We start from the raw sequence: 54,991 nt of genomic DNA, 5'->3' as shown, positions 1-54,991 counted from the left end.
CGAGGTCACGAACCCGAACCTCGAGGCCGTCCCGGAGGACTACCAGCGCCGACAGACGCTCAAGCGCTCTGAGCGCTTCGTCACGCCCGAGTTGAAAGAGCGCGAGGACGAGATCGTTGGCGCGGAGAGTCGGGCCGACCAGCGCGAGTACGACCTGTTCTGTCGGATTCGTCGCGACGTGGGTGCGGAAGTCGAGCGCGTCCAGACGCTCGCCGACGCCCTCGGGGCGCTCGACGCGCTGTGTTCGCTGGCGACCGTCGCCGCCGAGTACGATTACTGTCGGCCCGAGATACTGGAGTCTGGGGGCGACAGCGATGGAGACGCCTCCCGCATCGAAATCGAGGCCGGCCGTCACCCCGTCGTCGAACGAACCCAGGAGTCGTTCGTCCCGAACGACGGGCGCTTCGACGCCGAGAATCGGCTGGCGATCATTACGGGACCCAACATGTCCGGAAAGTCGACGTACATGCGTCAGGTCGCCCAGATCGTCCTGCTGGCGCAGGTGGGGAGCTTCGTACCCGCTCGAGGCGCGACGCTCACGCCGGTCGAGCGGATCTTCACCCGAGTCGGCGCTAGCGACGACATCGCGGGCGGGCGATCGACGTTCATGGTCGAGATGGACGAACTGGCGACGATCCTCCAGGAGGCCGACGAGCGGTCGCTCGTCCTCCTCGACGAGGTGGGCCGGGGCACCTCGACGAGCGACGGCCTCGCTATCGCCCGTGCGATTACCGAGTACCTCCACGACGAAATCGGGGCGCTGACGCTCTTTGCGACCCACCACCATCCACTTACCGAACTGGCCGACGACCTCGAGGGGGCGTTCACCCGCCACTTCGAGACGACACAGGTGGACGGCGAGGTCACCTTCGACCACGAAATTGCCCCCGGCGCCGCTGCCGGCTCGTACGGTGTCGAGGTGGCGACGGCGGCGGGCGTTCCCGACCCGGTCGTCGAGCGCGCTCGCGTGTTGGTCGACGGTGACGAAGGTGACTCAGCAGCCAGTAATTCAGCCGGTGGCAGGTCGGGCGAGAGTTCTGCAGCCGCCTCGAGCGACGTCGGATCGACTCCCGCGCCAACGGTGAGTTCCGACGGCGGCGACGACCCGAGCGACGTCGCGGCCGAGCTCCGGGCACTCGACCTGGCCCACCTGACTCCCGTCGAAGCACTCACCGAACTCGATCGGCTGAAGCGGTTGCTCGAGGAGTGAGTCAGGACTGGTTGGTGAAGCGTGGCTATCGGGGAGGGAAAGCAACCGATGATCGACAGACGAGAAGTGGCGCGATCACCGAGTCGATACGTGAAGAGTCGTCAGATCGTCTCCCGTCAGTTGTCGCCGGCTTTGCCCTGCCAGGCGTACGAGCGGCGTTTGGCGGACTTGCCGAAGCCACACGACGAGCAGACGCCCTTCTTGACGTGGTAGGATTTCTCACCGCAGCGCCGACATTTGACGTGCGTCGTCTTGTTCTTCTTTCCTTGGCTCGGGGTTCCTGCGCCAGTCATGGAGTGATCGAAACGACGTTATCGCCGCGTATAATGGTTGTGTCTTGGACCGACGGCTCGTCGGTCGGGTCCGTTTCCTGCGAGACGGTGACGTCCTCGAGGACGAGATTCATGTGCTGGTCGTAGCCGGCGAGATCGCCGACGTACTCCTCGCCGCTCTTGAGTCGAACGCTGACCCGGTCGCCGAGTGACGCTTCGAGGACGTCTAGCGGTCGTCCACTCATACACGTGAAGGCAGTTGTTGGACACTTAACCGTACCGGTCCGGCTGCTCGGGTGGGGCCGCCCTGGTCCGGAGCTAGCCTCGAGTCGAACGCAATTGAAGCACCGCGACTATTTAAATGAGGGGAATATTTATATACTGAATACCATCTTGTGGGTGGCTGGGCGACGGGTGAAGGTTTACCGCTAGATTCGGAATATAAGCAGTGCCGGAGTGCCTCTGACAACCGGCGATTCGGCGGGTCCCCGTGCCCGGGGGACGCGCCGTGGTACTACCTTTTGACCGACACAGTCGTCGTCAGAGCGATCGCGTGTGATCTACTCGTACACGGATCTCGAGCCTCGCTTCCGACCGTTCAGTGAAGCGAGTCGAGGTCGGCGTGGTCGGCGAGAAGCGCCTGCATGTGCTCGACAGTCGTCGCGTCGCGGGTGCGGCCGCTCCGGACGATCTCCTCGGCCCGCTCGACGGTCGTGAGCGTGTCCGACTGGACCATCAGGACGGGGACGCCTTTCTCGGCGGCCTGGCCGAGGATCGCCCCGGACGGGCGGTGACCGCCGGTCAGGATGAGACACTTCACGCCTCTTGCCTCGAGTGCCGCGGAGTGGATGTCCGCGCGGTCGCCACCCGTGATGACGGCGGCGTTTTTGGTCCGCCGGAAGTGCCTGAGCGCGCTGTCGGCGCCCATCGCCCCGACGGAGAAGCGCTCGACGTACGCGTCGAGGCCGTTTTCGGAGAGTACGCGCCCGCCGAGTTCGTCGGCCAGGTCCTCGACGGTGACGCCGGCCAGCGTCTGGTCGCGTGGCAGGACCCCGTGGACGGGTACGCCCCGCCCCTCGAGGAAGGGCGCGACGTCGGACTCGAGCTGGTCCCGGACGGAGTCAGCGACGGCGTTGAAGAGGACGCCGTCGAACTGGTCGCCGAACGCCTCCGCCGCCGCCAGCACGTCGTCGACGTCGCCCGGGGTCTCGTAGGAAGCGATCACCAGCACGCGCGCGTCGACCAGCGACGCGACGTCCGCGTCGGTCAGGTCCACGATGGCGCCCTGCTCGAGTCGCCCGGCGCCCTCGAGGTACATTCGGTCACGACCCGCCGCGAGGGCGTCGTAGGCCTCCGAGACGCGCTCGCGCAGTTCCTCCGGGTGTTCTCGGCCTCGAATCGCCTGCTCGATGAACGTCGGTGAGTAGACCACGGGCTCGAGGTCGTGCATCTCGGCGTCGAGACCGAGAATTTCGCGAGCGAGCATCGGATCGGTGTCGAGGGTCTTGCCGACGTTGCTCTGGAGTCGGGTCCCCTTGGGCTTCATGTAGCCGACGTCGTCGCCGGCTTCCGCGGCGTGGTTCGCCAGCGCGAGCGTGATCGCCGTCTTGCCCGTGCTCTCCTCGAGGGAGGCGACCAGGATCGGTCGGGTGTCGTTCGTCTTCGCGTTCGCCGTGGTGTCGGTGTCGGTTTTGGTTTCGGTTTCCGTATCTGAGTCGGTCATAGCTCCTCCGTGTCAACGGTCAGTCTGAGGTCGATCGCCTGCACGCCGTCGGACCCGGCGACGAGGGGGTTCACGTCGAGTTCGAGGATTGCCGGGAAGTCGGTCACCAGCTGCGAGAGCCGCTGGATCGACTCGACGACGGCGTCGACGTCGGCCGGGTCACGCCCTCGAGCGCCCCGCAGGAGCGGCGCCGCCTTGATCTCGTCGACCATCTCCCGGGCCTCGCTCTCGCCGATTGGCGCGACCCGGAGCGACGTGTCCTCGAGGATTTCGACGAAGATGCCGCCCAGTCCGAACAGGAGCAGGGGACCGAACTGCGGATCTCGGTTCATCCCGATGATGGTCTCGGTCGAGGACTCGAGGTCGAGCATCTCCTGGACCTGGACGCCGATGATCGTCGCGCCGGGCTGGTAGTTTCGCGCCTTCGCGACGATGTCCTCGTAGGCGTCGTAGACTTCGTCGTCCGCGACTCCCACGCGAACGCCGCCGATGTCGGACTTGTGACTGATGTCCGGGCTGACGATCTTGAGGACGATGTCGCCCTCGATGGACTCGGCGACCGCTCGCGCGTCCGCCGGATCGTCGACGATCTCGCCCGTCGGGGTCGGAATGCCGTAGGCCTCGAGCAGGTCCATCGCCTCGACGCCGAGGCGGTTGTCCGACCGTTCGCGGGCGGTCTCGAGGATTTCCCGGGCCCGCTCGCGGTCGATGTCGAAGCTGGCGGGCTCGTCGGTCGTCGCCTCGCGAATCGAGCGGTAGCGCTCGAGGGCGTCGAGCCCCGAGACGGCCCGGGCGGGGTCGAAGTAGTTGGGGATGCCGGCCTCTCGGAGGACGGCTTCCGCCTCGCGCGATCGACTTCCACCCATCAGGCTCGTGACGATGGGTTTCTCGTGCTCGTTTCGCTTCTCGATCACGACTTTGCTCAGTTCGTCGTACGGGAGCACGGCCGTCGGGGCGCTGACGACGACGGCGCTGCCGACGTTGGGATCCGAGAGGGCGACGTCGAGCGCCGTCTCGAACCGCTCGACGTCGGCGTCGCCGATGACGTCGATCGGGTTGTAGACGTTCGCCTCCTCGGGCATCGTCTCGGTCAGTCGGTCGATCGTCTCGTCGGCGAAGCCGGCCATCGACAGCGTCGAGTCGCCGACGGCGTCGGTGGTGAGCACGCCCGGCCCGCCGGCGTTCGTGACGACGGCGACGCCGTCGGTTGCGGGCGTCGGTAGTCCCGAGAGCGCCCGCGCCCAGTCGAACAGTTCCTGGACCGACCGCGCCCGGAGGACGCCCGCCTGCTCGAGGCCGGTCTCGTAGGCGGCCTCGCTGCCAGCGATGGCACCCGTGTGCGAGGAGGCGGCCTGTGCGCCCGCGCTAGTCCGGCCCGACTTCACGAGCACGATCGGCGTGTCGTCGCTCACTTCGCGGGCGACCTCGAGGAACTCGTCGCCGTGGTCGATTCCCTCGAGGTAGCCGATGACGACGTCCGTCTCGGGGTCGTCGCCCCACTCGCGGACGAAGTCGGTCTCGTCGAGTACCGACTTATTGCCCAGCGAGACGACGTCCCGAAAGCCGATCCCCTGTTCGTTCGCCCAGTCGAGGACCGCGGTAATGAACGCGCCCGACTGGCTCATGAACGACACCGAGCCCTCGATGGCGTTCTCGGGGCCGAACGTGGCGTTCATCCCGGTCTGTGTGTTCATAATCCCCAGACTGTTGGGGCCGACCAGATTCAGGTCGTACGACGTGGCGAGGTCGCGCAACTCGCGCTCGCGAGCGGCGCCCTCGCCACCGGTCTCGGCAAACCCGGCCGTGATGACGACGACGTTCTCGACGCCCGCCTCGGCGCTCTCCTCGATCGCTTCGAGGACGATCGACGGCGGGACGACGATCACCGACAGGTCGACCGGCGGCGCGCTCGCGACGTCCGGGTAACTCTCGAGGCCCAGCACGGACTCCCGGTTGGGGTTGACGGGGACGACGTCGCCCCGAAAGTCCGCCTGCAGATTCTCGAGAATCGCCCGTCCGACGGCGCCCTCGCGGTCGGTCGCGCCGACGACGGCGACGGTCTCGGGTGCGAAGAGATCGCGTAACCTTCCCATCGAATGTACTCTTTCTCGGGAGGTGAGTTAAACGTGGGGCCGTTCCCTGCGGGTGGGATTCGCCGGAAGGGGTTAGTGGGTCGAAATCGCCGTGAACGACCGAGTCGAGAGGGCGATCGTCAGCAGGTAGACGGCGATGGCGACGACGATGATCGACCCGCCGGAGGGGAGCCTCTGCGAGATGGCCAGGACGAACCCACCGGCGATCGAGAGCTGTCCGAACAGGACCGAGAGGACGACGGTCTCCCGGAACCCGCGGGCGATCTGCGAGGCGGCCGCCACGGGAATCACGAGCATTCCGGCGACGAGGATGACGCCCAGCACCTGCATCGAGCCGACGACCACGACCGCGGTCATCACGATCAGGAGAGTGTTGTAGGCGGTGACGTTGAGTCGTGCGACGCGGGCAGCTTGCTCGTCGAACGTGATGAACAGCAGCTGTTTGTAGGTGTAAGCGACGACCGCGACGACCGCGACGCTGAGGACGGCCATCATCCGGGCGCTCGAGGCCGTCACGATCGAGAGGTCGCCGAAGAGGTAGTCCTCGATGCTGATGCCGCGTTGCCCGCGCCCCAAACTCACGATCAGGGTGCCGACGGCGAAACTGCCCGTCAGCATGATCGCAATGGGGACGTCGCCGTAGGCGTTCGTCCGCTCGGAGAGCCACTGGACGCCCAGCGCGCCCAGAATCGCGACGACGAGCGCCGCGTACATCGGCGATCCGGCCCAGCCGACCAGCGAGCCGGCAGCGAAGCCGATGGCAACGCCGGCGAAGGCCGTGTGTGCGAGCGTCTCGCCGATGAGTGCCATCTCCCGGTGGACGAGGAAGCTCCCGATGAGCGGCCCCACGACGCCGATCAGGACGCCCGTAGCCATCGACTGCCACATGAACGACCACTTGAAGACGTTCGTCCCGAGGTAGTAGTCGAGCCACTGGCCAGCGATCATGAACTGTTCGTAGGCTCCGGCCGCCAGCGGATGCGCTCGAAGCCAGTAGAGGACGACGAAGCCAATCATGACGGTGGCCACCAGCCCCGTCAGGGCGAGGCCGGCGACCTCGAGGCCGTATCGCAGGCCGGAGTCGTGACTCGAGACCGGTTCGGCCGCCCTGGCGGTGTCTGTCCCTTCGGTCATCTCAGTGATCGTGGTGGACGACCTGTCCGGTCGCCCCGTAGGCCTCGGCGAGGGCGTCGCTCTCGACGAACGACTCCGTGTCGCCGTGGTGGTACAGTTCCGTGTTGATACAGGCGATGCGGGAGGCGCGGTCGGTGACGACACCGATGTCGTGCTCGATGAGGATGATCGTGATCCCCGACTCGTTGAGCGACTCGAGTAGCTGGTAGAACGCATCGCGGGACTCGGCGTCGACCCCGACGGTGGGTTCGTCCAGCGCGAGCAAATCTGCCTCGCTCGCGAGCGCACGGGCGATGAACGTCCTCTGGCGCTGACCGCCCGATAACTGGGTGACGCGCCGGTCTGCGATGTCGGTGATACCGACCGTCTCGAGTGCGTCCTCGACGATCGCGCGATCCTCCTCGGTCAGTCGCGCGTGACCCGCGTGGGCGAACCGTCCCATGGTCACCGCCTCGCGAACCGTGACGGGCATCGAACCGCCCTGTTCGGTCGACTGCTGGGAGACGTAGCCGATGCGTTCGCCGTCGGCGAACTCGCCGACCGGTTCGCCGAAGAGGCCGACCGAGCCGCTGTCGGGCTCTAGCAGGCCGAGCATGAGGTGCAAGAGCGTCGTCTTGCCGGAGCCGTTGGGGCCGATCAATCCAAGGAACTCGCCTTCCTCGATAGTCAGCGAGACGTCTTTTACGACCGGCGTCTCGCCGTAGGCGAACGACACGTCGCGAACGTCGACCGCGGAAGTCACTGTCGACTCTCCGCCCGCGAGGGAGTTAGTTCTTGCACTTTTGTGCTGGTACTCGAGGGACATCACTCGGCTTTGAGAGCCGCGCGAAGCGACGGCAGGTTCAGTTCCTCCATCTGTTCGACCCAGCCCCAGCCGCGTTCGTTCCACTCGGCCATCGTGCCTCCGACGGGCGTCAGCGGCGCTGTCTCGGTCGCCTGACTGTCCTCGACGATGGTCTCGGCGAGCGGCGGGACCTCGCCCTCGGGAACCTCGAACGGATCGTAGAGAATCGTGTCGATACCGTGTTCGTCAACGAGTTCGATCGTCTCGGCGATTTCGCCAGGGTTCGGGGACTCCTCGGGTGAGACGCCGACTGGCGAGTGGAGTTCGAAGCCGTATCGACGCTCGAGGTACCGGAACGAGTCGTGGCCGGCGAGCACGGCGACCTCGAGTTCGGCGTCCTCGGCGAGCGCCCGGAACTTGGCGTCGACCTCGTCGAGTCGCTCGACGTAGGCCTCGGCGTTCGTCTCGAAGGTCTCCGCGTCGTCGGGTGCAACTTCGGCGAGTCCGTCGGCAATGGCGTGAACGACGTCCGCGGCGAGCACGGGGTCGAGCCAGACGTGTGGGTCGTGGAAGGCAGTCATCCCGGACCCGACGTCGGCGGCAACCTCGACGCGGAGCGGGTCGGCGCTCGAGTCCCAGACGGGTTCGCTCTCTCGTCGGAGTTCGAAGACGAGGCGCGTGTGTCCTTCCTCGAGTCCGCGTAGCTCGACGGTCTGGCCGTCCACGTGGATCTCGAGGACGTCCGTCGACGCGTCGTCGGGGACTCGGGCGTCGAGATGGGCGGATTCGTCGTCCTCGAGCGATAGCTCCTCGCCGTCCGCTTCGAGCGCCACCTCGAGTGTGATCGATCCGTCGACTGGAACGGATGGAATGCCGCCGTCCCAGTGGTCGCCGTGCCAGTTGGCGGTTACCTCGCCCGAGGAGGTGTGTAGTTCGACGGTCTCGACGGAGTGCGATTCTCCGTCGTGGTCACCCTCGCCCTCGTGGTCGTGGTCCTCGTGATCGTCGTGATCATCGTGACTGTCGTTTTCGTGGTCGTCGTCGCCGTGATCGTCGTGATCATCGTGACCGTCGTTTTCGTGGTCGTCGTGGTCGTCCTCGTGGTCGTGACCGTGATTATCACCCGAAAACGACAGAAACTGATCTTCAGAAACGCCCGTAAGCGCGTCTACGACCGCCACGTCGGTTCCGTCCGCTTCCGCCTCGAGTTGGGCGGCGATGTCCTGGGCCCAGGTGAATTCGGGCGAGTCAAAGTAGACGAATGCGTCGGTTTCGGCGACGGTTCGAACCAGATCGCCCTCGGGGCTCCAGCCGTGACCCAACTGGCCGGCGTCGACGGGGTCCTCGAACGATCCCACATCGCCCACCACCTCGTTCGTCCAGTCCCAGAGCGGGAAGAAGGCGGCGTATCCGGTGACATCGTCGGATCCACTGCCGTCAGTCTCGTCCCCGGGTTCGCTCAGACACCCTGCGAACGCACCGATACCGAGAGCCGTCGCTCCACGACCCAGTACACGTCGGCGTGTCAGTTCCATACCTTCACCAGCGGTCACGTCGATAAAAGTGTTATTATATCGTCGTCCAATATTAATAACTCGTGGCAGAATCACGGGGGTGGATTATTAGAACGCTCTCGATCAAACTCTTCAAGCATCGCTCTCGTTTGAGGCCGCGCCGGACGATACTTTCACTGCGACTCGCTGCCGACGGACTGGTGACGCGAGCCCCGTCGATCACCCGACGTCACTGGAGGAAGAATACCCCTCCAAACGTCGACCGCTGAGAGGAACCGGACGACAACTCTCGGTTTCTCTCATCAGTTCTGTCTTGGACACCACTAGATGAAACGGGCCTACTGGGAACGAACGCAATTCACTCGACCACCGAGACCACCAGGGCGTTCGTCAGTTCCTCGAGTTCCGTCGGATCGATCGGAAACACCGCCGTGGGCGTTCCGGCCGCCGCCCAGACCGTCTCGAACTCGAGCAGCGTTTCGTCGAGGTACATTGGGACGGGCCGGTCGTGACAGAACGGCGGTACGCCGCCGATCGACCAGCCCAGTCGGGACTTGATTCGCTCCGGATCGGCCATCTCGACGGTCTCGGGCGCGACGCCGACGGCCTCTGCCAGTGCACCTTCGTTGACCCGATTCGCGCCGCTCGTGACCGCCACCACGAGGTCGCCGTCGGCGTCGAATGCCAGCGAACTCGCGATTTGGGCGACGTCGCAGCCGACGGCCTCGGCGGCGTCGGCAGCCGTCTTCGTCCCTTCCGGAAACTCCTTGACGGCCGGATCGAACCCGTACTCCTCTCGAGCCTGTGCGACGAAGGTCGCTGCACGCGGATGCATTAGCCTGAGACTCACACGCACGGGTTTAATAGGTAGCGGTCGCCCACCCAGTCTCGTAGCGGTTGCCCACCCAGTCTCGTAGCGGTCGCCCGGCTTTCGTGACCGCCTCGGCGATCCGAGCGACCACCGCAATCAGCGCACTTCTGCAGACACGGAGACGGACTCGAGGCGACGGTACGTCGCCCCTGAATCTCGTTCGTGTTCGTACTCACACTCACACTCGCACTCACACTCGTGCTCACGCTCGAGACCAAAGACGTCGAGGCGAACGACGAGTCGCCCCGGGTCGACGGTCGCCCGGAGCACCGGACCGCGACTCGTCACGACGACGTACGGCGGGGCCGCAACCGGTCGTGCAGGCAGGGCGTACCCCGCCGATTCGACCAGGTCGTCGAGGAGCGGTGGGAATGCCCACAGGAGTCCAGCCGCCTCGAGTTCGGCTCGCAGGGGGTCGACGACGGCCGCTCGTTCGGTGACGGTCTCGGCTGCCCACGCCTCCGAGACAGCATCCGCAGCCGCCTCGAGACGCCGCAGAACCCCTCCGTGCTCATCGCGGAGCCGTCTCTCGATCGCTCGCGTCGTGGCTCGGCGGTTCAAGGACGACCACCCGCCGTTGCTGTGAGTCGGGGCGTCACGAGTCCGCAGCGTCCAGCCACTGCCGGACCTCGTCCCGGGTCGGGAGCGCCGTCATCGCCCCCGGCTCGGTCGTCGTTTGGGCGGCCACCGCGCTAGCGAACGCCAGGGTCTCCTCGAGTCCCCGTCCCTCGCAAAGCGAGGCAACGAGTCCGGCAACGAACGCGTCGCCCGCGCCGGTCGTGTCGACGACGTCGACCTCGAATCCGGGGTGCTCGAAGACGGCCTCGGGCGTCGGCGCCGTTCCGTCCGTCACCACCATCGCGCCTTCGCTCCCTCGCGTGAGGAAGACGGTGTGTGGGCCGTACTCGAGGGCGTCGCGGGCGACGGCTTCCGGCGTCTCGCCCGCACAGCCGAGCAACTCGAGTTCCTCGACCGTCGCCTTGCAGACGTCGGTGTGAGCGAGCGCTCGCCGACCGATCCGTTCGAACGTCTCCCGGTCGGCCCACAGTTCGGGCCGGTGGTTGGGATCGAAGGAGGTCGTACAGCCGGATTCCTGGGCGCGCTCGAGCAATTCGAGGGTCGCCTCGCGCGAGCGGCCGCTCGAGAGGGTGACGCCGCCGGCGTGGACCCACTCGAGCGAGTCGAGGGTGTCGTCGCCGACGGTTCCGGGCTCGAGGCGCGTGTCTGCGGTCCCGTCGCGGTAGAACGAGAACGTGCGGTCGCCCGACTCGTCGTGGGTGACGAACGCGAGCGTCGTCTGTGCGTCGGGATCGACCTCGACGTAGTCGGGGGGGAGGCCGTGATCGGCGAGGACGTCCACCAGGTAGTGACCGAAAGGGTCGTCGCCTACGCGCGTCCAGAGGGCGGGGTCGTGCTCGAGAAGAGCGAGCGCGACGGCGACGTTCGCGGGCGCGCCGCCTGGTCGTCGTTCGAACTGGTCGACGGCCGAGAGCGGTCCCGGCCGGTCGGGGAGGAAGTCGACCAGCGTTTCGCCGGCGACGAGGACGGATGGGTTCATACGAGCGGATCGGTGGTCCTCGAGTATAGTGTTCCGGGTTCGAGTGCGTGGTTCACAGGCTCGAGCACCGAGCGGGAAACCGGGTCGAGAATTCGATCTCGAACAATAATTTTCTCGATGTCGTAAAAACTGGTTCTCACTCGAGAAGAATTATTTTCTAATGGAAAGGCTTTAAGAGGGATGACGACGTAGCTGGAGGTGGGATGAGCACTCAAAAGACCGTCCGCCAGCAGGCCGACACCGTCGAGGAGAACGCACTGCGACTCGACCAGGAGAAGGCCGAGCAGGTCGTCGACGCGCTGAACACGGAACTCGCGAACGCGTACGTGCTGTACCACCAGCTCAAGAAGCACCACTGGGTCGTCGAGGGCGCGGAGTTCCGCGACCTGCACCTCTTCTTCGAGGAGGCCTACGAGCACGCCGAGGTGGGCGCCGACCTGATCGCCGAGCGCGCACAGGCGCTGGGCGGCGTCCCGGTCTCGGGTCCCTCGAACCTCGAGGACCGAGCGACCGTCGAGTTCGAGGGCGAGGACGTCTACGACCTCCGCACGATGATGGAGAACGATCTCGAGATCTACGGGGAGATCATCGAGTCGCTGCGCGACAGCATCGAACTCGCGACGAACCTCGGGGATCACGCGACCGGCCAGATCCTCCGGGAGATCCTCGTCGACGTCGAGGACGACGCCCACCACTTCGAGCACTACCTCGAGGACGAAACCCTCGTGCTCGAGGACGCGACCCACTGAGGCGGTCGCGAGGTCGAACCGGCGAACGAGTACGTCGACGGCCCCACTTTTTCGTCGTTTTCGCTCCCTGTGTAGTGCGAGACTCAATGCTCGATGCTCGACGCACGAATGTCCCCAGAAATTCTACGTCTACGGACGAGCCGGGTTCCCGACCGTGAACTGGGGTTCACCCACCGGCTGTCGCGATACCGATGACGACTTCGTCTCAGGCTTTGCGCAGTTCGCGCAGTTTCTCGCGACCCGGCGCGATCAACTCGTCGAGGTAGCTCGCGAGCGTCCCCTTCGCGTCCGCCGGGTGGAGTTCGCCCGACTCGAGGTCGCTCGCCAGGTCCTCGTAGCTCCCGTACTCGAGGTCCCCGCCGTACTTCTCGGGTCGCTCGACGAGCACGGTCTCGAACCGGGGGAAGACGTGGTACTCGAAAAGTTCGAGGACCGGGTTCTCGAGGTCACCCTCCGGGTCGCGGGTCGGTGGACAGAACGCCGAGTTCACCTTGCCCTCGAGGTCGTCGGCCGAGTCCTCCATCGAGATGGTGACGCCCTGGCTCGAGGACATCTTCCCCTCGCCGGTGGTGAGGTCGGCGACGATGGGCGTGTGGAGACACGGACGTGCCTCGTAGCCCAGTTCGGGGAGTTCCTCGCGCATCAGCATGTGGACCTTGCGCTGGTCCATCCCGCCGACGGCGAGGTCGAGGTCGAGGTACTCGATGTCCAGCGCCTGCATCAGCGGGTAGACGACGTGGCTGACCTTCGCCGTCTCGCCGCTCTGGAGTTCGGCCATCGCCCGCTGGGCGCGATTCAGCGTCGTCGAGAGCTCGAGTTCGTGGAGGTCGAGCACGTAGTCTTCCTCGAGCTGGTAGCTCGAGCCGTAGACGAACTCGGTCTGGGATTCGTCGAGCCCGTAGGCGAGGAACTGCGCGCGCATCTGTTCGGCGGTGTCCCGAATTTCCTCGAAGGTTCCTTTCCCGTTGAGGTAGGCGTGAACGTCCGCGAGCAGGACGACGACCTCCATGCCGACGTCCTGGAGGTCGATGAGCTTGTTCGCGGTGAGCAGGTGCCCCAGGTGCAAGACGCCGGAGGGTTCGTAGCCGACGTAGACGCGCTTGCCGGCCGGGTCGGCGGCGAGTTCGCGTACCTCCTCGTCGGTGACGACCTCGTCGACGTTCCGCGTAATCAGGTCGTAGGTGTCCATACGTGGACGGTACCGGAGCAGGGATTTATGCGTTCTTGAACGATGCGAACGCGGCTCGAGACTCACTATAGTTTTTATAGTCGTGGTCTGGGTTCGAGTGCTTGCCCTGGCGTACTCGCTTGCTAAATACGAAGCGACGCCGTCACTTGTCGAACACGATACGAAGCGGCAATCCGATCGCGAAACAGAGCGCGGCCAGGATCATCCCGACTGGTGGGATCGGGGCGATCACGAACACGATACCGAGCAGGATGAGCACCGTTGAGAGGCGAACCATACCGGTACGATCGAGTCCCAGCGAGGAAGCCGTGATGCCGGCAAACGCAGCCTCGGTCAACACGAGGTTCGTCACCCGTCAATCGGCCGTCGTCGCGTCGGTCCCCGCAACCGCCGACGACGACCGCCAGTAGGCCTGGACGTACGCGCCGACGAACATACCGGCGATCCCCCAGAGGATCGCGTAGTTGCCGATGCCCAGGCTGGCGTAGGCAGCGCCGGGGCAGATCCCGGACAGTCCCCAGCCGACCCCGAAGATGCCGCCGCCGAGGACGACATTCCTGTCGAGGGACTTGAGCCGCCGACCGTAGCGAACGCCGGTCAGCGGTGCCCTGCCGAGGGCCAGCGGTGCGCCGAAGAAGACGAGGCCGGTGACGGCGGCGCCGCCGAACATGACGAACAGGAGGCCGAAGTCCTCGAACTGGAGGAACGAGAGGACGACCTCCGGTTTCGCCATCTCGCTCAGTGCGAGGCCGACGCCGAAGACGAGGCCGCCGAGGAAGACGACGGGCAAGAACAGCGGGTGCTGCTCGTGGTCCTGAACGACTGCGGCTGGTTCGGGACTGGTGCTCACGGCGACACCCCCGCGGCCATCGCCAGTTGCGCGGTCACGATCGCGACGAGGAGGAACGAGAGCACGCCGACGAACGACGTGCTCGAGGCGGAACCGACGCCACAGACGCCGTGACCGGAGGTACACCCCTTCCCGAGACGGGTGCCGACGCCGATGAGCACGCCGCCGACCAGGAGCCGCCACGGCGCGACCGCCGTCACCCAGGCTCCGCCGCCGGTCGCGAGCGTGTAGAGCGCCGCCCCGGAGACGATGCCGAGGGTGAAGACGACCCGCCAGTCTCGAGAGGCCCGATACCGGTCGAGTCTCGAGAGCGACGAGCCGTACGAGAGCGCCGACTCGAGGAAGGTGCTCGCGCCGGGAGCGATGGCGGTCGCGAGGTAGATGGTAACGACGCCGAGACCGACGAGGACGCCGCCGAGGGCGTAGTGTTCGATCCCGTTGGGAAACGGTGCGGCCGGGAGGAGCGACTCGAGTGGCATTGGTGTACTCCCCGAAAGGGGGCGGCCCTAGATCAATGTTTCAGCCGCGGCATCAGTTTCGTTGGTTCAGCGACGGCCTCGGTCTCACTGTCTCAGCCGCGTCATCGATTTCACTGGTTCAGCCGCGACATCGTCGACGCGAACTCGTCCCGCAAACTCGTTCGCGGCCCGACCACCGGGACGGATCGCCTCACTCGGCGGCCGCCGATGCGGTCAGCGTCTCGAGTTTGCGCGCGGTGTAGCCGAAGACGTTGCGGTAGCCGTAGGGCGACAGCAAGACGGGATAGAAAGATTCGGTGGCGACCTGCTTCTCGCCGTCTGCGGCCGCGAATGCCGCGCCCTCCTCGACGCGCTCGAAGTTGTCGACGAACACCTCGTAGGTGTCGGCTGCCGCCTTGTCGATCCGGTCGACGAGCTGGTAGACCGGGAGGTCCCGCCGAACCGTATCGCCCGGGAGCGCCTCGACGGCGGTCAGGAACGCCCGCGTCAGGCGGTCGGCGTTCTCGGCCGCGGCGTCGCTTCCCTGCAGTCCGCACTCGACCTCGACCGCGTCGGCCCCGCTGAACAGCCGCCCGCCAGCGAAGGGCCCGGTTTCGACGAGCGCCGTTACCGGCAGTTGCGGGCACAGGTCCCTGGTCGTCTCGCTCAGTTCGTCGACGATGGCGAACGGGTCGGCGTGGCTCTGCGTGGAGTGCATCGAGAACGTGAGACAGCCCTCGAGTTCCGCCGCGAGTTCGTAGGCGAGTCGCCCCTCGTGGGTCTCCGCCTCCGGGTGACCCGGAAACGCGCGGTTGAGATCCTCGTCGACGTACCGGACGCCGCGCTCGAGGGCCTCCTCGTTCGCGACGACGAGCTTCACTGGGCGTTTGACCGACGGTTCCTCCTCGATCAGCCGTTCCACGGCGCGGACGCCGCAGGGCTCGTCGCCGTGAATAGCGGCGACGACCGCGAGTTCCGGCGTCCCGGTCCCGAGCTGTACGACTCTCATCGGCCGTCCTACGACCGTCAGGCTCAAAGGGGATTCGGTCGACGACAGTCCGCGAGAGTGACCTGTTGCCATCGTCGACGGCAGGCGAATATTCAAGACGCGGCCGTCCCTGCACTTACCTATGAACGACCTCGCCGATGCGGATGCGGGCATCTACGCGTTCGAGTCGACCTACCTCGAGCGGTTCGTCCAGGTCGGAATCGCCAGCGGTCGGGTGATGTCGGTCTCGTTCCCGGACCAGCCGGACGAGAACGCGGTCGTCGACGATCACCCCGTGCTGGATCGGTTCGCCGAGTACCTCGAGGGCCTCTCCGAGGTGGACTTCGCCGACCTCGAGGTCGCCCTGACCGTGCCGACCGACCAGCGATCGGTGCTCGAACAGATTCGTGGGATTCCCTACGGAGAGAACGTCGACGTCGCCACCGTCGCCCGGATGGCGGGACTCGATCCGGACGACGAGGACGACACCATCCTCGTTCGCACGGCGCTCGACGAGAATCCGATCCCCATCGTCTTCCCCGACCACCGGGTCCGGGACGGCCCGAGCGCCGCTCCACCGTCGGTCGAGCAGAAGTTGCGGTCGCTCGAGGAACTCTAGTCGCTGGCCCCAATTTCTACGAGTGCCGGTCCGTCGACGAGCACTCACGAGCGACTGTCCGTGACCGATCCTGTTTTCGGAGCGACGACTATCGGAGATGGTGTAACTGAATTTGGTTTCTTGAGCCGGAAATCGATACCATGTGTGGTTATTATTACCCCTCGAGTGGACCAACGGACTATGCTCGACGACGTCGTCTCGCGGTCGGCACTCCAGGCTCGAAAACGAGCCATCGCGAAGACCCTGTGTTACCGCCTGTTCATGATCCTCATTACGACGGTTGTCGCCTGGGTCGTCGTCGGTGACGTCGGCGCGGCGCTCAACATCGGGATCGTGACGAACGTCGTGAAAACGGGGACATACTACCTCTACGAGCGGACCTGGGATCACATCACCTGGGGCGTCTCCGCGTCGGCGTAGCTCGCGATCACGAGGCCGTCCAGATCGCGTAGACGTAGAGTCCGATCCCGACGAAGACGGCGATAGAGGCGATGGAATCGATCAAGATGTCGACGACGACGACCGCGACGAGTTGGGCGATGCCGCCGACGGCGAGACAGATGCCAGCGCCCCCGAGCGGGGAAAACGTCTCCCTAGCGTTGGAGAGGAACACGGCACCGACGCCCAGGGCCACGAAGCCGAATACGGCGTTCGCAGCGCGTCGAACGACGAAGACGTTGGCGACCTCGGCGTAGAAAAACAGCGCGAAGTAGAGCACGATCCCGACGACGATGGCTCGCTGGACGGTGTCCGAAACGGACTCGAGTTGCTTCATACGCGTTCGAGGGCGGCCAGGTGTTTAGATTCTTAGCTTCCGGTGATCGTCTCGAGCACCGACTCGACGGGCTCGAGTCCCAGCCCCTCGTGAACGACGAACTCGAGGGCGTTGACAAGGTAGTGAGCGACGACGACGGCGAGCAGGCTCCCCGTGACGATGAATAGCGCCGCGAGGACGAATCCCAGGAGGCCGGTGACGACGATGCCGGCGGGCCCTTGCATCCCGTGGCCGATCGCGAACGCGACCGACGAACCCGCGGCGAGCAACCAGATCGGCACGTCGAAGCCGGCGGCAAGGGCGCCGATCAGGGCTGCGCGGAAGAGAAACTCCTCGAAGAACGCGACGACCGGCAGGACGGCGACGAGCAGGACGACCCACCCGCGAACGTCGTCGGGGGCCAGCAGTCCACGAAGCGCCTCGTCGTGGTCGACGCCCAGGCGAGTCGCCAGCGCCGCCCCGACTTCGTTCGCCGCGTAGAGGACGACGCCGGCGACCGCGCCGACGAGCAGGCCGCTCCGCAGATAGCTCGCGTCGAGTTCGATTCCGAGCGCCTCGAGCGGGATCGCGGTGTAGACGGCGGCTCCGAGCAAAATCGCGGCAAACAATCCCTGTGAGAGCGCGACGTTCGCGAGTAAGGCCTTGGTCGAGACGTCGCGAGGGTCGGCTTCAGTCTCCGATCGCGTGGTCTCTCGCGGTTCCGTCGGCTGGTGAGGCGGCCCCGTGTCCGCGACGGGCGCGACGTCGTCGGCCGCCGGCTCGTCCCCCTTGACCGCGGACGCAGCCGCCTCCTCCGGCGGTTCCTCTCGTGACGCCGCGTCGGTCGCCCGATCCTCCGAATCGGTCCGCTGGAGGGGACGGCCGGTCGACCGGTCGGAATCGGCCTCGAGCGGCGAAGAACGGTCAACACTCGAGCCGTTCGGCTCCTCGAACGCGCGCTGGGTGAGTACCGAAAGAACGAGGAGTGCGACGAGGACGACGCCGGAAAGTCCCGCGAACGCCGCCCACTGGGCCATTCGATTACTGCGGACTCGGGTTCGATCCGCCGGTTCCGGTCCCGGTCCCGGTGTTGACCTGGCTCTCGAACGCCGAGCCGGTGATCTGCTTGAGCCGGTCGACCAGCGAGTCCTTCTTCGGTTCGCCCATCAGGGCAACCTCGAGGACCTCGCTGATGTTCGAGCACGGGATGATCTCGATCATGTCCTCGTACTCGTCCTCGATCATGACGTCCTGCTCGTTGGTCTTCGGGATGATGACCTTCGTGCAGCCGGCTTTCGCGGCGGCCTCGATCTTGTGCGTGACGCCACCGACCGGAAGGACGTCACCGCGGACCGAGAGCGATCCGGTCATCGCGACCGACTGATCGACCGGGATGTCCTCGAGTGCCGAGATGACGGCGGTCGCCACCGTGATGGAGGCGGAGTCGCCGTCGACGCCCTGCTGGCCGGCCTGGACGAACTGGATGTGAACGTCCTTCTCCGAGAGGTTCACGTCCGAGAATTTCTTGATGATCGCGGAGACGTTCTGGACGGACTCCTCGGCCATCTCCTTGAGCTTCCCGGTGGCGATGACCTGACCCTGGCCCTGTGCCGGGGCGATCTCGGCCATGACGGGGAGCATGATCCCGCTATCCTCACCCATGACGGCGAGGCCGTTGACGCGGCCTTCGACGCCACCCTCGTTGACCTGCAGTTCGTAGTCCTTGCGCCGCTCGATGTAGTCGTCGGCGAGTTGCTGTTCGATCGAGCGCGAGCGACTCTTTGCCTGCAGGACGTGATCGCGCGAGGTGAACTCGGCGTCCTCGGCCCGGGCGATGTCGCCGGCGACCCGGACGAGTCCGCCCAGGTTCCGGAACAGCAGGGTGAGGTGTTCCTTGCGACCCGCGCGGCGCTTGGCCTCGAGGATGACCTCCTCGACGGCCTCGTGGGTAAAGTGAGGCAGGCGGCCGTCGCGTTCGACCTCCTGGGCGACGAAGCGTGCGTACTTGCGGCGCATCTCGGGGGTGTCCTCGATGGTGTCGTCCATGTAGACCTCGTACCCGTAGCCCTTGATGCGGCTGCGGAGCGCGGGGTGCATGTTCTCCATCGCGTCGAGGTTCCCCGCGGCGATCATGACGAAGTCACAGGGGACGGGTTCGGTCTGGACCATCGCGCCCGAGGAGCGCTCGGACTGGCCCGTGATGGCGAACTCGCCCTCTTGGATCGCCGTCATCAGCTTCTGCTGGGTGCGGACGTCGAGGGTGTTGATCTCGTCGACGAACAGCACGCCCTTGTTGGACTTGTGGATCGAGCCAGGTTCGACGCGGTCGTGACTCGGGGTCTCCATACCGCCGGACTGGAACGGGTCGTGGCGGACGTCGCCGAGCAGCGCGCCGGCGTGGGCGCCAGTGGCGTCCTCGAAGGGCGCCGTGCGCTGCTCGCCGTTGTTGACGATCATGTTCGGCACCATCGCGTCCATGCCGCGGGAGGTGTACCGGAAGATCAGCCAGATGATACCCGCGGCGAGGATACCGAGGAGAATCTGTCCCGCGAAGAGCGCGTAGACTACGACGATCGCGATGATGATCCACATCAGGATCGACCGCATCTGGTTGCGCTTTCGGGCCTCCTCCTTGTGGGCCTCGATGATCTGTTCGCCCTTGCCCGCCGGCACCGTTCGAACCTTCGGTTCGTTGCCGTCGTCGGGGTTGTGATAGACGAGTACGTCCTGCAGGTCCTCCTTCGGGAGGAGCTGGCTCATCGCCTTCGCGAGCATCGACTTCCCGGTCCCGGGCGAGCCGATCATCATCACGTGGCGGCGCTGTTTGGCCGCCTTGATGATGATGTCACGGGCTTCGTCCTGCCCGATGACCTGATCGACCAGCCGGTCGGGGACCTCGATGTCGGCGGTCGAGTCGATCTGGAGGCCGCCGAGCAGATCGTCTTCGGCGATCTCCTCGTCGATCTCGACGCCTGGGTCGACCTCGACCGTACTGCCGAGGTCCTCGACGGTCTCGATCTCGTCGTCTTCGTCTGCATCGTGTGCGTCGACGGCCGCCGTGTCGGCGTCCTCGATCCCGTCCTCGAGTTTCTCGAGCGATCGCTCGAGGGGGTCCTCGGGATCGGCGTCGGGGCTTGGCCCGGAGTCACCGCCGGCGTCCTCCGTATCGCCCGGCGATTCGACGGCATCCGAGTCCGTCTCGTCGGACCCACCACTGGGGGAGTCGGCGGTCGTGCCGTCGTCGGCTGGGGGAGCCGCGTCCGCGGACGAGTCCTCCTCGTCGGGAGGGGTTCCATCGTCGTCCGGCGACGGGCCGTCAACGTTCGTATCGTTGCTCATAAATGGCTATTCGGTATCCGAACCGAAGGGATTGCGACTGATATACTTTCTCCCTTCTCCCGATTCGTGGCCACTACAGATGGGTCGTTAGACGGCCGATTTCGCCGGTTTCACTCCCGCGGGAACCTCGCCACCCTTAAGAGTCCGACCCTCGAGGTGTCAGGTATGACGCGGGGGTTCTACATCGGCCGGTTCCAGCCCTATCACAACGGTCACCACACCATGGTCGAACGCATCGCCGAGGACGTCGACGAACTGGTTCTCGGGATCGGGAGCGCGGGCGACTCGCACTCGACGCGCAACCCGTTCACCGCGGGCGAGCGGATCATGATGCTCACCAAGGCGGTCCAGGAGTTCGATCTGACGACTTACGCGGTCCCCATCGAGGACTTAGAGCGCAACTCCGTCTGGGTGAGCCACGTCCAGAGCATGAGCCCGCACTTCGACGTGGCGTACTCGAACAACCCGCTCGTCGTCCAGCTGTTCCGCGAGTCGGGGGTCGACATCCGCCAATCCCCGATGTTCAACCGCGAGGTCCTCGAGGGGACGTCCGTTCGCGAGCGGATGATCGACGACGAGGACTGGGAGTCGCTGGTTCCCGACGCCGTCGTCGAGGTCGTCGAGGAGATCAACGGCATCGAACGGATCCAGATGGTTTCGGAGGACGACTCGAACGGCGCGTGAGTAGCCCGGACGGTTGAACCCGACAGTCCGGGACGGCCACCCGAACGGAAACAGCCATAGTGACGGGACAAAACTGTGACAGTAATGGCTGGAGACGACGGTCCGCGGGTACTCACGGGCGAGATGGTCGGCCTGTTTTTCGTCCTCGCGTTCGACCTGCTGGTCGTCGTCGGCGTCCTCTGGTACGTCGGCCAGCTCTCGAGTGAGGTCGCGGGTCTCGTGTTCGGCGGCATCGTCGCCGTCTTTCTCGGCTGGATCTGCTATCGCTGGTGGTCGGTTCGTCGGTCGAGGGGTGTCGAACCCGACGAAGACACGGCGGTGGATCCCCTGGTGACGCTCCAGGACCGATAGGCGGCCGGCGAGCTCTCGGAAGAGGAGTTCGAACGCAAGCTCGAGCGCATCATGGAATCGACCGAAGCGGTCGAAGACGCCGCCCGAGAGCCGAGAGACGCCTCTGACGACGTGACGACCGACCGACGAGAGGGAGTTACCCGCGACCGGTCGGAGACGCGCCGGGACGAACTGCGCGAGTGAACCGGGCCGATTCTCCCGTATCGCGATCGAACCTCCCGGGTCCTGATCGACCCCGGGCCACAACCGGCTTTGATCACGAGCCGTCACCGGACGCGCTGAGGTGAGAGACGAGCCGTATCGGCTTTGAGGGACCGCCCCGTATCGGCGACCATGATCACGCTCGCTTCGGACTTCGGCTCGCCCTACCCGGCGGCGATGAGGGGCGTCCTCTGTTCGCGAACCGACGCCCGCCTGGTCGACGTCTCTCACGAGCTCCCTAGGGGCAACGTTCGCACGAGCGCGTTCTGGTTGCGCGAGACGCTGCCATATTTCCCGCCGGCGACGCACCTCGTGGTCGTGGATCCGGGTGTCGGGACCGATCGGCGCGCGATCGTCCTCCGCGCCGGCGATCACGTTCTCGTCGGCCCGGACAACGGCGTGCTCCTCCCGGTCGCCCGTCGGTTGGCTGGCATCGAGGAGACGGCGTCGAGCGACGGTAGCAACCTCGGGACGACGAGTGACGACGGCGCCCTCGAGGAGACTGCGCCGAGCGACGACGCCAGCCTCGAGACGTTCGCCGTCGACGAATCGGGTCTCGAGACGCCCGTTCCGTCAGGTCACCACACGGCCCCGGGAAGCACGACCTTCCACGGTCGGGACGTCTTCGCCCCCGCCGCAGCGGCCGTCGAAACCCGGGACGGGGCGCTCGAGGCACTCCCCTGGCTCTCTCGACTGACTGACCCAGTCGATTGCAGACTCCCAACGGCCGACGTCAGCGAACCGACCGGGGTGACCGGCGAGGTCCTTGCCGTCGACGACTTCGGCAACGTGATCACGAACGTTCCGGGCGGCGTTCTCGAGGAAGCCGAGAACGTTCGCGTGAACGACGACCGCGTTCCCGTTGGCGAAACGTTCGCGACGGTCGCTCCGGGCGAGATGGTCGCACTCGTCGGGAGCCACGGCTACGTCGAACTCGACGTCAACGACGGCCGCGGCGACGACGCCTTCGGCCTCGCGGTCGGTGACGCTGTCGTCCTCGAGCGGGTGCCCCACGTCGGCGAACAGTGACGGTGGGCCTCGTCATCTCCACTGGTGCGGATTCGCCACCCTCGCTGGCGAGGGTTCGTCATCCCCGCTGGCGCGGGTCGATGACGATCTCACCGTTTTCGTGAATTCGTATCCCGCACTCGGCGTACTCGAACGACACCACGAGCGCGTTCGTTCGGACTCGAGACTGGGACCGAGACCGAGACCGGGACCGCGAACCCCGGGTGAAGAGATCGTCGAGCGCTTCGGGATCGACCGCCGCCGCCAGCGGCTCGAGCGTCTCGAGGTCGGTCTCGAGGGCTTCCGAGACGCCCATCAGGACCGCAGTCGTAACCGGTTCGTACGTCCCCCCATCGTACCAGGTGTGGTACGTCCCCCGACGGTCGTCGTAGTAGATCGGTCGGTCGGCCGTGCCCCCGGCTCGAACCAGCCGATCTGTCGGTGAGCGATGGGACATACATTTACGTATGGTATGTCACAACATAACACTATCGGCTGCCATCGGACGACGCGAACGGTCGCGAAAAACGGTAAAACAAACGCGAGGGCGTTATTCGGCGGCGATGACGTCGTCGATGCGGACGATCATCGTTGCGGCTTCGGTGGCACTCTCGACGGCTTCGCGCTTGACGTCGGCGGGGTCGACGACACCGTGCTCGACGGGGTCACCGATGGTGACGGTCTCGCCGTCGGTAATCAGTCCGGCGCGGCCCTCGGCCTCGTGGGCGGCGCGGAGGTCGACCAGCGCGTCGATCGGGTCCTGTCCCGTGTTGCCCGCGAGCGTGCGCGGAACGATGTCGAGCGCGTCGGCGAAGGCCGTCACGGCAAGCTGCTTGCGGCCCTCGATGCCGGCCGCGGCCGAGCGGATTTCGTCGGCGATGGCGATCTCGGTCGCGCCGGCACCGGGGACGACCTCGCCCGAGTCCAGCGCCGCAGTGACGACGTCCAGGGCGTCCTGGATAGCGCGCTCGAGTTCGTCGACGACGTGGTCGGTGCCGCCGCGAACGAAGACGGTGACGGCCTCGGCGGCCGCGCCGCCCTCGACGAACGCGAGGTCGTCGTCGCCGTAGGCCTCGGTGCGGACGCGGTCGGCGTGGCCGAAGTCGTCCTCCGAGAGGTCCTCGAGGGCGCCGACCCGGCGGGCACCCGTCGCGTTGGCGACCTTGCGAGCCTTCTTGTTGGTGATGTCCGCGAAGGTGAGGATGCCCTCGCTGGCGAGCAGCGAGGCGACGCGGTCGTCGACGTCGTCGGTCGTGAAGAGCACGTCGACGCCGCTGTCGATGACGTCCTGGGCGTACCGACGGAGTTCGTCCTCCTCGGCGTCGAGCGCGGCGTTGAGCTGGTCGATCGAGTCGATCGAGTACTCGGCGTCGACTTCGCCCGTCCGGATGCCGAGTTCGACGTCCAGGATGGCGACGGAGGCGTCCTCGACGCTCGTGGGCATCTCGTCGTGAGCCGGCTCCTCGTCGATGACGATTCCGTTGACCAGTTCGGTCGCGTTCGAGGACGAACCGACCTGGGTGTGGATCTCGACGTTGTCACGCTGGACGCCCTCGTCGGAGTTGACCTGGCGAATAGCGCCGACGACCGTCTCGGCGAGCGTCTCCGTCTGGAGCCCGCCGGTTCCCTTGCCGGTCATGCTCGAGACGGCGACCTGCTCGAGCAGTTCGTCGTCGACGTCGACGTCGAGAACCTGGTCCTCGATGGCCTCGAGGGCGATGCGCGCGGCCTCGTGGTAGCCCTCGACGATGGTCGTCGCGTGGACGTCCTGTTCGATGAGGTCCTCGGCCTCGGCGAGCAGATTTCCGGCGATAACGGCCGCCGTCGTCGTGCCGTCACCGACTTCCTCTTCCTGGGATTCGGCGACCTCGACGATCATCTGCGCGGCGGGGTGTTCGATGTCCATCTCGTTGAGGATGGTGGCGCCGTCGTTCGTGATGACGACGTTCCCGCTCGAGTCGACGAGCATCTTGTCCATGCCGCGCGGGCCGAGTGTCGTGCGTACGGCCTCGGAGACCGCTTTTCCGGCCATGATGTTCGACGACTGTGCGTCGCGGCCCTGCGTTCGGTTGCTGTCCTCGCTCAAGATGAACATAGGCTGTCCGCCCATGCGTCGCTGTTGTGCCATGTGTGAAACCTCACTACTTGTATCGTCAGCACTTCTATAAAAGTATTTCGGTGCCACCGTGCTTCCCTCTGGCGATTGTGTGACGGATGCACACGCCACCTCGCTCGGTCGTTCCCACCTCGCCCGACGTTGAATTGCCTCGTCTCCCCGACGTTCAGTTGCTCTCGCTCCGCCCGACGGCTGAAGTCGGTACGCCCATGTGTGTCGACCGCAAACGCACGGGCGAATGCTCGAGCTGGAACACGACTTCCGCGTCGTCGACGTCCACGCTCGGCTGTCCCCGGACGGTAGGGGCGAGCCGTCGACTCGAGTGCCCCCGGCGACACCCGACCGAATGGAACGGGAGATGCACCAGGCCGGCATCGTTCGGGCGGTCGTCTTTCCCGGAACCAGGCCCGGCGAGTCCTACGTCGCCGCGAACAACGGCGTCGCTCGTCGGAGCGTCGAGCGGCCGTTCGTCGCCTTCGCCCGCATCAACGGGGTGAACGCGCTCGAGACCGATCGAACGGGGCGGTTCCGAAACGCCGTGAGCCGCCGCCAGCCGTTTCACACGACTCCCGAGGACGTCGAGCAGTACGCCTACGACGACCGGTTCCACGGTTTCGTCCTCGACCCGGCGGTCGACGGCGTCCCCGACGAGGCCGTCCTCGCAGAACTCGAGGCCGCGTCCCTGCCGGTAATCGTCCGTGGCAGCGAGGACGCGCCGCCGCCAGCCCTCGTCGATCCCCTTCTGGACCGGGGCTTTCCGGCAATCGTCTCCCACGGCGGCGGCCCCTCGGTCAGTCGGTCGTCGGCCCACGCGTTCCTCGATTTGCTCGAGACCGTCGACGACTGCTACCTCGAGACCAGTGGGATTCGCTACCGGGAGGTCCTCGAGCGAGCGCTGCTCGAGCATCCCGACCGCGTCTTCTTCGGAAGCGGCGCGCCCGACTGGCACCCGAACGTGGCCATCATGGAGATTCTGACCCTCGACGTATCGGCGGACAAACTGCGCCGCGCGTTCTCGAAGAACGCCTGCCGCGTGATCGACTCGTTGCGGCCCGAGTGACTTTTCTTCGAGGTGACCTCGAGTCGCCGCCGTCGGATTCTGGTCGCTCGCGTACGGTCGGCTACGATGTCACGAATCCAGCCACTGCACCCAGCGGCCATACGGTTCGAAGCGTGCGATCTTTGCCTCCGTTACGTTCCCGTCTTCGAATATCACCAATCGGTAGGTGGGTTCCCCGAGTTCTTCGTTGGGGTCTATGGAGAGCCAGTGAATCGGCTGTTCCGAGCTATAATCGGAGAGGATCGACCGAAGTTTCGCTATCGTCGCCGCGTCCAACTGGTAGAGAACGTGCGTACTGAATACGACGAGGGCAACGCCATCGGGGGCGTCCGAAAGCAGCGCCGGCAGCGCCTCGAGCGCGTCGCCCTCGACGAGCGGGGGCCGGTTCGTCTTCGCCATCTCGATGGCCGCCGCGAGTCGCCGGTGCCGCCGGTCTCGATTCGGGTGAATCAACGCGTGCAGCCACCGCGCGTCTTCGTCGTCGGTTACGTCGAGCGTATTCAAGTCGACCCCGCGCCGGTGGACGACCGTGGGGAACGCTCGAGGGAGTGGGGGGTCCCGGTCGCCGCGGACGGCCGTCGCGATCGTCACAGGTGAGTCCGTCTCGCCGTACCTGCCGGCGCCGTCGAAGTCGTACCGGTACCGATCCCAGTTGAGGTTGAGCCCCGCGCTCGCCCCGATTTCGACCTGTGCCAGCGCGTCGGATTCGGACGTCCTGGCGACGTGCTCGAACGCCGGGAGGAGGACCGCCGAGCGGCCGACGTCGTTCGTTTGACAGCGACGAGTAGCGACGATCGACTGGAGTCGGTCTTCGTTTGCTACGCAGAAATCTCGGAACGAATCGACCGGGTCGCCGGCACTTCCGCTCCGTTCGCAGGTGGGGTAAAACTGGGCGAGCGGGTGGTCTCGCCCGGCCAGTAGTAGCGAGTGCACTGCCGCGAGCAGGAGTTCCGGTTCGGGTTGCCCCTCGCGAGCGGCCGATGCGATGCCGAGGAGTCGGTCGTCGTCGACGACGGAATCGGCGAGTCGCGCGTAAAATGGGGACGTGTCTCCCACCCAATTCGCGTAACGACCGAACTTCTCGGCGATGTCCATGGCGTACGTTGTGTGCTCGATTTTATAAAACTCGTAGCCGATCACGATAGCGTCTCCCTCCGCATGCCGCGTGATTCAACGCCCCTCGTCGGCCGTTACGTTTCTCGATTCGAGCGAACCAACAGTCCCCCTGATAGCGCCATCATCGTCGCGCCCCAGAACACCCAGAGCACCGCACTCTCGAGGACGTACACCGTTCCCAGCGTCACGACAAACAGACACGCCAGCGCGAGGACGACCCTGTCTTCCTGCATCGACCGGATCTCACGTCTCGAGCGTCGTGAGTGCGTCGGTTCGTTCGAACCGGAAACCGGCACGCCGAACCCGTTCCCACGCACTTATGCGCATTCGGGCGACAGACTCGGATATGTCTCAACCGTTCGATCTCGACCTCCTGACCGAACTCACCGAGACCAGCGGGGTCCCGGGGTACGAAGACCGGATTCGCGCTCTCGTCGAGCGCGAGTTCGAGGACAGCGTCGACCGCGTGCGCATCGACGCGATGGGCAACGTCGTCGGCACCATCGAGGGCGAGAGCGACTACAGCGTCGCCGTCGCCGCCCACATGGACGAAATCGGCTTTATGGTCAAACACGTCGCCGGCGACGACGACGGATTCGGCTTTCTCCAGCTCGACGCCCTCGGCGGCTGGGACGCTCGTGTCCTCAAGGCCCAGCGTGTGACGATCCACACCGAGGACGGCGACCTCCCCGCCGTCATCGGCTCGCCACCGCCACACACCCTCAGCGACGAGGACCGCTCGAAGACCCCCGAGGTCGACGACGTCTACGTCGACACCGGCCTCCCGAAGGACGACCTCGAGGAGCGCGTCTCGGTCGGCGACCTCGTCACGATGGATCAGTCGACCGAGCGGGTCGGCGAGACCGTCACCGGCAAGGCGCTCGACGACCGCGTCTGCCTGTTCGCCATGCTCGAGGCCGCTCGCCGGATCGAGAATCCGGACGTGACGATTCACTTCTGTGCCACGGTCCAGGAAGAAGTCGGTCTCCGCGGGGCGAAGGCGCTGGGCGTGGACGTCGACCCCGACCTGGCCATCGCGCTGGACGTCACCGTCGCCAACGACGTCCCCGGCTTCGAGGCCGCCGAACACGTCACCCGCCTCGGCGATGGTGCCGCGATCAAGCTAAAGGACGGGAGCGTCATCACCAGCCCGAAGGTCCACCGCCGACTCGAGCGCGTCGCCGAGGACGAGGACATCGACCACCAGCTCGAGATCCTGCCCGCGGGCGGCACCGACACCGCCGGCTTCCAGAATACGATGGGTGCAAAGCCGGTCGGCGCGCTCTCCATCCCGACGCGGTACCTCCACACCGTGACCGAGATGGCCCACGTCGACGACGTCGCGGCGACCATCGACCTGCTCGCGGCGTTCCTCGAGTCCGAGACCGGCGAGCACGACTACCGCTACTGATCGGTTTTCGGTTCGATTCGCGTGTCCTCATCTGTCAGTCGTCGCGTGTCGTCACTCGTGCGTGATTCCTTCCTGGCGTACCATCACCACTCGTACATTCCTCCTCGCGAGCCGTCTCGAGACGCCTTCTCGCCTCAAGAAATCGAACGTCTACGCTATAATTTCTATACCAATGTCCAGATTGCACTGTTCTCGTATGTACAGGCGGCAACATTCGTGGCGAGTGACGAACGATGGAATCGAAGATTTCAGTACCGGGCGTTGCTAACCCCCTGGTATGAACCCATCCGAGGACGAGACACGACTCTCACGGCGACTCTTTCTCGCCGGCACGGCGGGGACGGCGGTCGCCACTGGCGTGAGTGCGAGCGCACTCGCACAGGAAGACAACGAGACGGATACCGATGACGGCAACGAAACTGACACCGAGGACGGTAACGAAACGACCGAGGATGACGGCGGGGCGGGCAACGAGTCCGAAGACGGTGGTGAAGGAAACGAATCCGAAGGCGGCGAAGGCGAGGGGAACGAATCCGAAGGCGGTGGTGGCGGAGGCGGCGCCACTGAAACCGTCGAGGTTGATGACAACGAGTTCGTCCCCGACAGCCTCTCGGTCGCACCCGGTACCACGGTCGTCTGGGAGTGGGTCGGTGACGCCGACCACAACGTTGCCCCGAGCGAGATCCCGGACGATGCCGAGTGGGAAGGGTACACCGACCTCCAATCGGATGGAACGTACGAACACACGTTCGACGTCGAAGGGACCTACGACTACATCTGTGAACCCCACGTCAGCGTCGGGATGACCGGCAGCATCGAAGTTGCCGAAGGAGCCGGCGGGGGTGGCGAGGGCGGCGCCATCTCGGTGGTTCCGGACGCCGCCTGGACGCTCCTCGTCGCGACGCTGGCCGGCGTCCTCTCGACACTCTCGCTTGTGTACGGCTTCATGCGCTACGGCGGCGACTCGGGGGAGTAACTCGCCACGAACACACCCTCTTCGTCTCGCTTTCGCTCTTACTCTCATCCACACTCTCATTCTCACCCCTACTTATCGCCGTCACCGCCACCGCCATCGCCATCGCACACGCTTTTCGAATGCCGCTCCTGGAGCCTCGAGCCCGCTATGGCCCCTCGTGAACGGTCAACTCAATCGACCGACGTTCTCCCTCGACGTCCGCGACCAGGCGCTCGAGGACGCGACGGGCCTCGTTCATCAGCCGCGGCCGTAGTTTGTCGATTACCCACCCCATCGAGACGAATCGAGGGAGCGAGACGGCGTCCTCGCTGGCCGAGTGCGGGTCGTAGACGGCCTCGAAGTAGAGACGACTGGCGGTCTCTTCGCCCGGCGGCGCCGCGTCAGGCGCGGGCTCGACGCGCCACTCGCCCTCGGCGTCGAGGTCTTTCGTCAGTCGCCACTCGAGTGACGTCGGCGCCGAAACGTCGGTGACCTCCGATCGCGCCGTGTAGCTGAGCTTCCACCACGCCAGCCGAAGGTCGTAGCGCGTGCCTGGACCGCCGTCGCCATCGACGGTGACTGACTCGAGGTGGTCGGCGTAGCGCGGGTACCGCGAGAAGTCCGCCAGGTACGGGAAAACCTCCCCGGGCGAGCGATAGACGACCGTGCTAACGAGGATTCGGTCCACACCTCGAGTATCACGAACGGGACCGTAACTGTGACGGACCGTTCTGGGAGGTGTCACAGCCCTCGCGTTTCGTACTCCACCCCACCACCCCCTCCCCAGGCCGCACGGAGACGACCATCGTCCGGTACGAATCGCCTCTCGACGGTCGCGACGAGTACGACGCCACAGCCGCTATTTTTATGCGAATGCCTCCCAATATCGTGATATCACCCCCGAACCCTCTCCCGACACGAAGCGGTTGCGACCGCCATCGGACGGCCATCGGCACGTCATCGAAAACGTCCCCAACGGCGTCCTGGTACTATTCGACGACTCCCTCCGATACCGGATTGTGGGACCGCGCACCCTCCCGTTTTCAGGAAAACCGACGGCCGAGATGGTCGGTGAATCACTCGACGAGCTCTTCCCCGACGAAACCGGCTCTCGGCTCGAACCCCAACTTTGCGAAACGCTCGAGGGAACGTCGCGCTCTTTCGATATCGAGTACGACGGGCGCGTTCACCACGTCGAGACGAAACCGGTCACGATCGAGGACGAGCTTTACGGCGTCTTGCTCACCCAGGAGGTCACAGAACCCCGCGAGACGGCGGCTGAACTCGAGGGACAGAACGAGCGACTCGACCAGTTCGCGAGCATGGTCTCTCACGACCTCCGAAATCCGCTATCGATCGCGTTCGGCGAACTCGCGTTGTACCGCGAGACCGGCGACGAAGACAGCCTGGATCGCATTTCGGACGCGCTCGAACGGATCGACGATCTCCTCCTCGACCTGACGATACTGGCTCGCCCCGGCTTGCAATCGGTCGACCACGGTCCGGTTTCGATCGAGACGGTCGCCCGGGAGTCTTGGACGATGGTCGAGACGAAAGACGCTACCCTCGAGGTCGTCGACTGCACCGTGACCGGTAACGATGGACAGCTACAGGCGCTCTTCGAGAACCTGTTTCGAAACGCGATCGGCCACGGTGGGGCGGACGTGACGGTTCGGGTCGGTCCGTTGGCGGACGGATTTTACGTCGAGGACACCGGCTCAGGTATCGGCGCGTCGACGCGAGAGCGAATCTTCGAACACGGATTTACTACGGGATACAGCGGGTCGGGTATCGGCCTGACGATCGTCGCACGAGTCGCCGACGAGCACGGACTCGAGGTGGCACTCGCGGAGAGCGACGAAGGCGGTGCGCGCTTCGAATTTCGACCCTCGAGTGACTGAGTGAGGGAAGACGAGGATAGAGTGCTGGAAAGCACGAGCATTCGGGCATCCGGTTCCCTTTGTTACGATGAGAGCCGAGCACTAGCCGTCAGCGGCCGTGATCGGTCCGGTGAGTAGCGTCACGACGGTTGCACGCGTGCCTTACAGCTCTCCGCCGCAGATGTGACACGAGTCGGGCTTCAGCGCCGACCGGTGGACGAACTCACAGTGTGTACAGCGGACGACGACGGGGTCTTCTGAACAGGCCATTACTCACCCGTTTCGTATAGACAATCGTGTACGTTTGGAAGGGACACAAGAATTGCATCAATCGAGAACGAACCCGGCTCCGATTCCCGCCCGACCCGCCACAGCGCCGAAGCGGACTCGAACCGCGTTTCAGTCCTTCTCAGTTCTCGAGTTCGGCCCGAAGCAACCCGTTGACGTCGCCCGGATCGGCGCTCCCGCCGGTCTTCTGCATGACTTGTCCGACGAGGAAGTTGATTGCGCCGCCCTCGCCGGCCTCGTAGTCGGCCACTGCATCGGGGTTCTCCTCGATGGCCTCGACGACGGCGGTCTGTACTTCGTCCTCGTCGGTCTTGCCTAGCCCTTCGCGCTCGACGATCGCGTCCGGATCGTCGCCGTCGTCGAGCATCCCGCGGAGGACGACCTCCTTCGCGTTCTTCGCCGTGATCTCGTCGGTCGCGACGAGTTCGACCAGTCGGGCGACCTCGTCGAGCCGTCCCTCGAGATCCGTCACGGACATGTCGCGGTAGTTGAGTTCACCGAGGAGTTCGTCGGCGACCCAGGTCGCCGCCAGGTCGGGGTCGAACTCCGTGGCGACGTCCTCGTAGAAATCGGCGACCTGCTTCGTGGAGGTGAGCTTCGAGGCCGCCTCCTCGCCCAGTCCGTACTCCTCGCCGAAGCGCTCGCGACGGGCCTTGGGAAGTTCCGGAATCGTAATCTCGTCCTTCCAGTGAGAGACCCGCAGCGGCGGGAGGTCGGCCTCCCGGAAGTACCGGTAGTCCTTCTCGGCTTCCTTCGAGCGCATCGAGACCGTGATCCCGCGGCTCTCGTCCCAGTGGCGGGTCTCCTGTTCGACCTCGCGACCGCGCCGAACCGCGTTCTTCTGGCGGGTCTCCTCGTAGGCCAGCGCCTTCTCGGCGCCCTTGTGACTCGAGATGTTCTTTACCTCGGTGCGGTTGGCCGTCTCGAGTGCCTCGCGGCCGATCGAGCCGTCGCCGTCGACCTCCTCGCCGTCGACGATCGAGAGGTTGGCGTCGATCCGCAGGCTGCCGTCGCGTTCGGCGTCGAAGACGCCCAGGTACTCGAGCACTTCCTCGAGTTCCGCGAGGAAGGCCCGAACCTCTTGAGGGCTCCGGAAGTCGGGGGCCGTGACGATCTCCATGAGCGGCGTGCCGGCGCGGTTGTAGTCGACGAGCGTGTAGTCTGCAGTGTCGATGCTGCCGCCGACGTGCTGGAGGCTCCCCGGGTCTTCCTCGAGGTGGGCGCGTTCGATCGTGATTTCGCGGCGCTCGCCCTCGACGGCGACCTCGAGTTCGCCATCCTGGCAGATCGCCTCGTCGTACTGCGTAATCTGAAAGTTTTTGGGGAGGTCGGGGTAGTAGTAGTTCTTCCGGTGAAAGCGCGTCTCCTCGGGGATGTCGGCGTTGATGGCCTTGCCAATCTTGACGGCGGCCTCGACGGCCGCCTCGTTCAGGACGGGCAGGGCGCCAGGGAGGCCCAGACAGACGGGACAGACGTGCTCGTTGGGGCCGTCGGCGGGGTCGGTGGAACAGCCACAGAAGATCTTGGTGTTCGTCTCCAGCTGGACGTGCACCTCGAGGCCGATGACGGTGACGAGGTCCCCCTGCTGGACGGTTTGCGCGGTCATTGGAGGCGATTTGACCCGCGGGCGCTAAAGGATAACGGACCCGGTGCAGTCTCGGATCGGCGCTCGAAGCGGAGAAGCGTCTCACGAACTTGTCAAAGTATTTATTTTCGCTTCTGCAAATCACGATTTGTACGATGGTTCCCTCGAGAAACGCCGAGGATACGGTACGTGAGTTCGTTACGCGGTTTGGGGACGGGTCGTTCGCTCAGGCGACCAACCTGCTCACTGCGGACGGTCGAGCGGCGGTCGTCGAGTCGTTCCCCGACGAATTTCAGGAGCCAATGGACGCCGAGGGTGCACTCGAACTGTACTGGCTAGGGCTCTATGCTCAGTACGGCGATCTCGAGGGTGTGGGCGAGGTGGAGGTGGACGTGGATGAAACCGGCACGAACGTCACACTCGAATTCGAGGACGGTACCGAACGGGCGAGTATCGATATCGACGACCCCACCGGCATCACGGGGTTCTCGTTCTCCCCCACGTACGAGGTACCAGAGTACGTCGACAGGAACGCATTCAGCGAGCGCAACGTGACTGTTGAGGCCGGGGACGTGAACCTCGAGGGCGTCCTCGCGGTTCCCGACGGTACCGGCCCGTTCCCGGCCGCTCTGCTCGTCCACGGCGCCGGCATCCATGATCTGGACGGAACCGACGGCGCGTCGAAGATTCTCAAAGACCTCGCGTGGAGCCTCGCCAGCCAGGGGATCGCAACGCTCCGGTACGAGAAGCGGCTCGCGGAACACGACGTCGAGGACGAGAACTACACGCTCGACACCGTCGTCGTCGACGACGCAATCGCGGCGGTAGACGAACTCGCTGCGACCGACGAGGTAGCCGAAGACGCCGTATTCGTAGCGGGGCACAGCCAGGGCGGGATGTGTGCCCCGAGAACCGCCGCTCGTCACGGTGGCGTTGCGGGCGTCGTCGCTCTCGATGCACGGGCCGACTCGACGCTCGACCCTGACGACCTCGCGATCCTGCGCTACGAGTTCGAACCGGACGGCGACCTCAGCGAGGACCAGGAGGCCGAACTCGAGCGCGAACGTGAGACAGTTCGACGCCTGGCTGAGGGGGACTACGACGACGACGAGACAATCTGGGGACGGCCGGGGACCTGGCACCGTAGCGTCGGAAACTACGACCCCGCGAGTACGGCGAGCAGTTTGGATCTCCCGTGCTTCGTCTTAAAGGCTGGTCGAGCCGACGAGGAGATACAACCGAAACTCGCCGCGTGGTTCCACGACGAGTTCGAGAAGTGGCGAGCCGTGGACCTTGCGGATGGGAGTCGTGTCGAGTTCTACGAGGGTCTCGATCACTACTTTCAGAAGGGGTTCGCTCCCGCGAATCCGATGAGCCTCTACTTCGGTGGAAACGTCGCGGAGTGCATTGTCTCGGATCTCGTCGGTTGGATCGACGACACCGCACGATAGCTAATCTAACCTGCAATCACGAGATGCCTCCCGTAGAGTAGAGTGGCACCCGGAACACTAACGTCCAGCATCATCCCGTGGCGGCGTGCCGCGTCTGCTGGCTAACCCTCGTGCCGGGCGGGTGGGTCGTAGGTCCACCACCTGTCGTGGCGGCGCGAGCCGCCGAACAGCTGTCGCGTACCCGGGTTCGCCGAACGGTCATCGCACCCGATGTGGGTCTACTCGGTCGGGGACTAAAGGTACGCACCCGAGCTAGGCGACGGCGCTGCTTATATACTGCGGTCGGTTCTCGAGCGACCAACGGGGCGGCTTTTCCGTCTCTCTCGAGACGTCAATGCCGATCAGAGATCCACCGAAAACGGCGCGAACTCGTGGGCCGAACTCGCGAACGAGCCCAGGAGGTCGGCGATGTCCTCGAGATCCTCGGTATCGACCACTTCCACCGGGGTGTGCATGTATCGGTTGGGGACGCTCACGACCTGGGAGGGAATTGCCCCCGCGGCGGTGAAGAAGCTGTCGGCGTCCGTGCCGGTTCCCAGTCCGAGGGCCTCGACCTGGACGTCGATTTCCTCCTCGTCGGCCACCGTCCGGAGGGCGTCGAAGAGCACCGGGTGGTTGGTGCTGCCGCGCCCGAGTGCCGGCCCGCCGCCCAGTTCCATCTGGCTCGTCTTCTCGCTGGGTGCAGAGGGATAGTCGACCGCGTGACCGACGTCGACGACGATTACAGCATCCGGCTCGAGGTCGAAGCCGACCATCTTCGCCCCTTTCGTTCCCACCTCTTCCTGGACGGTCGAGACGGCGTAAACCGTGGCGTCGGTCCCGTGCTCGACGGCGCGGCGGAACGCCTCGGCGGCGATCCAGGTGCCGACGCGGTTGTCCATGCCGCGGGCGGCCAGTCGGGTCTCGGAGAGCCAGGAGACGCTCGAGGAGAAGGTGATCGGATCGCCGACGGCGACGCGCTCGGCTGCTTCCTCCTCGTCCTCGGCGCCGATGTCGATCCAGAGGTCCGAAATTTCTGGCTCGTCGTCGTCCTCGCGCAGGTGGATCGCGGTCTGGCCGATCACGCCCTCGACGGGCCCGTCCTCGGCGTGGACCGTCACGTGCTGGCCGCGGGCGACGGAGGGGTCGCTGCCGCCGATGCGACCGACGTTGAGGAAGCCGTCGTCGTCGATCGAGCGCACGATGAAGCCGATCTCGTCGGCGTGGCCTGTCAGGGCGATTTCGAGGTCGTCGGGCTCGCCCTCGTGGACGGCGATTGCGTTGCCGTAGGCGTCGGTCCGGACCTCGTCCGCGAACTGTGACACGTAGTCTATCCAGACGCGCTGGCCGCGGGTTTCGTACCCCGACGGAGAGGGTGTCTCGAGGAGTGAAACGAGAACGTCGCGTGGCTGTGACTCCATAGTGGGTGGTTGGAGGGTCGTGGTTTGAATCTGTTGACTATCCGGTGTCGTCTGGTACTCGAGTGACGCTGTAGCCACGGACTCTCCAGCACACGGCGACGACCAGCACAACTGGTAAATGACCGCCCGTTGTGGGGCTCAGTATGGGCGATAAAAACATCACCCTCTTCGAGTTGCACCTCGACGGAGAAACCCAGTTCGGACCCAGGAGCCTCAGCGAGAAACTCCCGTTTGGCGACGAGGGAAGTCTCGAGACCGAATCGGAATCGGAATCGGAATCTGAACTCGAATCCGCGACCGACCAGGACGAGGACGGAGCCGCGGCCGACGACGGCGGCAGGGGAAGCGCCCTCGGCGTCGTCGTCGCGCTCGTCGTCCTGGTCGGCATCGCCGTCGCCGTCAAGAAGTTCCGCGGCGGCGACGAGGAGGAGACGGTTGAGCCGGAGGACGAGCCGGACGTCATCGTTACGTAGGCGAACCGCTTTTGTCGGTCGTCGACTCGATCGATCCACACGCTCGTCGGTTCGATCGATCACCAGCCCACCAGCGACTCGAGTCGGGTCGCCGCCGACACGGCGATCACTCGAGCGAAATCGACTGACCGCGAGCCGCTACGCGACAGAACCCTTTTTGCTCCCGTCCGCTTACTCGAGGTGTGAATCTCTATCGCAGCGTTCGCGCCGTCGCCGGCGCTTCCGGTGACGACGCAGTCGACTGGCGCGCCGCGGCCGAAGCCGCGAAGGCCTCGACCGAACCCGGATCGCTCGACCTCGAGCCCGACGAGGAAGCCGCCTACGCTCGCGACGTCCGGGACGCCCGGGCAGGCGTCCAGGAGGCCGCGGGCCTCGAGTTCGACGTTCCCGAGATCGTCGAGATCCAGAATCGGCACCACTGGATCGACGCCAACATCGCCACCTTCGAGCGCGTGATGGCGCCCATGGAGTCCCAACTGGGCGCGTTTCCCGGCGCGGCCCGGACGATCAACACCGGGACGATGACCGTCTTGCTCGCCTTTCTCGGACGAAACGTCCTCGGCCAGTACGACCCGCTGTTGCTCGCGGAGACACCCGACGAGGACCACGCGCTGTACTTCGTTCGTCCGAACATCCTCAAGGCCGCGGAGGTCCTCGAGGTGGATTCCGACCGGTTCCGCCGCTGGATCGCCTTCCACGAGGTGACTCACGCGGCCGAGTTCGGCGCCGCCCCGTGGCTGTCGACCCACCTCGAGTCGCGCATGCAGGAAGGCATCGACGCCCTCGCGGAAGGTTCGTTCAATCGGGACGCGTTCCGCGAACTGGACGTCACGATGACGGTCGTCGAGGGTTACGCCGAGTTGCTGATGGATCACGCATTCGACGACGAGTACGCAGACCTCCGGCGGAAACTCGACGCCCGTCGACAGGGGCGCGGGCCGATCCAGCGGCTGTTCAGGCGCCTGTTGGGGCTGGGTCTCAAACAGCGCCAGTACGAGCGCGGCAAGTCGTTCTTCGAGGGAGTTACCGGCGCTCGAGACGTCGCGTTCGCGAGTCGGGTGTGGGACCATCCGGACAACCTGCCGACCGGCGAGGAACTCGACGATCCTGGACGCTGGGTCCGTCGTCTCGAGCGCGCGTAACCATCGGTCCCTCGAACTGTTCTTCTCTCCAAGGGGATCGACGGGCTGAACCGTTCACACGGACGGCGAGAACTGATAACGCTTTTCCGCGCAGCCAGAGTTTCGTCGATTATGACAGCCGCCGATTCCGTCACGGTGGGGGTACTGAGTCTACACACGAGCAAGGAGTCGAAGGCGATTCTCAACGCAGTCGAGGAACTGGGCCACGAGACGGCGTGGCTTCGCGAGGAGAACACGACGATCAGCGTCGACGACGGCTCGGTCACCCTCGAGCCCGACGTCGACGTCATCGCGAACCGAATGCTGCTCTCGAACACCGAACAGCCCTGCGAGGAACTCGGGCTGGCTGATACCCTCAGTCGGCTGGTTCCGATGCTCAACGAACCGTCGGCCACGTTGACGGCGTCACACAAGCTGGCGACGGCGGCGGCGCTCGCGTCGGCCGACATTCAGGTGCCCGACGTCTTCCTCTCGCTCAGCACTGAGCGATTGAACGCGAACCGGGATCGGTTCGGCGAGGAGGCGGTCTACAAGACGGCGATCGGGACCCACGGGGGCGGGACCTGGAAGGTCGGCCCCAACGACCCCGTCAACTCGAAGGTCGGGAACCGCTACGCCTTCCTCCAGAAGCTGATCGACCGCGACGGGGAGCGCCACCGCGACATCCGTGTCTACGTCGTTGGCGACGAGGTCGTCGGCGCGATGTACCGCTACGCGCCCGACAACGACTGGCGGACGAACGTCGCCGTCGGCGGATCGGTCGAGGACGCCACCGACGAACTTCCCGAAGAAGTCACCGACATCGCCGTCGACTCGGCCCAAATCGTTGGCCTCGACTACGCTGGCGTCGACATCGTCGAGGGGGACGACGGCTGGTTCGTCCTTGAGGTCAATCCGACGGCCGGATTCAAGGGCCTCTACCAGGCGACCCACGTCAGCCCGGCCCCCTACATCGCGAAACTCGCCATCGAGCGGGCGGGCGGGGAGGTCGACGACGGGCGCGTCTGGGAACTCTCGGCGAACCTTGACGACTCCACGCCCTCTGCGATGCCCGAGAGGCTCACCACGACGGACGGCGAGGCCGCGATCATCGGCTACACCGAGGAGGTCGTCCTCTCTGGAACCAGCGGGTCGAAGTCCGTCTACGCCAAGTCCGACACGGGGGCGACGCGGACCAGCATCGACACGCGCCTGGCCGCCGACATCGGCGCCGGCCCGATCAAGTCGATCACGCGGGTGAAGTCGGGCAGCAGTAAGACTTCGAAGAGTCGCCCCGTCGTCGACGTGGTCGTCGGCGTCGGCGGCAATCAGCACACCGTCACCGCGAGCGTCGAGGACCGCAGTCACATGGACTACCCGGTCATCCTCGGCCGCGACATCCTCGGGAACTACCAGGTCGACGTGAGTCGGCGCGTCGACGGCGACGTGCCCGATAGCCCGGAGGAGGAAGAAGAGAGCCTCGAGTAGCTCAAAGTAAGGGAATCTCGCGCAGTCGCGGGAAAATGACCCTCGAGTTGTCGCCGGAAAAGGACCCTCGAGTAGCGCCCCAACTCATTCTCGAGTCGACTCCGTCGGGGCGACGATCACGGATTCGTCGGTCACGTCTACAACCTTCGAACGGTCGATCGAAACCGAGCCCTCTTCTTGGCGTCCCCAGCCGAGTCGCGCCCTGAGCCGTTCTGCGAGCCCGGCCCCGGATTCGACGAGAAGGTGCTCGTCGGTGACGCCGGCGACGGTGCCGAGTCGTTCCCCCGCGGTATCGACGACCGGCTTTCCCTCGTCGGTCTCGCCGAGTCGATCACCGCCCTCCGAGCGTTCCGTTCGCCGGCCCGCTCGCGGCGTCGAGCGCGCGCCGCCGCCCATCGGCGCCTGTTCTTCGCGGACGACGACGCCGCCACCCATCGGCTCCTCGTGATCGATCGATTCGGCGCCGCCGCCCATCGGCACGATTTCGTCCTGGTACTCTCCGCCAGCGGGTTCTGCGGGATCGATCTCGATCTTTAGCGCCTCCTCGTCGGCGAGTGCCTGCTCGAGCGCCGGTCGATCGATGCCGGTTCGTCGAGCGACGCGCGCTCGAGACGTGAGCGCGAAGTACCCGACCTCCTGCGGGTTCGGGTCGTCCTCGAGGTGGACGAACGCCAGGTCGTACCGATCGAGGACGTCCGCGAAGGCGCCCCACTCGAGTTCGCGGTGGTTCCCGTTTGGCGAAACGTTCTCCCGGTGGACGAAGGTGTACGTCCGCTCGCCGCCCTCCTCGACGACGACGGGGCGGGCGTGGCGGTCGGCGGCCCAGCGTTCGATGCGGTCGGGGTCGGTCGTCACCCAGGCGGTCGCGTGGTCGTCGGCCATACGGTCCGGCCGTCGTCCACCATCCCAAATCGTCCGGACTGTTTCGGTCGACAGGCGGCGATTGCCCCGTGATCGACGCCGCGTCGGTCTCCATTTCGTCGTCTCAGTTCGTCTTCAAGCGGCAAATAGGATGGCTCAGTCGGCCGATCTGCGCACAGCGTTCGATTACGAGCGGGGGAGGGGGACAAGACGGCGAGTAACCGTAGCTTTCGCGGGAAACGGGAGACGGATTGGCCGGAGTGCCTCGAGCAACGACCTTTTGCCCGCTCCGTCCTTCTTTCCGTCAATGTCGACGCAGGCAGCAGCCGAAGACGTCCTTCGGCGCGATCCGATCATGGCCGACCTCGTCGAACGGTACGACCTCGCGCCGATCGACTCCTCGATGAGCGAGTACGAACGGCTCCTCGTCTCGATCATCAACCAGCAGTTGTCGACGGCCTCCGCGATGGCCGTCCGCGAGCGCACGTTCGACGTCCTGGACCAGGAGATTACGCCGAGGCGCGTCCTCGAGGTCGAGGACGAACCGCTGCTCCAGGCGGGACTGAGCCGGTCGAAGGTCGAGTACGCCCGAAACGCCGCCGAGGCGTTTCTCGAGCGCGACCTCACCAGGGAGGGGCTGGCCGATCACACGAACGACGAGGTGCGCGAGGAACTGACCGCGATTCGGGGCGTCGGTGACTGGACGGCCCGCATGTACCTCCTGTTCGTCCTGGAGCGCCCCGACGTGCTCCCGCTCGGCGACCTCGCCGTCCGACGGGGAATCGAAGCGTTGTACAACGGCGGGGAGGAACTCTCTCGAGCGAAAATGCGCGAAATCGCCGAACCGTGGCGACCCCATCGGAGTCTGGCGACACGGTACATCTGGGCGGACTACGAATCGGACGACTAACTGGAGTTGGCGAACTGGCGCGATCGGCGGGCGCTCGAGGACGTGACGGAACGACTAGCTATATTATTCGAAGTGAATAACTACAATAGATGGAGTGATAGGTCCGCAAAATCGAGGCGGATCACCGTTCGGCGAAAGGTGTTGACGCGTTTGTCAAAACGCACTAAAGGCGTTCCATGGTACCACGGGTCGCAGGGATACGATGCCAGCACGTGACACACTCGAGAGCGAGACCAGACGAGCGGTACTCCGAGCGGCTGCCGGGGCGATGGGCGTCGCCGCAGTCGGCGGAACCGCGGGGGCGCACAAGGAGTCGACCAACGGGGGCACCGGCGAGCAGTTCGACGGCGAGCAACGGGACGCGGCGGCGAACACCGCGGTCGTCGGCTACCACAGCGCTGGCGGCGTCGGGCCGGCTTCCCTCTCCGGACAGCCAGCGGATCCTCACTACGGCGGATTCAGCGAATTCCGGGTCCACGACGACCTGGCGTTCGCGTCCGTCTTCTCCTCGCGAGACGAGACGCCCGACAGGGGGCTGGCGATATTCGACGTGAGCGACTTCACGCGCGCCGAATCCCGTGACGACCTCGAGACGGCCGAAATCGGCTGTCTGGCCTTTTACCGGAACGAGAACGACGCGGCGGCGGTGATGGACGTCAAACTCAGCGACGATGGGCAGTACGCGTTCTGCTCGAAACAACCGGTCAACGCGCTATTCGACGAGTCCGACGGCTCGACCGGGACGGACGACCACGACGGCGGGGCCGACGGCGCGGCCCTCGAGGTCGTCGACGTCTCCGATCCGGGGAATCCGGAACTCGTCACTCAGACGACGCTGTCGGTGTGGGTGCTCGGCCCCCACAACGCCTGGTACCACCAGATCGGCGGCCGCGAGTACGTCTTCACCGCCCACGGCGAGGACGGCGTCACCGGCGGGATCAACGTCTTCGAGTTCGACCGCGACCTCGGCACGATCGAGCACGTCAACTGGTGGAACTACGACAGCGAACTCGGTGAACCCGAAACCGGCACCGAGGGCGGGGCCTACTACACCCACGACGTCGTCGTGCAGGACGATCCTCGATACGGGATCCCGGTCCTCTACGACGCCAACTGGAACGCCGGCGTGCGGATCCTCGACGCGAGCGATCCGACGGACCTCGAGGAACTGGGCGTCTTCGAGATGGACCGCGCGCACCACGCCGTCCCCGCGCCGACGCTCCTCGGCGGCAAGCGCGTGTTCGTCGCGGGTCACGAGACGCCCGCGAGTCACGAGGACCAGGGGTACGTCCGTACCGACGGCGAATCCGGGCACTACTACCTCGTCGACGCCGACCCGCTCGACGCGGTGATCGATGGCGACGCCGATCCCGTCTACCTCGGCATTTCGACGACGCTCCTCGAGGACGGTGTCGAACCCGCGAGCAGGGAAGCGTTCGACATGTACGGCGACGCCGTCGAAGACGATGGACCGACTACCGAACTCGACCACTGGATCCTCTTCGAGTCGACTGACCAGACGTTCGAAGAGACATCAGGTTTCGAACACGAAGCCGCCGACGACGACTGGACCTACGAGGGGTTCGACGATTTCAACCTGAGCGCGCACAACTTCGACATCGACACCGACGGCACCGTCGTGGCGGGCCACTATCACGCCGGAACCCGGTTCCTGCAGATTACCGACGACTTCGCTCTCGAGGAGACCGGCTACTCTCGCGTCGGTCCCGACGTACCCGAGGACGCGACGCTCGCGGATCTGACCACTGGAACGCCGTTTCACTGGTCCGCCGTGATTCGTAACGGCGTCACCTTCTCGGGCGGGATCAACGCGGGACCCCAGGCGATCGCCCACGACGGTATCGAGGTGGGCGGCGACACGCCGATCGACCTCGAGATCGACCGGGAGGCCGACGCCTCGCTGTTCACCGCCGGCCAGACGAGCCAGGTTCGCGTTCACGTGGACGCCGACGAACCCGTCCGCGTTCGGGATCGGATCCCCGTCGACTGGGAGGTCGTCGCCGGCGACGTGACCGTCGAGGTACTCGACGGCTATCGAAAGGTCGTAACCTTCGACGACACCGTCGAGGAGGGCACGCTTCGATACTACGTCGAGGTCCCCGACGACGCGACGGACAGCTACGCCGTCGGCCCGCTCGAGTACGCCCGACCGATCGTCGAAGCGGACTACGGTGGCGGCGTTTCGGCGAACAACCGCCTCTGGCGGAAGGCGAATGGCGAAGTCGACATCTCGACGGTGGTCGGACTCGAGACCTGATCGGACATCGGGTGGATCGACCCATCGGAGACGGCCACATTCTTTGAACGGTCGCGGAGAAGGTCGATACGTGCAGCCCGTCGTCCACCCCGTCGTCGGCTACCTCTGTTACGCAGCGTACGCACGGTGGAGCCACGGTGAGCCACCGCGCGACGAACCGGCGCTCGTCGCCGTCCTCACGGCTGGCCTCGCCGACCTGCTCGACAAGCCGTTGGCCGCCGCGGGCGTCGTCGAGGTCGGTCGAACGGTCGGTCACTCCCTCCTGTTCGCCGTTCCGGTCGTGGCCGTCGCCTGGATCCTCGCTGCTCGAGCCGATCGGCGGGACCTCGGGGTCGCCGTCGCTATCGGGTACGGCTCGCACGTTCTCGCGGATCTCCCCTGGCACGTGTTGTCCGGGGACTACGCGGAACTGGGGTTCCTGCTATGGCCGGTGACCCACATGCCGGCGTACACGGGAGTCAAGCCCCTCGGCCTCGGTGCCGTCGCGGGTCTCGAGGCGACGACGCTGTGGCTCGAGGCGGTCATCCTGGTCGCCGGCATCGTGCTTTGGTGGATCGACGGGCGGCCGGGCGTCGGAGTCGCTGGGACCGCCATTGGTCGACTACGCGAACGTGGATAATCGGCCGGTTCAGGCGGACGAAGCGTCGTCTGGCGTCTCCGGTTCCACTCGCGAGAGTCGCATGGCGTTGCCCGTCACGGCGAGGCTCATCCCCATGTCGCCGATCACGACGGCGTGGATGATCGTCACCAGCCCGAACGGGGCCCCCGCAGCCAGCACCGCCTTGACGGCGAGGCTCGACCCGATGTTCTGACGGATCACGCCGTTGGCCGTTCCCGAGAGCCGGTAGAGGTACGGCAGTCGGGTGAGGTCGTCGCCCATCAGGGCCACGTCGGCGGTCTCGAGGGCGGTGTCGGTCCCGGCGGCCCCCATCGCGATGCCGACGCTTGCGGTGGCCAGGGCGGGGGCGTCGTTGATGCCGTCGCCGACCATCGCGACGGTTCTTTCGGCACCTGACGAATCGCCTCCCTCGAGCTCTCGAATTGCCTCGAGTTTCTCCTCTGGGAGCAGCTCTGCGTGGTACTCGTCGATGCCGACCGCTTCGGCGATGGCGCGGGCGGTTCCCTCGTTGTCGCCGGTGAGCATGACGACGCGAACGCCCTGCTCCTGGAGTTTCGAAACGGCCCACGCGGCCTCAGGACGAACCCGGTCCGCGACGGCGACCAGCCCCAGGAGGCGGTCGTCGGTGCCGACCAGCACGACCGTCTTTCCCTCGGACTCGAGTCGGGGGACCACCGTTTGCAGGAGGTCGAGGCAGTCCTCGCGGCTACACTGGGGTTGGGCGTCGACGGTTCCCGAAATATCGGCGAGCGAGAGGTCCCCGGTCCTATCCTCGGCCTCGGCCTTGGCCCCGGACCCACCGTCGGTACGTACGTGCGTGTGCTCAAGGTCCAGCCCCAGGCCGTCGAACAGGTCCGGCTTGCCGACGTAGTGGCGCTCGCCGTCGAGGTCGCCCCGGACGCCGCGGCCGGTGAGCGCCTCGAAGCCTGTCACCGTCGCGTCGGCGCTCCCGTCGATCCCCCGCTCGTCCGCGTAGCCGACGATGGCCTCGCCGACCGGGTGCTCGCTCCGCCGTTCCAGGGCCGCTGCTCTGGCCAGCACGTCGGCCTCGTCGGCTCCCTCTAGGGCGACCACGTCGGTCACCGAGAGCTCGCCGGTGGTCAGCGTCCCCGTCTTGTCGACGGCGAGGACGTCACTCTCGCCTACCGCCTCGAGGTACCGACCGCCCTTGATCAGCACGCCGTTTTTCGCGGCGCTCGTGATTCCCGAGACGACGCTGACGGGCGTCGAAATGACGAACGCGCAGGGACAGGCGATCACCAGCAGGGTGAGCCCCCGGAGGAACCACGTGTTCCAGTTGGCGCCGACGAGCAGCGGCGGTCCAACTGCCAGCGCGACCGCCGAAACGACGACGATCGGCGTGTAGACGGACGCGAACCGGTCGACCATCCGCTCGCGGTTCGTCCGTTCGCGCTCGGCGTCGGCGACGAGATCGACGATCCGGGCGATCGTGGACTCGCCCGCCGTGCTCGTGACTTCGACCTCGAGGTAGCCTGACTCGACGATCGTCCCCGCGTAGACCTCGTCGCCGCTCGAGCGGTCGACGGGGACGCTCTCGCCGGTGATCGGCGACTGGTCGACCGCGCTGGTGCCCGCGCGGACGACGCCATCGGCGGGAATCTTCTCGCCAGGCCGGACGACGACGGTGTCTCCCGGCTCGAGGAGGTCCGCGGGGACGGTCTCCTCTTCGCCGTCCGCGCGCTTGACGGTCGCTGTCTCCGGCGAGAGTTCCATCAACTCCCGCAGGGAGTCGCGGGCACGGTCCATCGAGAACCGCTCGAGCAACTCCGCGACGCTGAACAGGACGGCGAGCATCGCCCCCTCGAAGGGGTGGTGGGCCGCGACGCTGGCCAGGATCCCGGCGCTCATCAGGAAGTCGATGTCGAGGCTCCGCGCCCGAAGGGAGTAGTAGCCGCTTCGCAGCACCGGCGTCCCGGCGACGGCCGCCCCCGCGATGAACAGCAGGTGGGAGATGGCGAACTCCCGACCCACCACGGTAGCGACGATCGGGTTCGCACTCGTGAGGACGAACGCCAGCACCATCCCGACCGCGAGGAACACGGCGCCGATCGCCGTCGTCAGGGCTCGTCGGGTTCGCCAGATCGGCGTCGACTCCTCGTACTCGGGGCTCCCGTCGTCACTCGAGAGCGGGCGAGCGTCGTAGCCGGCGCCTTCGATCGCGGCGACGACGGTTTCGTCGACGTCGGACGCCGACTGGGTGCCCGACTTTGAGGTACCTGCGTCGGCTACCGTCACCGTCACGCGCCCCGATCCAGGGAGTGTCTCGACCGACTCCAGGTCCTCGAGGTCCGCGAGCGCTCGCTCGACCTTGCTGGCACACGAGGTACAGTCCATCCCCGGGACCGCGTAGGCTCGTTCGCCGTTCCGGTCGGTGTGATCGCCGTCGTCTCGGCGGGTCGACACCACCACGTCGTAGCCGACGCCCTCGATTCGTGCGCGAATCTCGCTCTCGTCGGTTCGGTCCGGGTCGTAGCGCACGAGGAGGCGGCCGCTGGCGACGGCGGGATCGATCTCGGCGATGCCGTCGACTCCCTTCAGGCTCCGTTCGATTTTCGTCGCACACGACGAACAGTCCATCTCCGGCACCCGCACCTCGAGTTCGGCTGTTCGGGTGCCATCGACGGCTCGATCACTCATTACTGGCGAGTACGGTCCCGGCACCTATACCGCTTATTTGGCGCACGCCAACTTCTGGTTCGGCCGGCGTGGGTCGACCCCACGTTGCGACCCGGGTCGACTGCACGTCACGACGGGGACCAACCGCAATAAAATGCAGGCGACAGCTCCCTCAACGACCGGCTATCGAGCGGCCAGCACGGCCTCGAGCGAGTCGTCGCTCGCGACCACCGACTGCGCGAGGGCGGCCTCGGCCCGACGGAGGCGATAGGAGAGCGTCGAGCGCGGGATCTCGAGGGCCTCGGCCAGCTCCGAAAGTTCGACCGCGCGAGGGGTCTCGTAGTACCCGGCCTCGACCGCCGCCCGGAGGGCCTCGAGCTGGTCGCTTGATAGTCCCAGCCCGTCGTCGGGGCTGGCATCGAGCGAGCGGTCGGGGTCCACGTCGGTCAGGCGCAGCATCTCGATCCCGGTACACTCGCCGACCTCGGCGTCGAGCGCGTCGAAGAAGTCGTGGATCGGCGCCTCGTCGCCGAGGACGATCCGCCAGCGGTGGCGCCGGCCCTCGCGGTCGGTCTCGAACAGCAGCCCGGGCCCGAAGTGCTCGAGCGCCAGGTGAGGAACCGAGGTACACTCCTCCGTCCGCTCCCAGAACGTGTAGACGATGCGCGTGTCGCTCGAGCGGTCGAGCACCTGGGTCTCACAGGAGGCTCCGCAGTCGTCCCTGACGAGGCAGTCCGCGAAGTAGGCGGCGTCCTGGTAGGCGGCCTCGAGAGCCTCGAGGGCCTCGGTCGGCCCGGTCGCGTGGTCGACCCGCCAGAGACTGTCGGGGGTGACGTGACACGACAGCGACCGAATCCGCGCGTCGGGGTGGTCCGCGAGTACGTCCGCCACGGGGTTGGTCCCGGGGTCGTACTCGAGGGCGAAGACGAACTCTCTCATTGGCGGGAGTAAGGGGCAGCGGACAAAAAGGGTTCCTGCGGGACGGTGAGACTACGGAATCGACTCCGTCCGCTCGCGGAGTTCGGATTCGGTCGACCACTCGAGGAGTTGGCCTTCGTCGTCCAGCAACTCGAAGAAGTGGGCGATCATTGCATCGAACGCCTCGTACTCGGCCTCTCGATCCTCGTACGCGCGCTTCAGTGCCCACGTCTTCTCTCGCAGCGGCGGGTGCGACAGCGCTCCAGCTTCCCACTCGTGGCCGCCGCGATTGTGTTCGAAGACGCCGACGACAGTGTCGACTCGACGGACGAGTACGTGAAACTTGAGTGCGAAGTTCGTCGTGAACTCGGGGACCGCCTTCATCAGAAACGCGTGATCGTTGGGCCGACGCTCGTCCAGAACGTCTCGAACCGCGACCAGTCGCGTCTCTTCCTCGTCGCCGTAGCTCCCGATGACGAAGTAGGATCGGTCGCTGTAGAGCACGCGGGTAAACGCGTCGTGATCCTCGAAGACGGCCCGCTTCAGGGCCTGCACGTCTTCCGGCGTCAGCGACCGGTCGGCCGTCGTCTCGAGGGTCTCGAGCACGTCGTCGACAGCCTCGAGTCGATCGTCTCCGTCCATTGTCGTATTTATCAGACGAAATGCCGTGGAATAGTGGTGTCGATTCGGTCGGCGGTCGACGTTACAGCGATCGATTCAGTTAGAATCGTTCTAGTTACAACCAGTGTAGTTATAATCGTTTCAGTTATAACCAGTACAGCTACAACCAGTACAGTTACGACTGTCACAGTTCGGACCCAAACGATTAAACCGGCGGTCGACGTAGTTATCGATAGCCATGTCCCACGACGCCCGCGCACCCGACCCGTCGACAGTGGACGCAAGTGCCGAAAGTACGGAGTGGGACCGACTACGGCTCATCACCCAGCCGACTCGAGCGGCGCTGCTCAGCGACATTCTCGGCCACCCGAAGGAGTCTCCCAGCGTTCGCGAGTTCGACTACCGCAATCCGGACGTCAAACGGAGCACCATCGAGTACCACCTCCAGGAGCTGGTCGAGGCCGGCGTCGTCGAGAAGATCACGCTCCCGAAAGGCGAGCGGAAACGGGACCTCCCGTCGACGTTCTACGGATTGACCGACGAGGGCTACGACCTGCTCGAGCGCCACGGCCTCCTCGAGGAGCAACCGGTCTGGAAGGCGGTCGACGAACGCCTCGAGAAGCCACCCGAGATCCGGGCGGCCGAGGAACTCGAGCGCGTGACGGACGCGTAGCCACGATCGGCGACGAGTGCTTCGACCTCTCTGACTGATTTGGTCCGTCCAGCGAGCCACAGTACACGCTCTTCGGCACGCGAGGGGCGCTGCCGACTCGAAGTGACCGTCCGCTCGCGTCGTCGCACGGGGCGCAGGCGAGAGGTTCGGTGGCCGACCAGACCAGCCAAGCTATTTCGACGTCGGCCGCGAATCGAACGGTATGTCCTCGTCCTTCGATCCCGACGCGGTCGAGTCGGTCGCGTTCGATTCGTACGGCACGCTCGTGGACGTCTCGGGGGTCGCCGACGCCCTCGAGCCCCACCTCGAGCAGTCCGATCCGGCCCTCGTCGCGACGATCTGGCGCCAGCGCTCGCTAGCATACGCGATGGTCGGCAACGCCATCGGTGAGTACGACACGTTCTACGCGATGAACCGCCACGCCCTGCGATTCGCGCTCGAGACGGTCGGCGTCGACCTCGAGGAAGACGAGCGCGAGGACGTGCTCTCGACGTACCACGAACTGCCCGTGTTCGACGACGTTCGCGACGGGATCGAGCGCGTTCGCGACCTCGGGTACGACTGTTACGTCGTCTCGAACGGCAACGAGGCGATGCTCGAGTCGCTGGTCGATCACGCCGATCTGGAGAACCTGCTCGTCGACACGATCAGCGCGGACGAGGTCGAGCAGTTCAAGCCGGAATCAGAACTGTATCGCCACGCCGCCGACCGAATCGACGTCTCGGTCGAGTCGGTCGCGTTCGTCGGCGCGGGCTGGTGGGACGTTCCGGGCGCGATGAACGCCGGGATGCAGGGTGTTTGGATCAATCGACAGGACACGCTCTGGGGCCCGTACGACGTCGAACCCGACCTGACGATCGAGACGATCCACGACCTCGCGGCCGAACTCGAGAAGGCGTAACTTCAAAGAACTCGTCCGCTCTCGTCCCCGTCGACTCCGGTCGTCCCCTCCCGTGCGGAAGCAAGCCCAAGCACTATTGACAGTGGTGTGGCAGCGCGACAGGGTATGGAGTACGAACGCTGGACGACCGAGCAGCGGACGGAAACGGTATCCGTCGACGAACACGACCTCGAGGTCGCCTACTACGACGAGGGCGACGGCGAGCCGATAGTATTCTGTCACGGCATCCCGACGTCCTCGTTCCTCTGGCGCGAAATCGCCCCACCGCTCGCCGACGACTACCGCGTGATCGTCCCCGACATGGTGGGGTACGGAAACTCGGCGATGCACGACGGGTTCGACCGCTCGATCAGGGCCCAAGAGGAGATGATCGACGGACTGCTCGACGAACTGGGCGTCGACCCCGTTACGTTCGTCGGTCACGACCTCGGCGGGGGCGTCGGACTCCGGTACGCCGTCCACGAACCCGAGGCGGTCGATCGACTCGTCCTCTCGAACGCGGTCAGCTACGACTCCTGGCCGATCGAGACGATCGTCGATCTCGGTATTCCGTCGACCATCGACGAGATGAGCGTCGACGACGTGCAGGAGATGGTCGAAAAGATCTTCCGCAGCACCCTCGCTGGCGATCCCGACGAGGCGTTCCTGGAGGGGATGCTCGCGCCGTGGAACTCCGAGGAAGGAATCGTCTCGCTCTCGCGAAACGCCATCGCGACGAACACGAGCCACACGACCGAGATCGATCCCGGCGAGGTTACAGCGCGGACGCTGCTGTTGTGGGGTGGCGACGACGAATTTCAGCCGATGGAGTACGCGGAACGACTCGAGTCGGACGTTTCCGACGCGGAACTCGTCGGCCTCGACGGGGCGAACCACTGGGTGATGGTCGACCAGCCGGAGGCGTACCTCGATCGGCTTCGCTCGTTCCTCGAGAGTGCGTGAAAGCGCCTGAACGACTACATCTCGTCCCGGTGTTCCTCCTGGTTGTGTTCCTGTAGCTGTTCTTCGCTATCGAACGTTGCTCCACAGAGGTTGCATTCGTGTTCGTCTGCCATGGTGCGGGGTAACTGGCACCATTCTGCAATAAGTAACATCGGCCGTCGGTCGCAAGCACGACCGTCGTCGATTCCGCAGCCGGGTGCTCGGCTTTTTGCTGTTCCCGCGACTACCGTCGCTCTGGTTCCCTCGTTGCTGTCGGGAAGTTGAGCACCACACCGCGTCGCGATACGACAGTGGCGGCCGTCCAGAGCGGACTGGTCGTTGCTCTCGTCGAGAAGCGATTGCTCGATGGGGTGGCATGGGTCGGCAGTGGGTGAGCGTAGCGGATCCCTCGAAAGAGGGTTGTCACTGGTTCGCGTAGTAATAACGGACGCATGAGCGATCGTGAATGGTTCCGGGGGCTGTGGACGTTCTACCTCGAGTACACCAGAACGGGGATGCACACGGCGACCGCGGCGGCGTTCGCCATCTTCGCGCTCCTGGTGTTCGTCGATTCGCTCTTCGCCGTGCTCGCGATCGGCGTGTACGTCGTGCCTCCCGTGGTGTTCTACGTGCTCGAGCGGGATCCGTCGATAGCCGATGACGTGCATGGGGACGAGGGTGCAACACCGAATAAAACGCCGGGCGAAACGGCCGTCGACAGCGGTTTCGATGACCGAATCACGGGTGATGGCGATACGGATTCGGATACAGACACGGATTCCGACAGCGATGACGGCGATACGGACTCAGATTCGGATAGCGACGACGGTGATACGGACACGGATTCGGACAGTGACGATGGTGATTCGGACTCCGATTTCGATACGTCCTCACTGGAGTAATCGAACGTTCCCGACTCCCGGCTCGAGGAACGATGCAATCACAACCCGACGAGACGGTAGTGGCCGAGCGCGCGGCTCGAGCGACAGCGAGAGGCGGGCGCTCCAACGGAAACGCGCGTTTTCGAGCATCGCGAACGCGTCGCGTTCGCTCAACAGGGAAGGGCAGGCAATCACAGCATCACTACCGCGAGCGAATGCAGTAAGCGAGCGGGCCGACGAGCGACCACCGGGAGTGAGGAGTGCTTTTCGTCCAGCTTTTATCGAGGGACACTTCGCTGTGCGGTGAAGCCGTCAGCGAAGCAGACCGTGGTTCGAAACGCCTTTGGCGTTTCGTCATCACGAAAGAGTTCGCACTTTCGAACGACAGAATAAAAGGTGGGTCTTAGAACCCTTTCCCGAGCATCTCGCGGGCGATGATGTTCTTCTGGATCTCCGTCGTGCCCTCGTAGATCTGGGTGATCTTCGCGTCACGGTAGAGACGCTCGACGGGGAAGTCGTTGACGTAGCCGGCGCCGCCATGGATCTGGACGGCCTCGTCGGCGACGTCGACGGCGATACGAGAGGCGTACTCCTTGGCCATCGAAGCCAGTTGCGTGATGTCCTCGCCCTGGTCGACGTTCCAGGCGGCCTTGTAGGTCAGGTTGCGGGCGGCCTCAGTTTTAGTCGCCATGTCAGCGAGTTTGTGCTGGATCGCCTGGAACTCCGAGATGGACTTGCCGAACTGCTCGCGATCCTGGGCGTACTCGAGGGCGGCCTCGGTGGCTCCCTTCGCAATGCCGACGCCCTGTGCCGCGACGGCGGTGCGGGTCTCGTCGAAGAACTGCATCTGCTGGAGGAAGGCGGCGTCTTTGGTCCCAACGAGGTTCTCCTCGGGGACGCGCACGTCGTCCAGGATCACTTCGGCGGTGTCCGACGCGCGGATGCCGAGTTTGCCGGTGATCTTCTCGGTCGAGACGCCGTCGCGGTCGGTCTCGACGATGAACTGGCTGAAGCCGTTGTAGCGGCCCTCTGCGTCGGGGTTCGTCTTCGTGAGGACGACGAGGAAGTCGGCGACCGTGCCGTTGGTGATCCACATCTTGTTGCCGTTGATGACCCACTCGTTGCCGTCCTTCTCGGCGCGCGTGGAGACGGAGGAGACGTCCGAGCCGGTGTCGGGTTCCGAAATCGCGGCGCCCGAAACCGCTTCACCCAGCGCAACAGGCTCCAGGTACTCTTCTTTCTGTTCTTCGGTCCCGAAGTTCATGATCGCCTCACAGCCGAAGGAGGTGGCGACAATCGAGAGCGCGATGCCGGGATCGACGGCGAACAGTTCCTCGGTGATGATGGCGGTGTCGAGGATCGAGTAGCCCGCACCGCCGTACTCCATCGGGATGTAGGCGCCCGTCAGGCCCATCTCGGCGGCCTTTTCGACGACGTCGTGGGGATATTTTTCCTCGACGTCGTACTCGGTCGCGACCGGTTTGATCTCGTTTTCGGCGAAGCGCCTGACTTCCTCGCGGATCTGTTGTTGTTCGTCGGTGAGTCCGAAATCCATAGCCCTAGATTCCTGCCTGAACGATAAAGAACTTTGTAACCGGAACTAAACTCGAGAACAGTTGTTCCTGTCGAGAGGGAAACGTTGAAACGGGTGCCAGACGCATACGTTCCCATGGAACTGGAGGATATCAACACCATCGCAGTTCTCGGAGCGGGGAACATGGGCCACGGGATCGCCGAGGTGGCGGCGCTCGCGGGCTACGACGTGAACCTGCGTGACATAAAAGAGGAGTTCGTCCAGAACGGCTACGACCAGATCGAGTGGTCACTGGGCAAACTGGCCGAAAACGACCAGATCACCGACGAGGTCGCCGACGACACCCTCGAGCGGATCACGCCGTTGGTCGACGTGGAGGAGTCGGTCGCCGATGCCGACGTCGTCATCGAGGCCGTTCCCGAGAAGATGGACATCAAGAAGGACGTCTACGGCGAGGTCGAACAGTACGCGCCCGACCGCGCCATCTTCGCGACGAACACCTCCTCGCTGTCGATCACCGAGCTCTCGGAAGTCACCGATCGACCCGACCAGTTCTGCGGGATGCACTTCTTCAACCCGCCGATCCGGATGCCGCTGGTCGAGGTCATCTCCGGGGCACACACCGCCGACGAAACGCTCGACGTGATCGAGGCGCTCGCCGAGGACGTCGACAAATCGCCGGTTCGAGTCCACAAGGACAGCCCTGGCTTCATCGTGAACCGCGTGCTCGTCCCGCTGATGAACGAGGCGGCCTGGATGGTCTACGAGGACGAGGCCACCGTCGCCGAGGTCGACTCGACGGCGAAGTTCGACATGGGGCTCCCGATGGGCCTGTTCGAACTCACCGACCAGGTGGGTCTCGACGTGGGGCTACACGTCCAGGAGTACATGCACGAGACCCTCGGCGAGGCGTACGCCCCGTGCCCGATGACCGAAGAGAAAGTCGAGGCCGAGGAACTCGGGAAGAAGACCGGTAAGGGCGTTTACGACTACGAGGACGGCGAGGGCGTCCAGATCCCGACCGACGAAGGGAAAGAGTGGATCGCCGACCGCCTGCTCGCCGTGATGGCCGACGAGGTCGCCCAACTGATCGACGACGACGTGGCCGGCCCGGACGCCATCGACGAGGCGATGAAACTCGGCGCGGGCTTCCCGGACGGCCCGGCGAAGATGAGCGATCAGCGCGGCCTCGCTGACCTGTTCGAGGCCCTCGAGGACGCCTACGACGAGAGCGGTGCGGCGCGACACGAGCCTTCGGACGCCCTCCGGGAGTTCGCGGACGAGGGCAGCTTTTACGGGCCCGACGAGGAGGGCGACGGCGAACTCGAGTTCGAGACCATCCGCGTCGAGTACCCCGGCAACATGGTCGGCCACGTGGTCATCGACCGGCCCCACCGGATGAACACGATCAGTTCGGAACTCCTCTCGGAACTGAGCGAGGCCATCGACGTCTTCGGGGACGACGACGAGGTGCGGGCGATCCTCATTACCGGCGAGGGCGAGAAGGCCTTCTCCGCAGGTGCTGACGTCCAGAGCATGGCCGCGGGCGGGGCCGACCCGCTCGGTGCGATCGAGCTCTCGAAACAGGGTCAGGACACCTTCGGCAAACTCGAGTCCTGTGATATGCCCGTCGTCGCCGGCATCGACGGCTACTGTCTCGGCGGCGGGATGGAACTGGCGACCTGCGCTGACATCCGGATCGCCTCCGAGCGCTCGGAACTCGGTCAGCCAGAACTCAACCTCGGATTGATTCCCGGCTGGGGCGGCACTCAGCGGCTCAAGCACATCGTCGGCGAGGGCCGCGCGAAGGAGATCATCCTCACGGCCGACCGCTACGAGGCCGAGACGATGGCAGACTACGGTTTCGTCAACGAGGTCGTGGGTAACGACGAACTGCTCGAGGAGGCCCTCGACCTCGCTGAGAAACTCGCTGGCGGACCGCCGATCGCCCAGCGCTTCACCAAGCGGGCGATGCTCGCCGGCCGCGACGACACCGACGCGGGACTCGAACTCGAGGCCGCAGCGTTCGGTCACCTGATGGCTACCGACGACCTCATGACGGGGATCACCGCGTTCATGAGTGGGGACGACGCGGAGTTCGAGGGCAAGTAAGCCGTCGAAACGGCGTTCGAGCGATTCGTGTTTTATCGGCGTTTCGGAACCGTGCTCGAGCGAGCGTGAACAGTCAATTATCCAGAAAATATTTACCGGCAAAGAGTTACTATTACAACATGAGTGCCCGCCCTCCACCCGCCCACTCCACTCGTTCGTCGACGACCACGTCGTACACGAGCGGACAGTCTCGACCGCTCGGCGTCTCGATCATCTGCGTGCTCGGCGGCCTCGGATTCCTGTTCGCCTGGATCCCGATCCTCCAACTGCTCGCCTACGGCGGCGTCGGTACGTTCCTCGCGTTCGTGTTCACCGTCGTCAACGTCGGCATGCTGGCCGTCATCGTCGGCCTCTGGAACATGCAGGGATGGGCGCTGACGTGGGCGCTCGTCCTCTACGGACTCAGCGCGCTCCTGGACCTGGTAACGCTCA

General features: G+C 65.4%; 56 protein-coding genes (2 of these 56 running past the window's edge). 25 read left to right on the top strand and 31 right to left on the bottom strand.

The features are described 5' to 3' along the window. Window positions 1-1,210: the end of a DNA mismatch repair protein MutS gene (mutS, locus tag ACFQO4_RS14430; RefSeq protein ID WP_500261575.1), read on the top strand. Its footprint begins 1,646 nt before the window's first position; only the last 1,210 of its 2,856 coding nucleotides appear in the window; the start codon falls outside the window, past its left edge; its stop codon occupies window positions 1,208-1,210. 116 nt (window positions 1,211-1,326) lie between these two features. On the opposite strand, the gene ACFQO4_RS14425 is transcribed toward mutS, so the two are convergent. From ACFQO4_RS14425 to ACFQO4_RS14380, 10 genes are all read right to left on the bottom strand, one after another. Next, entirely contained in the window at window positions 1,327-1,503 is a 177-nt protein-coding gene (locus tag ACFQO4_RS14425) for a 50S ribosomal protein L37e (RefSeq protein ID WP_500261574.1), read from the bottom strand. After that, window positions 1,500-1,727, bottom strand: coding sequence for an LSM domain-containing protein (locus tag ACFQO4_RS14420; protein ID WP_253437509.1), 228 nt, complete (start codon window positions 1,725-1,727; stop codon window positions 1,500-1,502). Before ACFQO4_RS14420 ends, ACFQO4_RS14425 begins: the two co-directional genes overlap by 4 nt. Window positions 1,728-2,080: 353 nt before the next feature. Then, the gene (locus tag ACFQO4_RS14415; RefSeq protein ID WP_500261573.1) at window positions 2,081-3,205 is read right to left on the bottom strand and encodes a phosphotransacetylase family protein; all 1,125 of its coding nucleotides are present in this window, start codon (window positions 3,203-3,205) and stop codon (window positions 2,081-2,083) included. Continuing rightward, a complete protein-coding gene (locus ACFQO4_RS14410) occupies window positions 3,202-5,298 on the bottom strand; it encodes an acetate--CoA ligase family protein (RefSeq protein ID WP_500261572.1) in 2,097 nt (698 codons plus the stop codon). Before ACFQO4_RS14410 ends, ACFQO4_RS14415 begins: the two co-directional genes overlap by 4 nt. Window positions 5,299-5,370: 72 nt before the next feature. Continuing rightward, window positions 5,371-6,327, bottom strand: a complete 957-nt coding sequence (locus ACFQO4_RS14405; RefSeq protein WP_500261843.1) for a metal ABC transporter permease — start codon at window positions 6,325-6,327, stop codon at window positions 5,371-5,373. 106 nt (window positions 6,328-6,433) lie between these two features. Further along, window positions 6,434-7,174: a metal ABC transporter ATP-binding protein gene (locus tag ACFQO4_RS14400; RefSeq protein ID WP_500261571.1), complete on the bottom strand. Its 741-nt coding sequence runs from the start codon at window positions 7,172-7,174 to the stop codon at window positions 6,434-6,436. 62 nt (window positions 7,175-7,236) lie between these two features. Continuing rightward, entirely contained in the window at window positions 7,237-8,751 is a 1,515-nt protein-coding gene (locus ACFQO4_RS14395) for a metal ABC transporter substrate-binding protein (RefSeq protein ID WP_500261570.1), read from the bottom strand. A gap of 337 nt (window positions 8,752-9,088) precedes the next feature. After that, window positions 9,089-9,565, bottom strand: coding sequence for a YbaK/EbsC family protein (locus ACFQO4_RS14390; protein ID WP_500261569.1), 477 nt, complete (start codon window positions 9,563-9,565; stop codon window positions 9,089-9,091). Between the two features lie 132 nt (window positions 9,566-9,697). Next, a complete protein-coding gene (locus tag ACFQO4_RS14385) occupies window positions 9,698-10,162 on the bottom strand; it encodes a DUF7988 family protein (RefSeq protein WP_500261568.1) in 465 nt (154 codons plus the stop codon). A 34-nt stretch (window positions 10,163-10,196) separates the two neighbouring features. Further along, window positions 10,197-11,159: a carbohydrate kinase family protein gene (locus ACFQO4_RS14380; RefSeq protein WP_500261567.1), complete on the bottom strand. Its 963-nt coding sequence runs from the start codon at window positions 11,157-11,159 to the stop codon at window positions 10,197-10,199. A 203-nt stretch (window positions 11,160-11,362) separates the two neighbouring features. Here ACFQO4_RS14380 and dpsA point away from each other — a divergent pair, with 203 nt between their 5' ends. After that, on the top strand, window positions 11,363-11,908 hold the full coding sequence (gene dpsA / locus ACFQO4_RS14375; RefSeq protein ID WP_500261566.1) for a DNA starvation/stationary phase protection protein DpsA: 546 nt from the start codon (window positions 11,363-11,365) through the stop codon (window positions 11,906-11,908). Window positions 11,909-12,113: 205 nt separating this feature from the next. Here dpsA and ACFQO4_RS14370 read toward each other — a convergent pair whose 3' ends face one another. From ACFQO4_RS14370 to ACFQO4_RS14350, 5 genes are all read right to left on the bottom strand, one after another. Next, complete coding sequence (locus ACFQO4_RS14370) at window positions 12,114-13,097, bottom strand: tyrosine--tRNA ligase (RefSeq protein ID WP_500261565.1); 984 nt, start codon at window positions 13,095-13,097, stop codon at window positions 12,114-12,116. A gap of 142 nt (window positions 13,098-13,239) precedes the next feature. Next, entirely contained in the window at window positions 13,240-13,374 is a 135-nt protein-coding gene (locus ACFQO4_RS14365) for a transporter (RefSeq protein ID WP_500261564.1), read from the bottom strand. 78 nt (window positions 13,375-13,452) lie between these two features. Next, window positions 13,453-13,947 carry a DUF6691 family protein gene (locus ACFQO4_RS14360; protein WP_500261563.1) on the bottom strand — a complete coding sequence of 165 codons (495 nt, stop codon included), beginning with the start codon at window positions 13,945-13,947 and terminating at the stop codon, window positions 13,453-13,455. Next, window positions 13,944-14,426, bottom strand: a complete 483-nt coding sequence (locus ACFQO4_RS14355; RefSeq protein ID WP_500261562.1) for a YeeE/YedE family protein — start codon at window positions 14,424-14,426, stop codon at window positions 13,944-13,946. Before ACFQO4_RS14355 ends, ACFQO4_RS14360 begins: the two co-directional genes overlap by 4 nt. Before the next feature lie 190 nt (window positions 14,427-14,616). Beyond that, window positions 14,617-15,414, bottom strand: coding sequence for a M14 family metallopeptidase (locus tag ACFQO4_RS14350; protein WP_500261561.1), 798 nt, complete (start codon window positions 15,412-15,414; stop codon window positions 14,617-14,619). Window positions 15,415-15,535: 121 nt separating this feature from the next. Between ACFQO4_RS14350 and ACFQO4_RS14345 the strand changes: the two genes are divergently transcribed. Both ACFQO4_RS14345 and ACFQO4_RS14340 read left to right on the top strand, forming a co-directional pair. Further along, window positions 15,536-16,012 carry an MGMT family protein gene (locus ACFQO4_RS14345; RefSeq protein ID WP_500261560.1) on the top strand — a complete coding sequence of 159 codons (477 nt, stop codon included), beginning with the start codon at window positions 15,536-15,538 and terminating at the stop codon, window positions 16,010-16,012. Window positions 16,013-16,192: 180 nt separating this feature from the next. After that, window positions 16,193-16,432, top strand: a complete 240-nt coding sequence (locus ACFQO4_RS14340; protein ID WP_500261559.1) for a DUF2061 domain-containing protein — start codon at window positions 16,193-16,195, stop codon at window positions 16,430-16,432. A 7-nt stretch (window positions 16,433-16,439) separates the two neighbouring features. Here ACFQO4_RS14340 and ACFQO4_RS14335 read toward each other — a convergent pair whose 3' ends face one another. From ACFQO4_RS14335 to lonB, 3 genes are read right to left on the bottom strand one after another with little or no spacing between them, the layout of a single operon-like run. Next, window positions 16,440-16,787, bottom strand: coding sequence for a hypothetical protein (locus tag ACFQO4_RS14335; protein ID WP_500261558.1), 348 nt, complete (start codon window positions 16,785-16,787; stop codon window positions 16,440-16,442). Between the two features lie 32 nt (window positions 16,788-16,819). Beyond that, window positions 16,820-17,803 (bottom strand): CPBP family intramembrane glutamic endopeptidase, encoded by a 984-nt coding sequence (locus ACFQO4_RS14330; protein ID WP_500261557.1) that lies wholly within the window; start codon window positions 17,801-17,803, stop codon window positions 16,820-16,822. Between the two features lie 4 nt (window positions 17,804-17,807). Further along, complete coding sequence (lonB, locus tag ACFQO4_RS14325; RefSeq protein ID WP_500261556.1) at window positions 17,808-20,105, bottom strand: ATP-dependent protease LonB; 2,298 nt, start codon at window positions 20,103-20,105, stop codon at window positions 17,808-17,810. Between the two features lie 165 nt (window positions 20,106-20,270). On the opposite strand from lonB, the gene ACFQO4_RS14320 reads away from it, so the two are divergent. The 4 genes from ACFQO4_RS14320 to ACFQO4_RS14305 all read left to right on the top strand — a co-directional run bounded on the left by ACFQO4_RS14320 (window position 20,271) and on the right by ACFQO4_RS14305 (window position 22,370). Continuing rightward, entirely contained in the window at window positions 20,271-20,789 is a 519-nt protein-coding gene (locus ACFQO4_RS14320; protein WP_312909255.1) for a nicotinamide-nucleotide adenylyltransferase, read from the top strand. 84 nt (window positions 20,790-20,873) lie between these two features. Next, window positions 20,874-21,140 carry a hypothetical protein gene (locus ACFQO4_RS14315; protein WP_500261555.1) on the top strand — a complete coding sequence of 89 codons (267 nt, stop codon included), beginning with the start codon at window positions 20,874-20,876 and terminating at the stop codon, window positions 21,138-21,140. Window positions 21,141-21,191: 51 nt separating this feature from the next. After that, on the top strand, window positions 21,192-21,323 hold the full coding sequence (locus tag ACFQO4_RS14310) for a hypothetical protein (protein ID WP_500261554.1): 132 nt from the start codon (window positions 21,192-21,194) through the stop codon (window positions 21,321-21,323). Window positions 21,324-21,473: 150 nt separating this feature from the next. Continuing rightward, window positions 21,474-22,370, top strand: coding sequence for an SAM hydrolase/SAM-dependent halogenase family protein (locus ACFQO4_RS14305; RefSeq protein ID WP_500261553.1), 897 nt, complete (start codon window positions 21,474-21,476; stop codon window positions 22,368-22,370). Between the two features lie 58 nt (window positions 22,371-22,428). Here ACFQO4_RS14305 and ACFQO4_RS14300 read toward each other — a convergent pair whose 3' ends face one another. Together ACFQO4_RS14300 and thsA are read right to left on the bottom strand one after the other, a co-directional pair. Further along, window positions 22,429-22,806, bottom strand: coding sequence for a HalOD1 output domain-containing protein (locus tag ACFQO4_RS14300; RefSeq protein WP_500261552.1), 378 nt, complete (start codon window positions 22,804-22,806; stop codon window positions 22,429-22,431). 93 nt (window positions 22,807-22,899) lie between these two features. Further along, window positions 22,900-24,444, bottom strand: coding sequence for a thermosome subunit alpha (gene thsA, locus ACFQO4_RS14295; protein WP_500261842.1), 1,545 nt, complete (start codon window positions 24,442-24,444; stop codon window positions 22,900-22,902). Window positions 24,445-24,703: 259 nt separating this feature from the next. On the opposite strand from thsA, the gene ACFQO4_RS14290 reads away from it, so the two are divergent. Then, window positions 24,704-25,525: an amidohydrolase family protein gene (locus ACFQO4_RS14290; RefSeq protein WP_500261551.1), complete on the top strand. Its 822-nt coding sequence runs from the start codon at window positions 24,704-24,706 to the stop codon at window positions 25,523-25,525. A 69-nt stretch (window positions 25,526-25,594) separates the two neighbouring features. Here the strand turns inward: ACFQO4_RS14290 and ACFQO4_RS14285 are convergent, their stop codons facing one another. Continuing rightward, on the bottom strand, window positions 25,595-26,620 hold the full coding sequence (locus ACFQO4_RS14285) for a DUF2332 domain-containing protein (protein ID WP_500261550.1): 1,026 nt from the start codon (window positions 26,618-26,620) through the stop codon (window positions 25,595-25,597). Between the two features lie 95 nt (window positions 26,621-26,715). Next, window positions 26,716-26,874: a hypothetical protein gene (locus tag ACFQO4_RS14280; RefSeq protein WP_500261549.1), complete on the bottom strand. Its 159-nt coding sequence runs from the start codon at window positions 26,872-26,874 to the stop codon at window positions 26,716-26,718. A gap of 113 nt (window positions 26,875-26,987) precedes the next feature. On the opposite strand from ACFQO4_RS14280, the gene ACFQO4_RS14275 reads away from it, so the two are divergent. Both ACFQO4_RS14275 and ACFQO4_RS14270 read left to right on the top strand, forming a co-directional pair. After that, the gene (locus ACFQO4_RS14275) at window positions 26,988-28,052 is read left to right on the top strand and encodes a M42 family metallopeptidase (RefSeq protein ID WP_500261548.1); all 1,065 of its coding nucleotides are present in this window, start codon (window positions 26,988-26,990) and stop codon (window positions 28,050-28,052) included. A gap of 277 nt (window positions 28,053-28,329) precedes the next feature. Then, complete coding sequence (locus ACFQO4_RS14270; protein ID WP_500261547.1) at window positions 28,330-29,028, top strand: plastocyanin/azurin family copper-binding protein; 699 nt, start codon at window positions 28,330-28,332, stop codon at window positions 29,026-29,028. A 145-nt stretch (window positions 29,029-29,173) separates the two neighbouring features. Here the strand turns inward: ACFQO4_RS14270 and ACFQO4_RS14265 are convergent, their stop codons facing one another. Next, window positions 29,174-29,695, bottom strand: coding sequence for an SRPBCC family protein (locus ACFQO4_RS14265; RefSeq protein WP_500261546.1), 522 nt, complete (start codon window positions 29,693-29,695; stop codon window positions 29,174-29,176). A gap of 238 nt (window positions 29,696-29,933) precedes the next feature. Here ACFQO4_RS14265 and ACFQO4_RS14260 point away from each other — a divergent pair, with 238 nt between their 5' ends. Then, complete coding sequence (locus ACFQO4_RS14260; protein WP_500261545.1) at window positions 29,934-30,908, top strand: sensor histidine kinase; 975 nt, start codon at window positions 29,934-29,936, stop codon at window positions 30,906-30,908. A gap of 388 nt (window positions 30,909-31,296) precedes the next feature. Here the strand turns inward: ACFQO4_RS14260 and gatB are convergent, their stop codons facing one another. Further along, a complete protein-coding gene (gene gatB / locus ACFQO4_RS14255) occupies window positions 31,297-32,781 on the bottom strand; it encodes an Asp-tRNA(Asn)/Glu-tRNA(Gln) amidotransferase subunit GatB (protein WP_500261544.1) in 1,485 nt (494 codons plus the stop codon). A gap of 134 nt (window positions 32,782-32,915) precedes the next feature. On the opposite strand from gatB, the gene ACFQO4_RS14250 reads away from it, so the two are divergent. After that, window positions 32,916-34,211 carry an alpha/beta fold hydrolase gene (locus tag ACFQO4_RS14250; RefSeq protein ID WP_500261543.1) on the top strand — a complete coding sequence of 432 codons (1,296 nt, stop codon included), beginning with the start codon at window positions 32,916-32,918 and terminating at the stop codon, window positions 34,209-34,211. Between the two features lie 341 nt (window positions 34,212-34,552). On the opposite strand, the gene ACFQO4_RS14245 is transcribed toward ACFQO4_RS14250, so the two are convergent. Beyond that, window positions 34,553-35,611: a M20/M25/M40 family metallo-hydrolase gene (locus ACFQO4_RS14245; RefSeq protein ID WP_500261542.1), complete on the bottom strand. Its 1,059-nt coding sequence runs from the start codon at window positions 35,609-35,611 to the stop codon at window positions 34,553-34,555. Between the two features lie 143 nt (window positions 35,612-35,754). On the opposite strand from ACFQO4_RS14245, the gene ACFQO4_RS14240 reads away from it, so the two are divergent. The 3 genes from ACFQO4_RS14240 (at window position 35,755) to ACFQO4_RS14230 (ending at window position 38,693) form a co-directional block, all read left to right on the top strand. Next, complete coding sequence (locus ACFQO4_RS14240) at window positions 35,755-36,084, top strand: hypothetical protein (protein WP_500261541.1); 330 nt, start codon at window positions 35,755-35,757, stop codon at window positions 36,082-36,084. 182 nt (window positions 36,085-36,266) lie between these two features. After that, the gene (locus tag ACFQO4_RS14235) at window positions 36,267-37,226 is read left to right on the top strand and encodes a zinc-dependent metalloprotease (protein WP_500261540.1); all 960 of its coding nucleotides are present in this window, start codon (window positions 36,267-36,269) and stop codon (window positions 37,224-37,226) included. A 111-nt stretch (window positions 37,227-37,337) separates the two neighbouring features. Beyond that, on the top strand, window positions 37,338-38,693 hold the full coding sequence (locus ACFQO4_RS14230; protein WP_500261539.1) for an ATP-grasp domain-containing protein: 1,356 nt from the start codon (window positions 37,338-37,340) through the stop codon (window positions 38,691-38,693). Window positions 38,694-38,777: 84 nt separating this feature from the next. Here ACFQO4_RS14230 and ACFQO4_RS14225 read toward each other — a convergent pair whose 3' ends face one another. Further along, a complete protein-coding gene (locus ACFQO4_RS14225) occupies window positions 38,778-39,575 on the bottom strand; it encodes a DUF8593 domain-containing protein (RefSeq protein ID WP_500261538.1) in 798 nt (265 codons plus the stop codon). 286 nt (window positions 39,576-39,861) lie between these two features. On the opposite strand from ACFQO4_RS14225, the gene ACFQO4_RS14220 reads away from it, so the two are divergent. The 3 genes from ACFQO4_RS14220 to ACFQO4_RS14210 all read left to right on the top strand — a co-directional run bounded on the left by ACFQO4_RS14220 (window position 39,862) and on the right by ACFQO4_RS14210 (window position 43,361). Continuing rightward, window positions 39,862-40,464: a DNA-3-methyladenine glycosylase family protein gene (locus ACFQO4_RS14220; protein ID WP_500261537.1), complete on the top strand. Its 603-nt coding sequence runs from the start codon at window positions 39,862-39,864 to the stop codon at window positions 40,462-40,464. Between the two features lie 202 nt (window positions 40,465-40,666). Beyond that, window positions 40,667-42,742: an LVIVD repeat-containing protein gene (locus tag ACFQO4_RS14215; RefSeq protein WP_500261536.1), complete on the top strand. Its 2,076-nt coding sequence runs from the start codon at window positions 40,667-40,669 to the stop codon at window positions 42,740-42,742. Window positions 42,743-42,812: 70 nt separating this feature from the next. After that, on the top strand, window positions 42,813-43,361 hold the full coding sequence (locus ACFQO4_RS14210; protein WP_500261535.1) for a metal-dependent hydrolase: 549 nt from the start codon (window positions 42,813-42,815) through the stop codon (window positions 43,359-43,361). Window positions 43,362-43,370: 9 nt separating this feature from the next. Here the strand turns inward: ACFQO4_RS14210 and ACFQO4_RS14205 are convergent, their stop codons facing one another. The 3 genes from ACFQO4_RS14205 to ACFQO4_RS14195 form a co-directional block, all read right to left on the bottom strand. Beyond that, the gene (locus tag ACFQO4_RS14205; protein ID WP_500261534.1) at window positions 43,371-46,019 is read right to left on the bottom strand and encodes a heavy metal translocating P-type ATPase; all 2,649 of its coding nucleotides are present in this window, start codon (window positions 46,017-46,019) and stop codon (window positions 43,371-43,373) included. A gap of 162 nt (window positions 46,020-46,181) precedes the next feature. Continuing rightward, on the bottom strand, window positions 46,182-46,937 hold the full coding sequence (locus tag ACFQO4_RS14200) for a helix-turn-helix domain-containing protein (protein WP_500261533.1): 756 nt from the start codon (window positions 46,935-46,937) through the stop codon (window positions 46,182-46,184). 51 nt (window positions 46,938-46,988) lie between these two features. Next, window positions 46,989-47,558: a DUF8170 family protein gene (locus ACFQO4_RS14195; protein WP_500261532.1), complete on the bottom strand. Its 570-nt coding sequence runs from the start codon at window positions 47,556-47,558 to the stop codon at window positions 46,989-46,991. A 217-nt stretch (window positions 47,559-47,775) separates the two neighbouring features. Between ACFQO4_RS14195 and ACFQO4_RS14190 the strand changes: the two genes are divergently transcribed. The 3 genes from ACFQO4_RS14190 to ACFQO4_RS14180 all read left to right on the top strand — a co-directional run bounded on the left by ACFQO4_RS14190 (window position 47,776) and on the right by ACFQO4_RS14180 (window position 50,053). Beyond that, on the top strand, window positions 47,776-48,210 hold the full coding sequence (locus tag ACFQO4_RS14190; protein ID WP_500261531.1) for a winged helix-turn-helix domain-containing protein: 435 nt from the start codon (window positions 47,776-47,778) through the stop codon (window positions 48,208-48,210). Window positions 48,211-48,412: 202 nt separating this feature from the next. Then, window positions 48,413-49,111 (top strand): haloacid dehalogenase type II, encoded by a 699-nt coding sequence (locus ACFQO4_RS14185; protein WP_500261530.1) that lies wholly within the window; start codon window positions 48,413-48,415, stop codon window positions 49,109-49,111. Window positions 49,112-49,216: 105 nt separating this feature from the next. Then, entirely contained in the window at window positions 49,217-50,053 is an 837-nt protein-coding gene (locus ACFQO4_RS14180) for an alpha/beta fold hydrolase (RefSeq protein WP_500261529.1), read from the top strand. Between the two features lie 14 nt (window positions 50,054-50,067). On the opposite strand, the gene ACFQO4_RS14175 is transcribed toward ACFQO4_RS14180, so the two are convergent. Next, on the bottom strand, window positions 50,068-50,166 hold the full coding sequence (locus tag ACFQO4_RS14175) for a C2H2-type zinc finger protein (protein WP_254157729.1): 99 nt from the start codon (window positions 50,164-50,166) through the stop codon (window positions 50,068-50,070). Window positions 50,167-50,484: 318 nt separating this feature from the next. Between ACFQO4_RS14175 and ACFQO4_RS14170 the strand changes: the two genes are divergently transcribed. Further along, window positions 50,485-50,934 (top strand): hypothetical protein, encoded by a 450-nt coding sequence (locus tag ACFQO4_RS14170; protein WP_500261528.1) that lies wholly within the window; start codon window positions 50,485-50,487, stop codon window positions 50,932-50,934. 382 nt (window positions 50,935-51,316) lie between these two features. Here the strand turns inward: ACFQO4_RS14170 and ACFQO4_RS14165 are convergent, their stop codons facing one another. Beyond that, window positions 51,317-52,468 carry an acyl-CoA dehydrogenase family protein gene (locus ACFQO4_RS14165; protein WP_500261527.1) on the bottom strand — a complete coding sequence of 384 codons (1,152 nt, stop codon included), beginning with the start codon at window positions 52,466-52,468 and terminating at the stop codon, window positions 51,317-51,319. A 114-nt stretch (window positions 52,469-52,582) separates the two neighbouring features. Between ACFQO4_RS14165 and ACFQO4_RS14160 the strand changes: the two genes are divergently transcribed. Together ACFQO4_RS14160 and ACFQO4_RS14155 are read left to right on the top strand one after the other, a co-directional pair. Next, window positions 52,583-54,559 (top strand): 3-hydroxyacyl-CoA dehydrogenase/enoyl-CoA hydratase family protein, encoded by a 1,977-nt coding sequence (locus ACFQO4_RS14160; protein ID WP_500261526.1) that lies wholly within the window; start codon window positions 52,583-52,585, stop codon window positions 54,557-54,559. A 119-nt stretch (window positions 54,560-54,678) separates the two neighbouring features. Next, window positions 54,679-54,991: the 5' portion of a hypothetical protein gene (locus tag ACFQO4_RS14155; RefSeq protein WP_500261525.1), read on the top strand. It continues 71 nt past the right edge of the window; only the first 313 of its 384 coding nucleotides appear in the window; it begins with the start codon at window positions 54,679-54,681; the stop codon falls past the right edge of the window.

This window comes from Saliphagus sp. GCM10025334 (genome assembly GCF_042663485.1).
Classification (GTDB): Archaea; Halobacteriota; Halobacteria; order Halobacteriales; family Natrialbaceae; genus Natronosalvus.
The sequence above is the reverse complement of the archived record's forward strand: the minus strand, read 5'-3'. Positions and strand labels throughout refer to the sequence as shown.

Excerpts from the sequence above, each read along its gene's own strand:
- ACFQO4_RS14425 (WP_500261574.1), bottom strand. The coding sequence starts at position 1,503 with ATGACTGGCGCAGGAACCCCGAGCCAAGGAAAGAAGAACAAGACGACG.
- ACFQO4_RS14420 (WP_253437509.1), bottom strand. The coding sequence starts at position 1,727 with ATGAGTGGACGACCGCTAGACGTCCTCGAAGCGTCACTCGGCGACCGG.
- ACFQO4_RS14415 (WP_500261573.1), bottom strand. The coding sequence starts at position 3,205 with ATGACCGACTCAGATACGGAAACCGAAACCAAAACCGACACCGACACC.
- ACFQO4_RS14410 (WP_500261572.1), bottom strand. The coding sequence starts at position 5,298 with ATGGGAAGGTTACGCGATCTCTTCGCACCCGAGACCGTCGCCGTCGTC.
- ACFQO4_RS14395 (WP_500261570.1), bottom strand. The coding sequence starts at position 8,751 with ATGGAACTGACACGCCGACGTGTACTGGGTCGTGGAGCGACGGCTCTC.
- ACFQO4_RS14390 (WP_500261569.1), bottom strand. The coding sequence starts at position 9,565 with ATGCATCCGCGTGCAGCGACCTTCGTCGCACAGGCTCGAGAGGAGTAC.
- ACFQO4_RS14380 (WP_500261567.1), bottom strand. The coding sequence starts at position 11,159 with ATGAACCCATCCGTCCTCGTCGCCGGCGAAACGCTGGTCGACTTCCTC.
- dpsA (WP_500261566.1), top strand. The coding sequence starts at position 11,363 with ATGAGCACTCAAAAGACCGTCCGCCAGCAGGCCGACACCGTCGAGGAG.
- ACFQO4_RS14370 (WP_500261565.1), bottom strand. The coding sequence starts at position 13,097 with ATGGACACCTACGACCTGATTACGCGGAACGTCGACGAGGTCGTCACC.
- ACFQO4_RS14365 (WP_500261564.1), bottom strand. The coding sequence starts at position 13,374 with ATGGTTCGCCTCTCAACGGTGCTCATCCTGCTCGGTATCGTGTTCGTG.
- ACFQO4_RS14355 (WP_500261562.1), bottom strand. The coding sequence starts at position 14,426 with ATGCCACTCGAGTCGCTCCTCCCGGCCGCACCGTTTCCCAACGGGATC.
- ACFQO4_RS14350 (WP_500261561.1), bottom strand. The coding sequence starts at position 15,414 with ATGAGAGTCGTACAGCTCGGGACCGGGACGCCGGAACTCGCGGTCGTC.
- ACFQO4_RS14345 (WP_500261560.1), top strand. The coding sequence starts at position 15,536 with ATGAACGACCTCGCCGATGCGGATGCGGGCATCTACGCGTTCGAGTCG.
- ACFQO4_RS14340 (WP_500261559.1), top strand. The coding sequence starts at position 16,193 with ATGCTCGACGACGTCGTCTCGCGGTCGGCACTCCAGGCTCGAAAACGA.
- ACFQO4_RS14335 (WP_500261558.1), bottom strand. The coding sequence starts at position 16,787 with ATGAAGCAACTCGAGTCCGTTTCGGACACCGTCCAGCGAGCCATCGTC.
- ACFQO4_RS14330 (WP_500261557.1), bottom strand. The coding sequence starts at position 17,803 with ATGGCCCAGTGGGCGGCGTTCGCGGGACTTTCCGGCGTCGTCCTCGTC.
- lonB (WP_500261556.1), bottom strand. The coding sequence starts at position 20,105 with ATGAGCAACGATACGAACGTTGACGGCCCGTCGCCGGACGACGATGGA.
- ACFQO4_RS14320 (WP_312909255.1), top strand. The coding sequence starts at position 20,271 with ATGACGCGGGGGTTCTACATCGGCCGGTTCCAGCCCTATCACAACGGT.
- ACFQO4_RS14315 (WP_500261555.1), top strand. The coding sequence starts at position 20,874 with ATGGCTGGAGACGACGGTCCGCGGGTACTCACGGGCGAGATGGTCGGC.
- ACFQO4_RS14310 (WP_500261554.1), top strand. The coding sequence starts at position 21,192 with ATGGAATCGACCGAAGCGGTCGAAGACGCCGCCCGAGAGCCGAGAGAC.
- ACFQO4_RS14305 (WP_500261553.1), top strand. The coding sequence starts at position 21,474 with ATGATCACGCTCGCTTCGGACTTCGGCTCGCCCTACCCGGCGGCGATG.
- ACFQO4_RS14300 (WP_500261552.1), bottom strand. The coding sequence starts at position 22,806 with ATGTCCCATCGCTCACCGACAGATCGGCTGGTTCGAGCCGGGGGCACG.
- thsA (WP_500261842.1), bottom strand. The coding sequence starts at position 24,444 with ATGTTCATCTTGAGCGAGGACAGCAACCGAACGCAGGGCCGCGACGCA.
- ACFQO4_RS14290 (WP_500261551.1), top strand. The coding sequence starts at position 24,704 with ATGCTCGAGCTGGAACACGACTTCCGCGTCGTCGACGTCCACGCTCGG.
- ACFQO4_RS14285 (WP_500261550.1), bottom strand. The coding sequence starts at position 26,620 with ATGGACATCGCCGAGAAGTTCGGTCGTTACGCGAATTGGGTGGGAGAC.
- ACFQO4_RS14280 (WP_500261549.1), bottom strand. The coding sequence starts at position 26,874 with ATGCAGGAAGACAGGGTCGTCCTCGCGCTGGCGTGTCTGTTTGTCGTG.
- ACFQO4_RS14275 (WP_500261548.1), top strand. The coding sequence starts at position 26,988 with ATGTCTCAACCGTTCGATCTCGACCTCCTGACCGAACTCACCGAGACC.
- ACFQO4_RS14270 (WP_500261547.1), top strand. The coding sequence starts at position 28,330 with ATGAACCCATCCGAGGACGAGACACGACTCTCACGGCGACTCTTTCTC.
- gatB (WP_500261544.1), bottom strand. The coding sequence starts at position 32,781 with ATGACCGCGCAAACCGTCCAGCAGGGGGACCTCGTCACCGTCATCGGC.
- ACFQO4_RS14250 (WP_500261543.1), top strand. The coding sequence starts at position 32,916 with ATGGTTCCCTCGAGAAACGCCGAGGATACGGTACGTGAGTTCGTTACG.
- ACFQO4_RS14245 (WP_500261542.1), bottom strand. The coding sequence starts at position 35,611 with ATGGAGTCACAGCCACGCGACGTTCTCGTTTCACTCCTCGAGACACCC.
- ACFQO4_RS14240 (WP_500261541.1), top strand. The coding sequence starts at position 35,755 with ATGGGCGATAAAAACATCACCCTCTTCGAGTTGCACCTCGACGGAGAA.
- ACFQO4_RS14230 (WP_500261539.1), top strand. The coding sequence starts at position 37,338 with ATGACAGCCGCCGATTCCGTCACGGTGGGGGTACTGAGTCTACACACG.
- ACFQO4_RS14225 (WP_500261538.1), bottom strand. The coding sequence starts at position 39,575 with ATGGCCGACGACCACGCGACCGCCTGGGTGACGACCGACCCCGACCGC.
- ACFQO4_RS14220 (WP_500261537.1), top strand. The coding sequence starts at position 39,862 with ATGTCGACGCAGGCAGCAGCCGAAGACGTCCTTCGGCGCGATCCGATC.
- ACFQO4_RS14215 (WP_500261536.1), top strand. The coding sequence starts at position 40,667 with ATGCCAGCACGTGACACACTCGAGAGCGAGACCAGACGAGCGGTACTC.
- ACFQO4_RS14205 (WP_500261534.1), bottom strand. The coding sequence starts at position 46,019 with ATGAGTGATCGAGCCGTCGATGGCACCCGAACAGCCGAACTCGAGGTG.
- ACFQO4_RS14200 (WP_500261533.1), bottom strand. The coding sequence starts at position 46,937 with ATGAGAGAGTTCGTCTTCGCCCTCGAGTACGACCCCGGGACCAACCCC.
- ACFQO4_RS14195 (WP_500261532.1), bottom strand. The coding sequence starts at position 47,558 with ATGGACGGAGACGATCGACTCGAGGCTGTCGACGACGTGCTCGAGACC.
- ACFQO4_RS14190 (WP_500261531.1), top strand. The coding sequence starts at position 47,776 with ATGTCCCACGACGCCCGCGCACCCGACCCGTCGACAGTGGACGCAAGT.
- ACFQO4_RS14185 (WP_500261530.1), top strand. The coding sequence starts at position 48,413 with ATGTCCTCGTCCTTCGATCCCGACGCGGTCGAGTCGGTCGCGTTCGAT.
- ACFQO4_RS14180 (WP_500261529.1), top strand. The coding sequence starts at position 49,217 with ATGGAGTACGAACGCTGGACGACCGAGCAGCGGACGGAAACGGTATCC.
- ACFQO4_RS14175 (WP_254157729.1), bottom strand. The coding sequence starts at position 50,166 with ATGGCAGACGAACACGAATGCAACCTCTGTGGAGCAACGTTCGATAGC.
- ACFQO4_RS14170 (WP_500261528.1), top strand. The coding sequence starts at position 50,485 with ATGAGCGATCGTGAATGGTTCCGGGGGCTGTGGACGTTCTACCTCGAG.
- ACFQO4_RS14165 (WP_500261527.1), bottom strand. The coding sequence starts at position 52,468 with ATGGATTTCGGACTCACCGACGAACAACAACAGATCCGCGAGGAAGTC.
- ACFQO4_RS14160 (WP_500261526.1), top strand. The coding sequence starts at position 52,583 with ATGGAACTGGAGGATATCAACACCATCGCAGTTCTCGGAGCGGGGAAC.